Raw genomic sequence first — 57,671 nt, forward strand, 5'->3', positions numbered from 1 at the left:
CGAGCCACCGCCTCGTCGTGGCCGCGGTCGTCTCGCTCTGCTACGCCTCGATCCTGGTCACGGGCGTACTGACCCTCGTGGTGCGCCGGGGACGCTCGCTGGCGCGGCTCGACCTCTGCGTCCTCGTGACCGCGCTGACCCTCGCCGTGTGCGGGCTGGTCATGAGCCACCCCGGCAGCGACGAGTCGGTCCTCACCACCCAGGCCGCCCACGAGTTCCTCGCCGGTCACCAGGTCTACGACCGTCCGTGGCCCTGGCTCTTCGGCCACGGGGTGGCCCTCACCCCGACGATGACCGGCGGTTACGACTTCACGTACGGCTATCCACCCCTCGCGCTGATGCTCACCGCGCCGCTTCTGTGGGTCGGACACGGCGCGGTCCCCGCGACGATGGTCAGCACCGGAGCCCTGATCGCGGGCACGGTCGTCATGTGGCGGATGCTTCCGGTGCCGTGGCGCTCCGCCGCGACACTGGCCTGTCTCGGATTCGGTCTGCTGCCGACGTACGCGCGGCTCGGCTACCCGGCGATCCTCGCCTGCGCCCTGCTCATCCCGGTGGTGGTCGGCTGGCCACGGACGGGCCTCGGCGGACGCGGCGACATCGCGCGCGCCGCCTGCCTCGGGGCGGCCTGCGCGGCACAGCAACTACCCTGGTTCCTCGCACCGTTCCTGCTGGCCGGGGTGTACGCGCTGCGCCGCGGGGACCTCGGTGCGCGCGCGGCTGCGATCGCGGTGGGGCGGATCGTCGGCGTCGCCGCCACCACCTGGCTGCTGATCAACGTGTACTTCATCGCGAGCGAGCCACGCGCCTGGCTCTCCGGGATCGCGCTGCCGCTCACCCAGGACGCGGACATCCACGGGCAGGGCCTGGTCGGCATCTCGCTGTACTTCACCGACGGCAGCGACCGCATCGCCTGGTACGCGCACGCGAGCCTGCTGCTGGCGGCGGCGCTGCTGGCGCTGTTCGTGCTGTTCGTACGACGGCTGGGGCCGGCGGCGACCGTACTGCCCTGGTGCGCCTTCTACGTGGCGACCCGGTCGCAGGACGGCTACTACCTGCTGATGACGCCGCTGTGGGTGGCCGCCGCCATCACCGCGCCCTGGCAGTCCTTCAGAACAGCGTGGCAGCCCCGCCCCGCCTTCCTGCGCGGCCTGCACCGGCGCGGGGCCCAGGCGGCCGCGGTCGCCCTGCTGCTGGCCCCGAGCGTGGCGGCGGTGAGCCTGGCGGCCACCGGGTCACCGCCGCTGCGCATGCAGGTCGTCGACGCGCGCCGCACCGCCCGCACGGTGACCGGACTCAGCGTCGGCGTCACCAACCTCGGTGCCGCGGCGCTGAGTCCGCACTTCACGGTGACCACGGGCCAGGGCATGAGCCGCTACTGGACGGTGACGTCCGGCCCCACCACGCTGGCCGGACACGCCTCCGGCCGGTACGAACTCCGGCCCCCCGACGGGACTTTCCACCTCCCACGGGCCGGTGTACGCATCCGTCTGCGCGCCGTCTCGGCGTCGCCGATGACCCTGTCGAGCACGGACCTCCACCTGACGCCGACCCAGCCCTGAACAACTCCGCCCCGTCGCCTCGATGCGCGCGCGGGCGGTGGATCGGTGCCTGCACCTGTTCGCGGGCACGGATACATGCTGGAATACCCCGTCGCCCGGCTGTACGCGGACGCGTGCATCGCCCCGATACACGCCGGGACCGGCGAGGTCATGAAGGTCATCATCGCCAATCCCTGGGACTGTGATGTCGATGTCGAAGACGTCGGATTTCTCGCACCGGAAGGGTGTCGCGTTCGTCGCGGGCGGCACCGGCGGCATCGGCGCGGCGATCGTGCGGATGCTGGCCGAGCGGGGCAGCGACGTGGCGTTCACCTACCGCTCCAGCGAGGCGGCCGCCGACGCGCTCGCCGCGGAGATCACGGAGCAGTTCGCGGAGCAGGGCCGCCATGTCACGGCGCTGCGGCTCGACTTGACCGAGGAGGAGGCCGTCGCCGCCGCCGTGTCCGAGACGGCCGCGGCGCTCGGCGGACTGCACACCCTCGTTCACGCGGCGGGCCCGCACGTGCCGATGGTGCACCTGAGCAGGGTCACGCCGAGCCGGTTCCGGGCCCAACTCGACGCGGACGCCGGAGCGTTCTTCAATCTGGTGCATCCCGCGCTGCCCCTGTTGCGGGAGAGCCGGGGCAGTGTCGTCGCCGTCACCACCGTGGCCACCCGCCGGTTCCCCGTCCGCGACGGGCTCTCCTCCGGCCCCAAGGGGGCGGTCGAGGCGGTCGCCCGCGCCCTGGCCGCCGAGGAGGGGCGCTACGGCGTCCGGGTGAACTGCGTCGGACCCGGCATGCTGACCGACGGCATCGCCGCCCGTCTGATCGATTCCGGCGAACTCGACGACGCGGCAATGGAGATCACCCGCCGCAACACCCCGCTGCGCCGCTTCGGCACCGCGAGGGACGTCGCCGAGGCCGTCGCGTTCCTGGCCTCGGACCGCGCGGGCTTCATCACGGGGCAGGCGCTGGGGGTGGACGGGGGATACAGCGTTTGACTTGCTCTCCCTGCTGAAGGAGGGAGATTCCGGCCTGCTCGCCCGGCCCCCGTGCCGCTACGCGGCACTGGGGCCGACGCACTGCGAATGAACCCCGGTAGCGCATGCCCGACCGGTCGTACGATCCGAGCTCCGCCGAAGGGCCGCGCGTACTAACGGAGTTGCTCGACCCACCCCGTACGGCCCGCCGTCCGGCTGAGGGCGTCGGTGCCGGTGCCGGTGCCGGTGCCGGTCAGACCCTGTATCCGGTAGCCCGTCGTACGGCAGGATCCGCCCCGCTCACCGTCCTGATTCCGCGCCGTTCCGAGTGTTCACCGGGCCGCCGGGACCGTCCCGATCTCGACCACGCGCGCCCAGGCGGGCGGTGCGTCGGGCGCGTAGTCGGGATCGTCCTCGTCGCGGGAGCCGTCCGGGCTGCTGCGGGGGAAGAGGCCCACGACCGTCCGGCACGGGGGTTGCGCTTCCGGCCAGGGGGTCTGCCCGTCGGTCAGGACCACGACGACATCGGGGCGCGGCCGGGCCCGTAGCGCCGCGGTGAATCCCGAGCGCAGATCCGTACCGCCACCGCCCGTCAGCGGAATGCCCTCGGCGCGGCACAAGGGGTGCGCGATCCCGGCCGCCGCGTCGCACGACACCACGGTGATCAGGTCTCGACGGCCGCCCACGGCACGGGAGATGGCGGAGACCTCCAGGAGCGCGCCGCCCAGCTCCGCGTCGCTGACCGACCCGGAGGTGTCGATGACCACCGAGACCCGCGGCGGTCTGCGGCGCAGGCTCGGCAGGACGACGCCGGGCACGGCGGCCGAGCGCCGCGAGGGCCGGCCGTAGGTGTAGTCCTCGCCCGCGCCGGGCCCCGAGGCCGCGGAGCGGACGGCGGCCCCGAGCAACTCCCGCCACGGTTGCGGCTGGTGGAAGGCCTCCTCCGCCCACCGCCGCCATCGCGCCGGGCTCTTCCCGGGGCGGGCCTTGATGCCCTGCGCGACCCGGAAACGGACCGCGTCGCGCTCGTGCGCGCTGAGGCCGTGCGCACCGTCCGGCCCGAGGTCCCACTCCCGTTCCCGTCCGTCGGCGCCGCTGCCGCAGTCCAGCCAGGCCAGGCTCTGCGTGCGCGGCCCGAGCCGGAACTGGCGGAGATAGTCCTCCATGAGCTCCCCCGGGGGCAGGTCCAGGAGCTGCGGCGTGACGGCGCCCTCGGGCCGCACGAGCCCTTCGCCGAACGCGTCGTCGTTGATCTCGCAGTCGGCGGCGATGTTCATCCGCAGCCGTTCCCCCGGGCCGGTGAGTCCGCGTTCACGGGCGACCCGTTCGCTGCGGCCGTGGTGGTCGCGCAACAGGTGCGACACCTCGTGCACCCAGACACCTGCCAGATCCTCGACGGGCATGCGGTCCACGAACCCCGGCGAGACGTAGCACCGCCAGTACCGGTCGACGGCCATCGTCGGCACCCACCGGGACTCGACGGTGTGCAGGGCGAACAGCGCCGTCGCCAGATAGGGGCGGACCCGCGCCGCGTGCAGGCGGGCGGCGTAGAGCTTTTCGAGGTCCAGGGCCCCGGGTGCCGCCGCCGTCATCGTCCCGCCTTGACGGCGACCGCGGTGCGGGCCGCCGCGTCGTCCGCGCGCCTGGACAGCGTCACCGCCCCGGCCAGCCGCTCGATGGACGCGGGAACGTCCCAGTGCTCCTGGCGCAGCGTCGCGAGTGTGGTCGCGGGAACGACCACCAGGTCCGGGGCTCCGGTGTCCAGCGCTCGGACGAGCAGGGCCCACGCGGCGTCCCAGCGGGCCTTCTCGGGCCGCTCGCGGACCGCGGCCACCACGCCGTCGAGGACGGCCTGGCGCAGATCTCCCCGCTCGGGCAGGACGGCACCCGCGGGGTCGGCGAGCAGTGTCTCGGGGTCGGGCAGGTCCATCCGGTCCACGCTCGCCAGCAGCTCCAGTCCCGGGCCGTCCCCCACCGCGCCCCTGACCAGCAGGGAGAGTACTTCCCGGGAGGATCCGGCGGCGGTCGCGAAGGCGATCAGGTTCAAGGTCATCTCCCAGCTGCGGGGTGAGGGCCAGGCCCCGCCCCGCCGGGTCTCGCTGCTCGGCAGCCGATGGACGAGTCCGGGGCGGGCGGCGAGGAGCCCGCACACCGCGCGGCGGGCGAAGTCCACGGCCTGAGGCAGTTTCCGCGGGTCGAGCCGTGGCAGGGTGGCGCGCGGCCAGGTGCCGCCGAGTCCGCGCACGACGACCTCGTGGTCGTGGGCCCACTGGAGATGCACGAACCGGTTGGCCAGCGGCGGACTCAGTTCCCAGCCGTCGGCCGCGGAGGAGCGCGGGTTCGCGGCGGCCACGATCCTCACGCCGGGCGGTAGTTGAAGCGTGCCGATGCGCCGCTCCAGGACGAGACGGAGCAGCGCGGCCTGAACTGCCGGGGGTGCGGTGGACAGTTCGTCCAGGAACAGAAGTCCCCGGCCGCTGCGTACGAGTCGCACCGCCCAGTCCGGCGGGGCCATGGGCACGCCCTGTTCGGCCGGGTCGTCGCCGAGGACTGGCAACCCCGAGAAGTCCGACGGCTCGTGGACGCTGGCGATCACGGTGGTCAGGGGCAGGTCCAGGGTCTCGGCGAGCTGGGTCAGGGCCGCGGTCTTGCCGATCCCCGGCTGACCCCACAGGAGTACGGGCAGGTCGGCGGCGACGGCGAGGGTCAGGGCCTCCAGTTGACTGTCGGGACGCGGTTCGGTTCCGGTGTCACGGAGCAGCGTCAACAGCGCTTCCGCCACGTCGAGTTGGGAGTCATGAACCGGGTCGACGAGGGCATCGGGCTCGGCGAACGGGGTGCGTGTGGGCATGTCTGATCACCTTTGGGTTTCGTGGTGGGCCGTGTGGGCGCCGGGGCATGGAACCCCGGGGCGGTTGACCGTCTTTCAGCGAGCGCTCGAAGAAGGCCAGTTGCCGACAAGCGGTCAGTGGCCGAACAGACCGGCGGTCGACCAGCGGCCGACGGTCGACGAGCGGTCAGCGACCGGTTGTCGGCAAGTGGTCAGCGGCCTGTCGTGTCGCGTGGGCGGGAGCGGTGGTTGCGGGGGCGGGCGGGCCCCGGGCGAAGACGGTCGGGTCCGGGACCGGTCAGGCCCGCCCTGAACAGTCCGTAGGTGACGCGCCGCTGCGCGGCCGCCTGGAGTTCGTTCTGCAGGGGGCCGCCGCGCAGCACCGCGTCGGGGCCGAGCAGCCCCTCGACGACGGCCAGCGCGCCGGCGGTGTCTCCGTGGCGCAGGCGTTCGCGCACTCCCGTCAGGCAGTGCGGCCGCCGGTGCGCCTCGTCGATGGCCTGGAGGCAGGGAAGCGGTGTGCCGGTCAGCGCGACCAGCAGCTCCTCCCGGCGGATCTCGGCCAAGTCGTGGTCGAGCGGCGCGAGTACGCCGTCGACCAGGCCGATCCGGTGCCGGGCTCCCCTGCACTCCACAAGGCGCGGCTGTCCCGCCGGGTCCGCGTCCCCGGTGTACGCGGCCGGGGTGTGTTCCGGTACCAGCGCAGAGGCGACCAGCGGATGCAGCCGCCGGGCCTCGATCGCGCCGGCACGGATCAGTGCCAGGTCGGGCAGCACCCAGGTCGCGGCGTCGGGCAGGACCGGTACCGAGGGAACGCTGCCGTCGGCGGGCGCGGCGGCGATCCGCAGGGTGGGCGGCTCGACGCCTTCCGGGTCAGGGAGCAGTTCCAGGAGCAGCCACTGCCGAGTGCCGAGCCGCACGCTGACGGTGCCGGTCGTCCGCCCCTCGTCGTGGAGCACGATCGCCGCCTCGGCCGCCCAACGGTCGACGGCGCAGCCGAGGTCCTGGGGCACCGGTCCCGGTGGATCCGCGCCCCCCGGTCGGGTGTCGCCCGTAGGACGGTCGGCCCCGGAGCGGACCCGCAGTTCATCGGTCCTGCCCGTGTCCCACAGGTGGCGGTGCAGGTCGAGGCGGTAGCGCCGGCTGGGACGGGGGTGTGGATGGCGGCGGGCTCCGGTGTCGAAACGGAACCGGTCGTGGGATGCGCCGTGAGTTCCGTCCCACAGGGCGAGGCTGATCCGCTGGCCGCCGTCCGCCCAGGCCGGCGGGGTGCGGGCCACGAGGTGCACCGGGTGTACGCCGTCGTACCCGGCACGTTCGTACCGGGCCAGCGTGACGGTCAGGCCGGGGCGCAGCAGCCCGTCGGGGGTGACTCTCGGCATGTGCCAGCGCAGCAGGTCGGGAGCCAGCCGGCGTAGATCGGCACGGACTTGGGACACCAGTGCGCGACCGTGTGTGCTTGCCAGGGAACGCAGATCGAGGTCGATGTCGATGCCTGCGGCGGTACACGCCCCCGCCCAGTCCCCGCGGCGGCGGCGGGCGGTCGCAGTCTCGATCATGGTGGGCGGCACGGCGTAGTCACGCACGCGCGGCCAGAAGGAGAGGAGGGAATCCTCGTACGCGGTTCGAGTGAGCATCAGCACTCACCTTGCGCGGACGGGTCCCCCGATCTGATTTCAGAGGGAGTCATCATCGCGGGGAGCATAACCCGGGGCCGGTGATCTGTCAGGTGCAATCAGCGCATTGAAGCTGTGGCAGATCCGGCGCCGGGACAACTCCTGCGATTGGGCGACCACTTGGGGCAGCGTCGCGTTCCGCCGTCCGCCGTACTCCGGTGACTGCGCGGACAGCAGCCGGCCCGTGTCGAAGAGCCGAGGGGGCCGGCGTGGCAACGGAGACAGCAGGGGGCCGTGACGGCCATGGCCGTCAGCCGGTCAGGCCCTCTGACCGGAACCGCCATGGCCGTCAGCCGGTCAGGCCGGACTCCTGGCCGTAGGTCCCGCCGCCTGGTCCGTCGACGGAGCCCGTCAGGTGCGGGGTGCCGTCGTCGTCGAGGAACTCGACCACCGCCAGGGCCAGCAGGGCCAGCACGGCGATCCAGATGGTGACCGCGGCCGTGGGGTAGCTCCAGACCAGCAGGATGACGGCGGCGACCGCGACCACTGTCCAGTTCAGCCAGGTCTTGACCCGGTGCACCCACGCTCCGACCGCTCCGAGGTCGGACCCCGTCGCCGTGCGCACGGCACCGATGCCGCCGGTCCAGGCGGCCAGGACCCGCGAGGCCGCCCGGCCACTGCCGGTCAGCCAGGCCGCCAGCGCCACGACGATGCCGAGGGTGATCAGCATGCGTACCGCTGTCCGCAGGTAGCGCACCAGGGTGTCGAAGACCGATCCGGCGGCGGGCTGGGAGACGCTCGACGGCAAGCCGTCGAGATAGAGCGCGCGGAAGATCCAGAGCGCGATGCCGAGGACCGCGGCCCCGGCCGCCACGGCGAGCGCGGCCGTGACGAGGGCACGGCGCCTGCGTACGGCGAGCAGCACACCGCCGACCGCCAGCAGAAGGGTCAGCACCGGCAGCCAGAACCCGACGATCTCGAGCAGCCTGTAGATCTTCTTGGCCTTGCCGATGGACTTGGAGGTCATCACCGTGAAGTCGGTGTGCACCTCAGGGATCTTCGCGGCGACGCCGAGTCCCTGGTCGACGAGCGACTGCTTGACCTGGTCGATCACGGGGGCGAGGTCGATGACCACGGCGTCGTTGGTGAGCTTCACCGCTCCCCCGCCGCTTCCGGTCAACGCCTTGTCGACGGCGGCATGGGCCCTCCTGTTCAACTCGGTCCACAGGGTGGCGAACGCGTCGCTGCTGACGAACCTCAGTGCCACGGTGTGCACGAAGTCGGTGAGGCCACTGGTGATCGGGCCGCTCAGCGGACCCAGCGCCTTGGTCAGCCGGGGCCGGTCGGCGGGTGCCACCGATTCGAGCAGTGTCTGGACGTCGACGTGCTGCATCACCGCCTTGGTCACCCGGTTCGCGACGGCGTTCTGGACGTCCGGGTCGGAGGCGAGCGGCTTCATGGTGGCCACGTAGCGATCGGTGTTCCCGATCAGATCGCTCGTCCAGGCCGACACGGCGCTCAGCGGGGTGAGCAGGGCCGCGAGGAGGATCAGGACGACTGCGAAGGACGACCTGACTCGGTGATGCTCGACCCTCGGGCGGCGCCGCTCCAGTTCGGCGACCCGGGCCCGCAGGTCGGCGATCTCCTGTGCGTCGCCGCCTCTCGCACCGCCGCCGCCGCTCATATCACTGGCGCTCACGTCGCCTCCGGATCACTGATCGCGTCTGCCCGTTTCCGGTCGATCACGTCATCCATGGCGGGTCTCGTTCCGCTCGGTGCGGTTCGTGGGCGTGGGGTTCGTGGGCGTGGGGTTCGACGGCATACGACAGCCCCCTTCTCGGCGGCGCTCGTTCGGCGACGGGACGAAAGGGGTGCGTCAGCGCGGCTGCCGGGCGTCGGGCCGGTACGAGGCCAGTGCCCAGATGATGAAGACATCGATGGCGATCATGATGACCGACCAGATGGGCGCGTACGGCAGGAACATGAACTGGAAGAGCATGCTCAGCGAGGCAAGCGCGATACCCGTGACGCGGGCCCACCCGGCGTCCTTGAGGATCCCCCAGCCGGTGACGGCTGCGACCGCTCCGAGGATCAGCAGGATCCAGCCCCAGCCGGTGAGGTTGATGCGGTAGACGTAGTCGTGCACGCGCGCGTACACGTCGTCCTTCGCGATCGCGGAGATGCCCTGGAGGATGTTGAGGGCGCCGTTCACCAACAGGAGCACACCGGCGAAGGTGGCACCGCCGGCCACCCAGCCACTGTTGCCCGAGGGCGGCGGCCCAATGCCTCCCGAGGCGGGCGCGGCACCGGACCACTGGTCTCCCCACAACGGCATGTCGCCGCCGCTCGGCTGGGATCCCGTGCCACTGCCGGGCGGGGTGCTCGGAGGCTTCGAAGAATCCTGGCTCATGCTCGACCACCTCGATGCGCTGTCGGCCGCTGGCCGTCCCCGTGCCAGAAGCACTGGGGACTTCGAGCATCCGCCCACCGGCCCCTCCCCCGCCACGGGGGTTCCGCCGACCGGGTGACGGCCGGCCGCCGCCCGGCCGGCCGTCACCTCCGGGACCGTCGGCGGGGCACACGGGGCCGGCGGCGGACACGGGGTTGCCCGCCTCGAATCCGGCCGACAGTTCGCGGAGGACGGACCGAGCCACGGACACGGTCGCCCCTGCCCGTAGCAGCCTGACGCAGCAAGCGTTCGGTTCCGAGCACATCACCCGACAGAGCAAGTCATCCGGTCAGAGCAAGTCACTCAGAGCGCGTCGCCGGTCAGAGCGCGTCGCAGGTCAGACGGACTCCCCGAAGGTGACAGGCTTCTGGACGGCGACCGGCTTCTGCACCGCGGCCGACTGCTCGGCGGCAGCCGGCTCCTCGGCACTGACCAGATTCTCCGCGGATACGAGATCCAGTGCGCGCCCCAATGTCGTGAGCCGCTCGTCGAGGGTCTCACCGGCGGGGTAGAGGCGAACCGTGTCGACCCCGGCCGCGCGCCAGACCCGGAGCCGTTCACGGATCATGTCCTCGGTGCCGATCAGGGTGGTGCCGAGGACCATCTCGTCGGTCACGAGTTCCGCGGCGCCGTCCCGGTCCCCGGCCTGCCAGCGCTCATGGATCTGGGCTGCGATCTCCGCCCAACCCTGCCTGCTGTAGGCGGAGTTGTAGAAGTTGGTGGTGGCGGAGCCCATCCCGCCCAGACTGAAGGCGAGTTCCTTCTTCCGGCCCGCGACCATGGCGCGCAGCGCGCCCTCGTCCTCGGCGAAGGCCACTTCGGCGCCCTGGCAGACATCGAGGTCGGCGCGGCTTCGGCCCGCCGCCGAGAGGCCCGCGTCGAGGTGGTCGAAGTACGCCTCCTTGGCGCCCTCGGGCACGAAACTGGTGCCCAGCCAGCCGTCCGCCACCTCCCCCGTCAGTCGCAGCATCTTCGGCGAGAGCGTGGCGAGATAGACGGGCAGGTCGTGCTCGGCGCGCATGGACATCCGCATGGGCCGTGCCTCGCCGCCGGGCAGCGGGATCGTGAACTCCCTTCCCTCGTACGAGAGTTTCTCCCCGGCGACCGCCTGCCGGACGATCTCCACGGTCTCCCGCATCCGGGACAGCGGGCGCGCGAACGGCACGCCGTGCAGTCCCTCGATGACCTGGGGGCCGGACGGACCGAGGCCGAGAAGGAAGCGCCCGCCGGAGATGTTGGAGAGCGTGATCGCGGCACGGGCGATGGCCGACGGGGTGCGGGTCCCGAGCTGGATGATCCCCGAACCGAGGAGCATCCGCTCGGTCCGCGCCGCCAAGTAGCCCAGCGGAGAAGGGGCTTCGGAGCCCCAGGCCTCCGCGACCCAGCAGATGTCCATCCCGAGCTTCTCGGCCTCGACCACGAAGTCGACGGTCTCCCGCCAATCGCCGGACGACGCCTCGATCGTCGTGGAGGTACGCATCACACACCCGCCCCTTCCGCGCTTTCGGCCAGCTTCCGGATCGCCGCGACGGTTTCCGTCATGCTCCGCTCGAACTCCCTCAGCCGTACGAACACGATCTTCTGCTCCTTCTCCGGCATCCGGTCGATCGCGAGGGAGAGCCCCGAACGGCCGGGCCCCATCCGCATCCACTGGGTCAGCTCGGTGCCGCCTTCCGCCCCTTCCAGACCGAACCGCCAGACAGCGCTGGGGTGTTCGGGGTCCGCGACCGCCCAGGCGAACGCCCGGTACGGCTCGCACTCCACCACGTACGAGGTGGTCTCCCACTCCCCCAGCGACTCGTGTCTGCTGCGCCCCACGAAGCGGGCGCCGACCGTCGGCCCCTTCGCGCCGTCGAGCCACTCGACCGACTGGAGCTCCGCGCTCAGCTCCGGCATCAGCTGGATGTCGGACACGAGCTCCCACACGCGCCGCGGTGGAGCGTCGATCCGTGTCCGCACCTCGACCGTCGGCTGGTCCGCGTAGCGCGCACCCGTCCACTCCATGAGTCTCCGGCCTTCCTCTCACCCCGAGGGGACATCCCGTTCCAGGTCTCTGACCTTGAGAGTTGCGTAGATAGACTGACCTGTCAAGGAAAACCGCCCCGCCACACGGGCCGGGAGCGAAAGTCGAAACGGAAGCCCGAACGAAGCGGAGGAAAAGTGGAGGCGGGGCGAAAGAGGAGGCGGAGGAAAGAGCGCTTCTCCATGAGTCCCTCGTCGACCAGTCGGCGGAGCCGGTCGGTCGGCGTGTTGCGCGCGATACCGCGCTCCTGCTGGAACGCGTCGAACCGCTTCCCGTGCCTCAGCGCGTCAGCCCGTCAACACCCCCGCCGCTCCGCGCCTGCCTCTCTGCGCCCCCGCACCTCAACGTCCCTGCCGCTCCGCGCCCCCGCACCTCAACGTCCCTGCCGCTCAATGTCCCTGCCGTTCAATGCCCGTGCCGCTCCAAGTCTGCAAGCAACGCGTCGAGTACCACTTCCTCCTCGACCCGGACCCCGAGTTCGGCGAGGGTGACGGCCAGGGCGGGATCCCACGGAGTGGCGGCGGGCGCGCCCGTCAGCGCCTGGGCGGCCTCGCCCAGGCCGGCCGCCGCCGTCCGGTAGTCGGCGGCCGTGTAGCGCCACGGCAGCCAGGGGACACCGCGCCGCAGCGCCGTGGCGATACGCACACCGCCCCAGTCGAAGTCTCCGTGATAGCGAAGGCCCGCTCCCTGGGTGGTGAGGCCCCGCAGCAGAGTGAGCGCGGCGGCCGAGGGCTGACCTTGGAGGCACACCATGGGCGGACAGGCCGGGCCGAACATGTCGGCGGCGGCGGACAACACGGCGGGGTTCTCACAGACGTGGACGGTTCCCGTCGCCGGGACGGCGGGAACCCGGGGGTGACGGGTGAGGGAGCGCAGGGTGAGGACCGCTGGTTCACCGGCGTCGGCCATCCAGTCGAGGGACGGGGTGCCCCGCAGGTTGAGACAGAGGACTGTCGATGACACGTCGTCCTTGAGCAGACCGGCGGACGCCCACGCTTCCCGTCGCCACTGGGCACCGGCGCCGTCCGGGAAACCCGTGAGGGAGCGGACACCCGACAGCACGAGAGTAGCGAGCGGCGTCCCCTCGTCCAGGGCATGCGCGCCCGAGAGGTTCCGCGCCGCGAACGTCGCGCGTGATGTCGGGGGTACGACGGGCAGCGAGCGCAGCGCCCGCACGGCGGCCTCCACCAGGGAGCCGGCGGCCTCCGGCGTGTGCGCGAGCCGCCGTACGAGCCCGTCGTTGCGTATCCGTCCCGCCCAGTCGGCGAGTTCGGCGCCGAGGGTGCCCAGCGGGGCGTACGCCACTTCCCACGCCCGCGCCTCTTTGTCCCGCGCCTCGGCGCGCAGCGTGACGGGGCCGGTGAGGGTCACGACAGCGGCCGCCAGTCCGTCACGGCCGGCACCGGAGCGGCGCAGGACCAGGTCCACCGTGTCGAGGCGAACCGTCAGGGAGCGCCCGGCCTGCGGCGCCCTCCCCAACAGGCTCTCGGTCGCACGGCGTTGGGATTCGGTGGGGTGGGACAGGGTGACCGGGCCGGTGAGCGCGCGGCCGCGGGCCATCCGTTGCCGGGCCCGCTCCACGAGCCAGGCGAGACCGGGATCACCGAGCAGCCGTCCGAGGCGTTCGACATCGCCCGGTTCGACGTCCTGAGGTGCCGTGGGTGGCGCGGCTTCCACGACACCCGCCTTGTTCTCCGGCCCCACGGGATCCCGAGACAGGACCGGTCGATTCGGTCCCTCGGGTCCGTCGGGTCCGTCGGGTCCGTCGGGTCCGTCGGGTCCGTCGGGTCCGTCGGGTCGATCCAGCCGGTCCGAACGGTCGGGTCGATCGGGTCGATCCAGTTGGTTCGGTCGATCGGGTCGATCGGGTCGATCCGGTCGATCCGTCCGTGCCGAACTCCCGGTCGCCGAGGAACGCGGCACGGGAGGATTCATGTCCACAAGGACTCCTGGTCCTGGTCCCCGGTGCCGTCCACGGCGGCATCCCACCCCTGCCCGGCGGACGGCGCCGTCGCCCCGCCCGGGGCCCCGACCGCGACTCCACCCGGGGCCCCGGCCACGGCGCCACCGGCCGCCCCGACTCCAGCTCCACCCGGCGCCTTTGGCCGGCCGACAGCAGGCACCGGGTCCCCCGGGGTGTTCACCTGCCCGTCGGGCCCCGTGCCGCGCCGCCGGTCGCGGCCGTCCCACTCCCACCGGGTCACCAGGACGGCGGCGATGTCGTCGACGCGGGAGAGCTGGGCGATGGCGATCCCGGGCACCTGTGGATAGCAGGCCCATTCCCGTTCACTGGTCATGACGACGTCGAGGTCGAACGCGCGCAGCAGTCCGAGGCACTTGGCGCGGGAGTCGTCGTCGACTCCCGCGAACGCCTCGTCCAGGGTGACCAGGCGCGGCGCGTGGGAGCCGCCCGCGCTCGCGTAGTGGGAGGACGCCGCGGCGAAGAGGGGCACGGACGCCGCGAGTACCCGTTCGCCGCCGGAGGCGGGCCCCGTGGCCGGTACCCACTTGCCGTGCTGGTGGCGTTCGACGCCGAACTCGTGCCAGGCGCGGTAGTCGAGGGCCGCGGTGAGGTCCTCCAGCCAGCTGCCGGTACTGTCGTCGGCCTGGCGGCGCGCGATCTGCTCCTGGAGGAACGCGCCGACCGCCTCCCTGTCCCGCGGTGACCAGGCGTCGGCGGACTGACGCAGCCGTTCACGGGCCGCGGCCAGTCCCTGCGGGGCCCGGCGGGACGACCGCCAGACCAGCCGCAGCTTCATTCCCGTCGAGGTCGGGCGCTCCTCCAGCTCCCTGTTCATGGCGCGCACCTGTCGTTCGGCGGCACCGATCAGTTCCTGAAGCGTGCCGGCGACCTCGGTGATCAGATGGGTCTGCAGGATCTCGCGCTCGTGCGCGGACAGGATGCGGGTCAGTTCGGCGACCTCCGCGGAAAGGGCTTCGGCGAGTTCGGGGACGGCGCGTTCGCGGCCCTGGTAGACGATGTCCACCCGCATGCCGTCCTCGCCCGTCCGGGCCGTCGCGGTGTGTCCGTGCCGGGACAGCGCGTCCTGGAGTCTGCTGAACTCCTCGCTCAGCCGCTTCTGTACGCGTTCCCAGGCCGCGTCCGAGTCGTCGGTGGCGGACAGCCGGGACTCGATGGCGCGGGCGAGGTTGACGGCCGGGGTCGCCGCCCATGCCTCACCGTCGCCGTCCGGTACGACGATGTCGGGAAGAGCCACGACGAGCAGTCCCGTCGAGACGAACCGCCGCAGGGCCGCGACGGCCCGCTCGCGGGCGGCGGTCGCTTCCGTGACACCCTCGCCGAGCTGCTCGATGCGTCCCTCGGCGTGGCTGGCGCGCCGGTCCGCCTCGCCCATGTCCTCCTGGGCCCGCCCTCGTTCGCTCTCGCAGTCGCGCAGGGCCGCGGTCGTCGCCTCCAGCCGCCGCTGGAGGTCGGCGACGGCCGCTCCGACCGTGGAGCGCAGGGTGGTGAGGTGCTCGTCCGCGGCGGCGGCGAGCCGGGTCGCCTCCTCCGTGCGCAGCGCGAGTTCACGGACCCGGAGTTCGGCCCGTTCGGTCTCCGCCTGTTCGGCCGCGACCGTGTGTTCGGCCTCCGTGCGTTCCCTCAACGTCGGCCACAGTGCCGCGAGATGGGCGGCGTGATCGGCGAGCGCCTGAAGCACGAGGGCCAGTCCGGGCCGGTCGGCGGGGAGCGACATGTCGGCCGCGGTTTCGGTGAGTTCGGCGGCGGCCCGGTGTGCGGCCGCGTCCGCGCGGGCCAGGTCCGCCGTCCGCTCACGGTGCCTGGTACGCGCCCGGTGGACCGCGTCGGTCGCGGCGGTGACGCGCGCGTGGGCCTGGCGCAGGGTGTCGTCACCCGGCACCGAGGCGAGTTCCGCGTCGAGGATCCGGCGGCGCTCGGCCACCGCGCGCCGCTCCTCGGCCAGTTGCTCCCGCTCGACTTCCAGAACACCGCATTCGAGGCGGAGTTGACCGATCCGGGCCCGCCGCGCCTGCTCCCGCGCCCCCTCGCCCACGTACTGGGCGCTGTCCTTGGCCCAGCTGCCGGTCAGCGCGCCGACGCGGAATCGGCCGTGCACGGAGACCCAGGTGTCGTTGCCCTCGACTCCCCAGGGGGTCGCACCGGGCCCGACGCCGTCCTGTTCCGCCAGCCCGATCGCGGCGAGCACGCGTTCGACCGTCCGTTCCCCCACGGCGGCGGCCCCCGGGTCCGCGTGGTCGACGGCCGGGCACAGCGCGTGGTCGAGGCCTGCTCCACCGAACGGGTCCGCCGGATCGAGCAGCACGTCGTGGCCGTCCGCGGCCAGCGCGGACCCGTCGGGACGCACCCAGGCGTCGAGGAGCCCCGATGCCTCCAACGCGGCTTCCAGTCCCGCACGTTCGGCTTCGGTGACATGGGGCCGGAAGTCGACGAGCCGCCACAGCGGGGCGCCGGGACCCCGTTCCCGGACATGCGGTGTGCGGGTGTACGGGGCCGACGGGCCGCGCTGCCCGCCCCTTTCGAGATCGGTGAGTTCCTCGGCCGCGAGACGCTGCCGCTCCGCGCGCCCCGCCTCCCGGTGGGCCAGAGCGGCCGCCCGGTCGGCCAGGCCGGACGCGTGGGCGCGATGGGCCTCGGCCGCCGCCGTGAGCGCGGGGTGCGGGCCGTCCAGACCGCTCACCCAGCTCTGGACCGCGTCCAGGACGCCGGGCAACCCCGGCAGGCGCAACTCCGCGCAGCGGGACAGGTGTTCCCGCACGTCCGCGATCAGCGCGCGCCCCGCCCCTGCTGCGTTCTCCTCGGCCTCGGCCAGCCGTTCGCCGCTGTGCAGGACCTCTTCGTCGGCCTCGTCGGCCCGCAGCCCGGCCGCCCTGCGGGCCTCCTCGGCGCGTTCGGCCCGGGTGGCGAGTTCCTCCACGTGCGCGACGGCGCGCCGCCTGCGCGCTGTCGCCTCGTCCGCCTCCCGGCGCAGGGCCGCTTCGGGAGCTCCCTCGGTCCGGGGGAAGTCGAGCCGGGCCGTCGCGGCGGTCCCGTCGACCCGGCCCCGGACGTCGTCCAGTGCCTTGTGCGCCGCGCTGCGCCGATTGCTCGCGGTGGTGAGCCTGCCGAGGGCCCGGGTGTGGGCCTCGGCCGCCGTCCGCCGGTCCTCCTCGGCCCGCGCCCGTTCCCCTGCCGTACGGGAGGCGTCGGCCGCCGCCTGTTCGAGCTCGCGGGCGTCGCGCATCTCGGGTCCGGTCCGCAGGGCCGCGTCCTGGGCGCTCAGCCGCGCTGCCCGCTCGTCGAGTGCGGCTGCCCTTTCCCTGGCGTCCTTCCGGTCCGTCACGGCCTGCTCGCGGTCGGCCTGCGCCTTGAGGAGTTCACGCTGGAGGTGCTCGTAGCGGGCGTGTTCGCTTCGGGGCAGGCGGGCCCGGCGCCGGGAGGCGATGCGTGCGTAGCGCCGGTAGTGGTCGAGGAACGCCGACGACGCCTGTTCCGCCTCACGTGCAGCCCGCAGTTCCTCCTTCTCCTCGTCCAGCGACCTGAACGCCTCGGCCGCGTCGGCGATGACCGCCTGGTCCATCGGCGGCAGCGCCTCGGTCAGGGCCCTGGACAGGGCGGCCTCGTTGGGCCGTTTGGACAGTTGCGGCTGGCGCAGCTGGATCAGCAGGTCGACCAGTGCCCCGTAGCGCCGCTCGCCGAGCCCGAAGAGCGCCTCGTCGACCGCTCGGCGGTATGTCTTGGCGGTGTCGTAGACCATGCCGTGTCCCGCGACGGCCTCCGCGAGACGGTCCCGGGACAGGGCCGTGCCGGTGGCGTCGAGCAGATCGAGACCGGCACCGATCCGCTGGTCCGTCACCGCGAACCAGTGTCGGGCGATACCGCGTCCGGCGACCGCCTTCAGTCCGCAGAGCAGCGTACGGAAGTACGGCTCTCCCGTGGTCTCGTCGAGCCGTCCGAACTCGATCCAGGTGTAGCCGAGCCGTTCCGGATGCGGGTGTTCGCCGCCCAGGAGCAGATTCCATTCCATCCGCTTGCCCGGGTCGCCGTCGGGCTCGACGCGGCGGGCGGAGAGGTCTCCGTCGAGCAGGAAGGGCAGGGTGAGGGCGAGCACCTTCGACTTCCCGGTGCCGTTGTTGCCTCGTAGCAGCAGGCGGCCGTCGCGGAACCAGAACTCCTCCACGTCGTAGTGGAACAGGTCGACGAGCCCGATGCGCAGGGGCCGCCAGCGGCCGGGCGTGGGGCTGGGGAGCGTGGTCACGGCGCGGTTCACCTTTCGTCCTCCACGATCGGGTCCGGTACGACAGCGGGGCTCCGGACGCGTCCCGGTTCCCTGACCGCGGGCTCGCCGACCGCGTACCTCGCGAGGGCCGGCCTGGGCACGACGCCCTGTTCCGTGCGCTCGGCGAGTCCCAGCGCCACGATCTTCTCCAGGGCCTGTTCCACCAACTCGTGCTCCGTTCCCGGTTCTCGCGCCGACTTGGCCCAGAAACCACCGTGTTCCGCGGCCAGTTCGCGCACCCTGGACGCGAGTTCGTAGGGAGTGACCGGCCTGTCGGCCCGCGCCAGGTATCCGGCGAGCAGCAGGGTGATGTGTCCGTGTGTGCCCTGCTCCGGCATGCGTACGTCGGTGAGCTCGTCGTGCGGGTCGACCATGGCGATGCCTTCGGCGCGGATCTCCGCGACCAGTCCGGTCAGTTCGCCGATGCGCGCGGTGATGAAGCCGCGCTGCCGGGTGAGATAGACCAGTTCCTCGTCGGTCAGGTCGTCGTAGTAGAGCACCGGGTCGTCGAGGAGGAGGCGGGTCAGCTTCCAGCGGATGGCGCGGAACCTCAGCTCGTCGCTGTCGAGCGCGGTCTGCGCCGTCATCTCCACCAGGCGTTCCTCGAACCCCTCGGATCCGATCAGGGACGGACCGTGCCGGGCGGCCGGCATCCCCGCCAGCACACGCCGCCGTACGTCGTAGAGCACGTCGCCCGATCCGCTCACATACGCGTCCTCGTCGCCGGCCACCCGTCGCAGCACTCCGAGTCGCAGCAGCAGTCGTACGACGGCGGCGAGGTCGAGGCGTTCGTCGCGTCGCTCCAGGGTGAACGTGATTCCGGCGGCGGTGAGTTCGGGGTCCGCGGCGGCCAGCACGACCTGTTCGGCGAGGCGTCCGAGCGCCACCTGCGACTCGCCCCGCTCCAGTGCGGCCAGGGTCAGGCACAGCAGGACGTAGCGGCGCCGGGTGAACGGCAGCGCCGCCCGGCCAGCCTCGCGGGCCGGGTGCGTCGCGTCGCCGAGGGTGCCCGGTGTCTTGCGCAGCCGTGCGGCGTCGGCGTCCGTGCGCAGCGTCCAGCCGACGTTGCGCTCGAACCACTCCCGCAGTTCGGCGGAGTGGCGGCGCACCAGCCGGAACGCGTCGGCGTACGGCCCGTCGGCGGTGAGCAGGGGCTCCTTCAGCAGGGCTCGCGCGGCCCGTTGGAGATCGGCCTCGCGCTGGCCGTCCAGCACTTCGGCGAGGAGGCCGGTCATCGTTCCCTCTCCGAGGGGGCGGTGGCCCGGGAGAGCCGCTGGGAGATGTCCGCCCGGGGAACCGGCACGGCGGCCCACGGATTCGCTTCGGCCGGGGCGCGGACCGGGCCGGCGGACGCCACGGCGGAGGGGTTCTCCCCCGCCGTGAGGTCGACGATGTCGATCAGGTGATCGGGTCCGCTGAACACCCCGTCCGGTGTGCGCACTTCGGCCGTCGAGCCGTCACCGGGCGTGGTCAGCCGGATCTCCATCGAGCCGTCCCCACTGGTCGCCGCGGTGCTCGTCATGCCCGGCCGCCAGGTGGCGAGGGCGTCGCCGAGCAGGCTCAGGAACAACTGGAAGGCGAGCGGGTCGAGTTCTTCCAGCCGGGACAGCCGCACCGGCCCGCCCGTCATGAGCCGGTTCCGGGCCTCTCCGGCCTCCCCCGCCTGCCGGGCCGCGATCGCGGCGAGCCTGCGCTTCGCCTCGCTCCGGTCAGCCACCCTGCGTGGTTTGCCGCGCCGCTCGTAGCTTCCGGTACGGCGCAGCTGGGGACTGATGCGCAGCGGTCGTGCCTCGCGCCACGGGGTCGAGGCCGGCTCCGGCGAGGCGGCCCGTTCGGCCAGCGTGTCGGCGTCCACGGTCAGATGCCGGGAGGAGTGCAGCCCGAACGCCACTCGCCACAGCCGGTGCCGCGTCTCGTCGTCCGGTGCCTGGGCGAACCAGCGCGCCAGCGCGCGGAAGTCGGCCGAACGGTCCGAACGCCCGGCCCGCCGTTCATTCAACTGCCGTACGACTGACAGAAGTTGAGGAATGGATCCGAGGGCTCGCCCGCGCAGCAGCCTGGCCTGCGACGCACGCTCCTCCGACGACACGAACCACTCCGCGAGCCCGGACCACCGGGCGGCCCATTTCTCCCGCGCCGCCGCCTCGGCGTGCTCGGCGTCCTCGGGAGCGGCGTCGGCGGCCTCCCGGACCGCGGCCAGGCCCAGCAGTGGCCCGACCCTGCCCTGATCCTCCAACTCCCCGATCAGCAGGGCGATCCGCCCGCCGAGCGTGATGAGGTCCTGGATGAACCGCTCCAGGTACTGGATCAGCCGGTCCTTGTACGCGAGGAACGCCTCGACCTCGATGTCGTGCAGGTCGATGGTGCGCTGGAGGGACCCCATGAAGGCGCGGGCGTTGTCCGCGAGGTCGGTGAACCGCGCCGTCAGCACGGACAGGGCGACGTAGGCCTTGGCCGGGTCGGGCTCGTCCTCGGCCGCGATCACCAGCAGCGCCCGCAACTGCGTGACGATGTCGTGCAGCGCGACCGCCTGGAGCTCACCCCGCCGCCCCAGCACCTCGTCGTACGTCCCGAGCGCCGCCTCGGCCGCCTCGCCGGCCCGCGTGAGCTGGTAGATGTACCGCTTCCGGTAGAAGTCCTCGACCGCGGTCACCCGCGCGGTGTCCGGATCCGCCCGCAGATTGCCCCAGCCGACGAGACTGTCCAGCGACTTCACCACCGCCTCCACGTCGGTCGGCCTGTTCCCCGCCCCCATCGCGGCGTGCACGTCCTCCGGCCGCAGATGCACCGCGAACCGTTCCTTGGCGACGAGGAAGGCCCGCATCACCTGCCGGTAGAGGGCGGCGTTGGGGACGGTGAGGTGGGCGAAAGGGGTGTAGTCGGCGGAATCATGGCCGGGAGTCTGGACTGTCATCGTGGGTCCATCCTCCCGGAACGGCATCCCTCACCCCCCGCGATGTCCGATTTTCGCCCGTCTTTTCGCCCGCCCGGGTAAACGGGGGCTCCGCCTCGTCGCGGCTCCGCATCCCTCGCCGACGCTCCCTGCGCTCCGCCGGGGCACCGTGCGGATACCTCCACCGCGCGGGCGCCGACCCGCACCATCGGGAGTGGGATCGGCCGCTTGAAGCGCGGGAGCAGCGCGCGGCAAGGCGTTGGACGGCAACGGCCGGACCGCTTCAAGTGGTCCCAGGTGAGCACCGGTTGCCCTGTCCTGACGGAATCTCGGGTGGTGTCACCATTTGCCCCATGGATGGCGTTGGTTTACTTGCGCAACCCCACCTCAACAGGAGTCCAGAGTGAGCCGCACGATGAAAGACCCGGAAATATCGTCCCGCTTCGACGGGCGAGGCCACGTCGAGTTCCTCCTCGGCGGCTTCGAAGGCCGCCACTCCAACAAGATCACGGCGATCGGCTACGACTTCGGCTACGACCTCCGGGCAACCGAGATGCCGAGCAAGAGCGCGGTCCGTCTGGTCTTCGTCCGGAACGATTCTCCGGCAGCTCGACAACGTGCCCAGCGGACTCAGGAGCGCCTGCGCGCGGGAGGCCCACTCCTGCCGGCGTGGGACGCCCCCGCCGCACAGCCGGGCACGGTCCGGCCCGTCACGGCCGAAGAGATGACGTCGGCGCGCCGGGGTGTCACCGCCTACGAAGCCGACGGGGCAAAGAGTTCTGCCCTCGTCGTCGCGCTGCTCAGCCTCGGGTGCTTCATCGTCGCAGGAGCACTGCGGGACCGGCCGGGCGCCGCGCTCGCCGTGCTGGTGGTGTTCGCCGTCCCCTTGGCTGTGACAGCGGCGTTGATCCCTCGATGGATGAAGCGCCGGTACGAGAAGAACCGGCGGCTGGTGGATCTCCACGACCAGCAACGGATCGGCCGGGTCGGACCCCCGCCACCGCCACCACCGCCCGGCCCCTCCGACCGGCACCCTCGCGCAGGGGACGGACCGTGATGCGGATCGATGAGGCGCGGAACAGGCGTACGCGTCACCCCGTCCCGCTCGCGGTGGGCATCGGCTGCTACGTGCTCGCGGCGATCGCGGGGCTGTTCCTCCTGGCGGACGAATACGGTCCCGCCCTGTTGGTGCCCCTGTGGATCGTGCACGGGGCGCTGCTCACCCTGCTGATCCGGAAGCTGGGCGCCAAGGAGTCCAGCACGTACACGGCGCTGTTCATCGTGATCACCTCGCTGATGTCCGTGTACGTCGCCACCATGGCACGCGACGATCTCACGCTGCAGCGGCGCGGGGAGAAGGTCACGGCCACCGTCGTGAAGAAGTGGCTCGACCCGGCCCAAGGGCGCAAGGGCCGCGACTACAACTACACGCTGGAACATCAGGACGGCACCAGGGTGCCGGGGCCGGCCATGAAGACGACGTCCGACCGCTACGGCATCGGCCGGAGAGTGACCGTGCTCGAGGACCCCCGGGGCGAGCTCCGCCCCCGGACACCGGGCCAGGCGGACGCGACGGGCGAGTCGCTCGGATCAGGTGCGTTCGCGCTTGCCGCACTCGGCGCCGTCGGCTGGACGGCCTGGCGAGGGTCGGACACCGCGAGGCGGCGGGACCACGGTAAGCCGTCGGCCGGCATGCGCAGGACGTGCAAGGCCGTCACCGGGAACCACACCACGCGGGAAGCGCAGGAGGAGAGGCTCCGCGAGGCTCTGCGCACGTACCCCGCCGACCGCCGCGGCTACATCAAGGTCCAGCCCGATGACTACCCCGGCCTGCCGCAGCGACGAGCCGCCCGGATCGCCTGGGAGATGGGCCTGCGTGCCGAGGCGACGGGCAACCGGGGTTCGTGGCGCTTCAAGGAGACCGTGATCGAGGAAGTGCCGCACGACTGAGCCGGGCACACGAGAGGCCATGAGCCACGCGCTCTCGGTCCCGATGGCGCATTCCCGTCGGGGCTTTGTCGCGCGCGGAAGCAGCACCGCCTCCGAAAGGCCCGCCGCCGGTGGAAGGTGCGGAAGGACCTGCGTGCCACGGGGAAGCGCAGCCCGTCCACGTCGTGACCTCGATGCCGACGCCCCCACCCGCCGCCGTGCACCCCGGCCGGAAACAGCAACGGTTTCGCAAAGAACCCCACTTGAGAGACCGAACAGACAGGTCAAGATCATACAGAACGTCATCTTCCCGCCATTTGGGCGATGTTAGTTTTCATCCCGCTCTGACTCGACCATCGGAGCAGCTCGGCCACCGAGCACCACCAGGCGCAAGCAACAGCACATCGCCAAGTACCGGGCCCAGGCTGACCCTCTGGGCCCGGTCGCTTCTTTGGGGGAAGCCATCAGTACGTCAGAAGTCCTTTCCGCCAAGGGTGTCGACCTCTCCTACGGCAAGCACCCGGCCGTCAGCGACGCCCACCTCTCGATCTCCCGAGGGGAGGTCACGGCCATCACCGGACAGAGCGGTTCGGGGAAGTCCTCGCTGCTGTACTGCCTCGCCGGAGTGCTGCCTCCAGCGCGCGGACAGGTGCGGTTCGAAGGGCAGTCGCTCGGCGATCTCACCGACGACGAGCTCAGTACGCTGCGCCGTGAACGCTTCGGTTTCGTCTTCCAGTACGGCGAACTCCTCCCCGAACTGACCATCGAGGAGAACACCGCCCTGCCACTGCGTCTGGCCGGACAGCGCAAGCGGCCCGCGCTCGCGACCGCGGGCGAGGTCCTGACCCGGCTCGGACTCGGCGAACTGCGCGAGCGCCGCCCGTCGCAGGTGTCGGGCGGTCAGAGCCAACGCGTCGCCGTCGCACGGGCCCTGGTCCACCGCCCGGCCGTCGTGTTCGCCGACGAGCCGACCGGATCCCTGGACAGCGCCAGCGCGTCCGCCGTACTGAAAGAATTTCTCGATCTGGCGCGCTCACAGGGCACCGCCGTCATCCTGGTCACCCATGACCCCGCCGCCGCCGCGAAGGCGGACAGCCACTACACGATGTCCGACGGAGTCCTCACCCCCCGGGAGGCGGCGTGAGGGAGTTCCAGCTCGGTCTGCGACTGCTGTTCGGCGCCGGCCGCGGCAGCCGCGTACGTTTCTTCCTCATGGCGGCCGGCGGCTCCCTCGGAGTCTGCTGCCTCGCCCTCGTCCTCACCATCCCGCAGATCCTCGACGCACACGACAGCCGCGCCGCCGCGCGACAGCCGCAGACCGCTTCCGCGCAGCCCGCGGGTTCCACTCTGCTCCTCCAGCGCACCGACCCCTACGGCTCCGAGGCGTTCACCCGGGTGTTCATCGCCAAGGGGACCAAGAGCACCGACAAGGTCCCGCCAGGGCTGAAGGAACTCCCTGACCCGGGCGAGGTGTTCCTCTCCCCCCGCGCGCACGACCTGCTGCGTGACCAGCCCGCGGCCAAGGGACTCCTGCCAGGCCACGAGAGTGGCCTGATCGGCGCGGCAGGTCTCGTCGGCCCCGACGAGCTGTTCGCCTACATCGGCACGACACGCGACAAGATCGCCGACGAGGGCCGCGCCCTGAAGGGCTGGGGATACTCCTACGCCCCCTCCCCCGCCGTCGAACCCTCGACCCTGACCTACATCCGCTTCGCCCTGGGAACACTGGTCCTGCTCCCCCTCGGCATCTTCCTCTCCGTCTGCGCCCGGCTCTCCGCCGCCAGCCGGAACCGCCGCCTCGCCTCCCTGCGTCTGCTGGGCCTGAGCACCAAGGGCACCCAGCGGGTCAACGCCGCCGAAACCGTCGTCGCCGCCCTGCTCGGCGCGATTCTCGGCCTGGGCGAGTACTGGGTCCTCAACCAGCTGATGACCCGGACGGGACTGCCCGGTCTGAGGTGGTACCCCGCCGATGGCGCGCTGTCCACGACGACCGTCGCCACGTGTCTGATCGGCTGCCCGCTCCTCGCCTGGTTCACCGGCCGTGCCGGCGCACGCGATGCCGCCGCCAGTCCACTGGCGGTACGCCGCAGCGCCGCACCCGAACGCCCCGCCAAGTGGGGCGCCCTGCTCCTGCTGACCGGCCTCGGCATCGTCGTCGGCTACTGCGCCACCGGCTTCACCGACCACCCCGCCGACAGCCTCGGCCCGAACGCCCTCCTGATACCGGCAGGCATTCTGCTGACCGGCCTGGGGCTGGTTCTGACGCTGCCCCTGATCTCCTACGCCCTCGCCCGCCGACTGGCGCGGACCACCCAGTCCCTCACCCTGAACCTGGCGATGCGCCGCAACGAGGTCGAGCCGGGCAGCACCATGCGGGTCGTCACCGGCCTCGTGCTGCTCGTCTTCTCCGCCTCCCTCGCCCAGGGCGTCCTCATCCAGCTGGAGCAGATCACCCGGCCGTCCGCTCCCGTGCAGGACTACTCCATCCCCCTTTCATCGCTCACCACACGGCAGCTGCACGAAGTCGCCGGCCTACCGGGGGTACGCGCGCACGCGCTGACGATGGAATCCTGGACCGTCCCCGATGGTTCCGCCGACCAGCCCTGGGCCAGCGCCGTCGTCGCCACCTGCGACCAGCTGACCAGGCTGGTACGGCACTCCGAGGGCTGTGTGGACGGCAAGGTGATGCGGCTCAGTGACCCGAACGTCGGCTCCGGCCAGGAAGCGCGCCCTGGCGACACCGTTCCCTTCCGTATGCAGGAGGGCGGTCGTGGCAAGAACCTGAACATCAGACTTCCGCGCGACGCCATCTCCTACAGCGCGTACGACCCGTCGGCGGTCCTCGGAGCGGACGTGCTCATCCCGCCGTCGGCACTGCCCGCCACGGCCCGTCCGAAGGGGGCGCGCTACGTCCTCACCAGCAGCTCCGACCATGACGGGGTCCGCAAGGTCCTCGACGGTATCGCCGCCGTCGCCCCGACCACCGAAGTCGAACCCATCGGCGTGAACATCGAGGGCTTCCAGCAGATCGCCGTCCTCAAGACCCTGCTCGCCGTCGGCATGATCATGGGTCTGGTCATCGGGACCGCGGCATTCGTCGTCTCGGCGACCGACCGGGCGGTGGAGCGGCGCGCGCAGGTCACCGCCATCACGCTGATCGGAGCACGGGCCCGGACGATGCGAGCCGTGCAGTGCGTACAGGTCGTACTCCCCTTGAGCATCGGGCTCGCGCTGGCGCTCGTGACGGGCAAGCTCGCCGAGTCCTGCTATCTGGTCACCGGGGAAAGCGAGACCTACTGGGACTTCGCCGGCGTCCCGGTGCTCGCGCTCGCGGCAGCGGGCGTGGCGGCCGCCTCCGCCGTCGGCACACTCCCGCTCGCAGGACGGCGCATCGACCCGGAACTGATCCGCCGCGACTGACCGCATGCGCTCGGCCGCCTGCGGTTCACCGGCTCGGCCTGCTCCGCGTCGAGCAGGCCGAGCCGACCGCGCAGGACTCCGGCGACGAGTGCCGCAGCGGTTGGCACGCCACCGTCCAACTGGACACCCGCAACGGCCGGTTGTCCTCGATCATCGACACCGGCAAGGACACGCGCCGGGCGGCGGTGCCGAGTCGATCGACGTGGACCCGGTCACCTTCGCCGGAACCGAGATCGACGACCGCGTGGACGGCTCGACCCCGCCGCCCCGGCGCCCTGCACCCCAGAGAGGTCCGATCCATGATCCGCCGTTACGACGAACATCACCTCGAGGCGCTCGGCGCCCAACTGCACCTGCCCCTGACCGAACGGGTCTGCCCGCTCTGCGGCCACGCCGCGCTGCGGGACTACCACCACGAGAAGTACGGCCGGACCGAACCGTCATGGATCAACTACCTGTGGTGCGGCGATTGCCACGCCTACTCGTCGTCCTTCACGGGCGCCGGCCGCAGGATGGTCAACAGCGACCCGCTCCTCGCGGAACACGGCGACCGGATCGCCGAAGTCTTCCGCGACCCCGAGCGCCTGCTCAGGATCCTCGACGGCTACTGGAAGGCAGGGAGTCTCCCGCAGGCGATCTCCCGCCGCCCCCGTGCACGCTGAGCCGGCGGCATTCCCTTCCCGGCGGTCCTGAGGGCTTCGCCTCGCAGGACTTGATCTACTCCAGAAGAAACGCCTCCGCGCCGCAGCGGCGGAGCACGAGAGGATCCGACGATGCCCGAAGACTTCGACCGCCGTAGCTCCCTCGAGGAGTTGGAGGGCCTGCGCTGGCCGGTTCCTCCCGCGGACACGACCCCCATGGTCCGGAACGTGTACGAGCTGCGGCGTCGGCCGGTCGCGACCCTGGAACCGCACGAACTGGCCCGGCTGATCGGGCAGGACGTGGGGCTGCCCTGGCTGCTGCCCCTGGCCGTGGACATTCTGCGGGACACCGCGCCGGGGCGAGCCGAGGGCGGCCGGTTCGACGACGACCTGCTGTACGCGGTCATCAGCAGAAGGCCGGAGGTCTGGGCCGCGGCCCCGGGGCCGGCTCACGCGCTCAGGGAAACCGTCGCCGTCCTGACCGACGTCTCGCGCTACGTCCGCCAGGACATCGACGCGTTCCTCTCGGCGCTACCCGGAGACGACGCCTGACCGCGAGGCACTACCGAGCACCCTCCGCTCCGGCGAGGGAGGAATCGGCCGACCACTCCGCAGGGCAACGGTCCGATGAACGGCACCACGCCCCGCCGGCCATCACCCGGCGCGGCCTCGACCCGTACGGCAAGGCGCGGGACCCTGCACCGAACGGTCGGGCCGACAACCACGGCTCACTGCGCACGTCGGCCGACGCGACCCTGGAGGGGGAAATGATGTTGGAGGACAACCCCGAGTTGGCGGAAGTCGTGCGAAAACTGATCGACGTCTTTCCCGACGGGGTCGACGACGATGACCACTACCCCCTCCTGGTGATCCTTTCCCGCGAGTTACCGGAAAGGAACCTGGGCGTGGCCCTGCACGCGGCCTTCGGCCTGGATCCGCACGTCGCCCGAAACGAAGCCGCCGATGCCTGCACCGGCAACAAGCCTTCCCGGCGAAGGATCGAGGACTTGCGAGGCCGTATCGCCGCGAAAGGCTGGTCCACCGTCGAGGACGAGGACTGACGTGACGCTGTGCCGCGACCTCCGGCCCGAGGTGACCTGACCGGTCGGGCGCCGCGGCCGACGCCGCCACCCGGCCTTCCTCGCGGCGCCCCGCAGGACCCGAGAAACGACCTCACCCAGGACTCACCACCGGGTGACCCGGGCAAGGTTCCGAGCACCCCGACGACGAGGTCTCCGAGGGAGACCTCGCGAACATCATCGATCTCGGTTCGCCGCGGCAGCACCCGAGCAGGGGCCTGCGCACGTACGCTCTCCGCCCGGAGTGCGCGCAGCAGGAACCAGCGGCTCAGAGGCCCTTCGCGACCTTCTCCAGAATCGCCACGCACTCCACGTGGTGCGTCATCGGGAACAGGTCGAACGCCCGCAGCGTCCGCACCTTGTAGCCGCCGTCGCGGAAGTACGCGATGTCGCGGGCCAGCGCCGCCGGGTCGCAGGCCACGTAGGCGATCTTTCGCGCGCCCAGCGACGACAGGTGTTCGACCGTCTTCTTGCCGGCGCCCGCGCGGGGCGGGTCCAGGACGATGAGGTCGACCTCGGAGATGCCGGTGCGCGGAAGGACCGCCTCGACCTTGCCCTGCTCGATGCGGACGCGGTCGAAGGCGGCGAGGTTGTGCCGGGCGTCCTCCACCGCGCGCTTGCCCGACTCGATGCCGAGGACCGCGCCCTGGTCGCCGATCCGGTCCGCGAGGGCGCCCGCGAAGAGGCCGACACCGCAGTACAGGTCGAGCGCCATGTCGCCCTTGCGCGGCAGCAGACCCTGCATGACCGCCTTGACGAGGGTGTCGGCGGCCATCGGGTGGACCTGCCAGAAGCCGCCGCTGCCGACCCGGTAGGTGCGGCCGTCGGCGCGCTCGCGCACGAACGCGCGGCCGTGGACGCGGTGGATGCCGCCGTCCTGTTCGGCGACCCGCATCACGGAGACCGGCTTGTCGAGCTCGACGAGGGGCAGGCGGGCGCCGGGGCGGGGCTCCAGGATCACCATGCGGTCCTGGGAACCCGTCGCGGCGATCGCCTCGACGGCCTCCATACCGGACCAGTCGCGGTCCTCGATGCCGAGTTCCGTGACGCCCGGGGCGGCGATCATGCAGCGCTCGACGGGCTCGACCTCGTGCGAGCGGTGGCGGCGCAGTCCGGCGTTGCCGTCCGGGTCGACCGCGTACTGCACGCGCGTGCGCCAGGCCGGGACCTCGCCCGGGGGCAGCTTGTCGCCCTCGGCGGGCATCACCGTGCCGTCCCAGCCGGCCTCCTCGGGCGTGAGGCCCGCGAGGCGCAGCAACTGCTCGGCGACGACCTCGCCCTTGAGCCGGCGCTGAGCACCGGGCTTGGCGTGCTGCCAGTCGCAGCCTCCGCAGCGGCCGGGGCCCGCGTACGGGCAGGGTGCCTCGACGCGGTCCTTGGAGGCGTCGACGATCCGCACGGCGTCGGCGCGCAGGAAGCGCGCGCCCTCCTCGCCCTCGGTCACCCGGGCGACGACACGCTCACCGGGCAGGGCGTGCCGGACGAAGAGGACCTGGCCCTCGTCCGTCCGGGCGATGCAGTGCCCGCCGTGTGCCACGGGGCCGATCTCGACCTCGTACTCTTCCCCCACCAGCGACTTCTTCGGTTCTGCCTGCATGGTGGGGTGACTCCAGATGAGAAGGGGGATACAGCCGGACAACAGCCCACCAGTCTACGTGCTTCCGGCGTGCTTCCCGCGCCCGTCGGTTTCCGGGCTGTGCCGCCCTCGGGCCCGTCAGACCTTCCGGCCGTCTCCTTCGGCCTGCCGGACCCCGCGTCCGCGGCGCGATCGGCCGGACAGGTCCTGGCTAGACCTTCGGACTGTGCTCCTTGTGCCGCTCGTGGGCCGGTCCCCGGCGCACCGCACCCGGCGCGTTCCAGTCCTGCCGCTTGCGGGCACGCAGCTTCGCGGCCTCGGAGGACTCCAGCTGGTAGGGCACGGAGGTGACCATGACGCCCGGTGTGAAGAGCAGCCGGCCCTTGAGGCGCAGGGCGCTCTGGTTGTGCAGCAGGTGCTCGTACCAGTGGCCGACCACGTACTCGGGGATGATCACGGAGACCGCGTCGCGCGGCGACTCCTTGCGCAGGCCCTTCACGTACTCGATGACCGGCCGGGTGATCTCGCGGTAGGGCGAGTCGAGGACCTTCAGCGGTACGTCGATGCCGCGCCGCTCCCACTCGTCGCGCAGGGCCTTGGTCTCGCCCGGGTCCACGTTGACGCTGAGCGCCTCAAGCGTGTCGGAGCGCAGCAGCTTGGCGTAGGCGAGGGCGCGCAGCGCGGGGCGGTGGATCTTGGAGACCAGTACGACGGAGTGGACGCGGGAGGGGCGGACGCTGTCGTCGGACGGTCCCTCGGGGGCGGCCAGCTCCTCCGAGACGCGGTCGTAGTGCTTACGGATCGCGGTCATCGTCGCGTAGAAGATCACCATGCCGAGCAGGGCGACCCAGGCGCCGTGCGTGAACTTGGTGACGAGGACGACGACCAGGACCAGTCCGGTGAAGAAGGCGCCGAAGGTGTTGATCGCCCGGGAGCGGACCATGTGGCGCCGCTTGGCCTGGTCGGTCTCGGTGGCCAGATGGCGGTTCCAGTGGCGGACCATGCCGGTCTGGCTGAGAGTGAAGGAGACGAAGACGCCGACGATGTAGAGCTGGATGAGGCGCGTCGAGTCGGCCCCGTAGATGATGACGAGCATGCTCGCGGCGCCGGCCAGGAGCACGATGCCGTTCGAGAAGGCCAGGCGGTCTCCGCGGGTGTGCAGCTGGCGCGGCAGGTAGCGGTCCTGGGCGAGGATCGAACCGAGCAGCGGGAAGCCGTTGTACGCGGTGTTCGCGGCCAGGAACAGGACGAGCGCGGTGGCGGCGGCCAGCACGATGAACAGGAAGCTGCCCTTGCCGAACACGGCCTCGGCCACCTGGGAGATCACCGGGTTCTGGACGTACCCGGCACCGACCGCCACGCCGTTGTGGATCAGGTCCGTGGCGGGGTTCTCGGCCATGCGCACCTTGGTGGTCATGGCCAGGGCGATGATGCCGCAGAACATGGTGACGGCGAGCAGGCCCATCGCCGCGAGCGTCGTCGCGGCGTTCTTCGACTTCGGTTTGCGGAAGGCGGGGACACCGTTGGAGATCGCCTCGACGCCGGTGAGCGCCGCACAGCCGGACGAGAAGGCGCGCAGCAGCAGGAAGACGAGGGCGAAGCCCGCGAGCCCCTGGTGCTCGGCCTTGATGTGGTACTCGGCGGTCGGCGCGTGCATGCTGTCGCCGAGCACGAGTCCGCGGAACGCGCCCCAGGCGATCATGATGAAGACGCCCGCGACGAAGACGTACGTCGGAATCGCGAAGAGCTTTCCGGACTCCTTGACTCCGCGCAGGTTCATCAGCGTGAGCAGCACGATGACGGCGACCGCGCAGGCCACCTTGTGCTGCACCACGAAGGGAACCGCCGAGCCGAGGTTCTCGATGCCGGAGGCGATGGAGACGGCGACCGTGAGGACGTAGTCGACGAGCAGCGCGCTGGCGACGGTGAGACCGGCCCGCGGACCGAGGTTGGTGGTGGCGACCTCGTAGTCGCCACCCCCGCTGGGATACGCGTGCACGTTCTGGCGGTAGGACGCGACCACCGTGAACATCAGCACGACGACCGCGAGCGCGATCCAGGGGCTGAAGTGGTAGGCCGACACGCCCGCGATGGAAAGGACCAGCAGCACCTCGCCGGGCGCGTACGCCACGGAGGAGAGCGGGTCGGATGCGAAGACGGGGAGGGCAATGCGCTTCGGCAGGAGCGTTTCGCCCAGCCGGTCACTGCGCAGTGCGCGCCCGATGAGGATCCGCTTGGGCACGTCGGTCAGTTTGGACACAACAGGGAATCGTAAGGGTTCGAACTGGCGGGCGCCCACCCGCCGTCCCACTTCGGCACATCATCTGCTCTCCGGGTGAAATCGGGGCGGTCTCCGGCTGCGGATTCCGCGGCCCGGGAGCTCCACGTGTCTATATGACAAAACCCCTCTACCTCACCACCCTGGAGGACCCATGCACCTGAGCGCGGAGTTCGTCGGCGCCGCCCTCGGACTGATCGGCCTCGGAATCCTCACCCGCGCCAGTGTCCGCAGCATCACACGGCGCTGAACCCCTGCCTTCACCGGCGTTCCCACGACGTTCCGCGAAAAACCGCAGGCGAACCTGCGCAAGGGTGCCCCCGGCCGACCGCGCCTGTGTAGCTTGGGCGGCGGTCTGAGACCCTGTTTAGCCTGAGCCGTAACCATTCACATGCGGAAGGACGGTCGTGCACATCGTCATCATGGGCTGCGGAAGAGTGGGTTCCGCGCTTGCCCAGAACCTGGAGCAACAGGGGCACACGGTCGCCGTGATCGACCAGGACCCCACCGCTTTTAGGCGGCTGGGCTCCGGGTTCGGCGGCCGTCGTGTCACCGGAGTCGGCTTCGACCAGGACACCCTGCGCGAGGCGGGCATCGAGGAGGCGGGCGCGTTCGCGGCGGTCTCCAGCGGTGACAACTCGAACATCATCGCCGCCCGGGTGGCCCGCGAGATGTTCGGCATCGAGAACGTCGCCGCCCGCATCTACGACCCGCGCCGCGCCGAGGTCTACCAGCGCCTCGGCATTCCGACCGTCGCCACCGTCCGCTGGACGGCCGACCAGATGCTCCGCCGGCTGCTGCCCTCGGGCGCCGAGCCGCTGTGGCGCGACCCCACGGACGGTGTGCAGCTCGCCGAGGTGCACGCCTCCGTCACGTGGGTGGGCCACAAGATCAGCCGCCTCCAGGACGAGACGGGCGTACGCGTCGCCTTCCTCACCCGGCTGGGTGAGGCGGTCCTGCCCACCTCGCAGACGGTGTTGCAGGAGGGCGATCTGGTGCACGTGATGATGCGCACCGACGAGGTGGACAAGGTCGAGGCGTCGTTCGCCAAGGGCCCTGAAGACGAGGCGGGTCACTGATGAGAGTCGCCATTGCCGGTGCCGGTGCCGTGGGCCGCTCGATCGCGGGCGAACTGCTGGAGAACGGCCACGAGATCCTGCTGATCGACAAGGCGCCGACCGCCATCTCGGTCGAGCGCGTACCGCAGGCGGAGTGGCTGCTCGCCGACGCCTGTGAGATCACCTCCCTGGACGAGGCGGCGCTCCAGCGCTGCAACGTGGTCATCGCGGCCACGGGGGACGACAAGGTCAACCTCGTGGTCTCGCTGCTCGCGAAGACCGAGTACGGGGTACCGCGGGTCGTCGCCCGGGTGAACAACCCCAAGAACGAGTGGCTGTTCAACGAGTCCTGGGGCGTGGACGTCGCCGTCTCCACCCCGCGGCTGATGTCGGCCCTCGTCGAGGAGGCCGTCAGCGTCGGCGACCTGGTTCGGCTGCTCCGCTTCAGCCACGGCGACGCCAACCTCGTCGAGCTGACCCTGCCGCCGGAGTCCGCCCTGGCGGGCACGACCGTCGGCGACGTCGCGTGGCCGGAGGACACCTCGCTGGTGACCATCATCCGCGGCACCCGCGTCCTGACCCCCTCACGGGAGGACTCCCTGGAGGCGGGCGACGAACTCCTCTTCGTGGCCGCCCAGGCCCGTGAGGAGCAGCTGGAGGACCTGCTGTCGGTGCGCCGCGACACGAACGCGACGAGCTAGCCGTCCAGCCGTTCTTCCCTGTCGGCCTTGTCGGCGGTAGGGCGAGAGACGGTACGGCGAAGGGGGCGCCCGGAGATTCTCCGGGCGCCCCCTTCGCCGTGGACCGGTCGTGGGTTCGTCATGGACCGGTCGTGTCCGTCGTGGACCAGTCGTCCTCTGGCGCCCTCATGCGTCCTCAGGCGTTCCGGGGCTTACGCCTCGCGGCGGTGCCGGGCCGGGGCCGCAGTCTCGCCGCGCTCCGTCGCGAGGGCGGCCTTGCGCTCCTTCTCGGCCTGCTCCTCGGCCTCCATCTCCGCGAACACGTCGATGGGCGGCGGCGCCTTGGCCAGGAAGACCCAGGTGAGCCAGACGGCGAGCAGGAACGGCGGGATCTTCAGGGCGATCAGGACCCAGCCGAACTGGGTGGTGTCGCCCCACCAGTAGAGCGGGAAGAGCACCGCGCACTTGGCGAGCAGGATCAGGCCCCAGGCCCAACTGGCCTTCGTGTACGCCTTCTTCCGGCCGGGGTTGCGGGTGCGCCAGGAGAGGTTCTCCTTGAAGACCGGGCCGAGCATCAGGCCGATCAGCGGCACGCCCACGAGGGTCGTGACGATGTAGGCGACGGCGAGCCCGAGCGTGTAGAGCATGCCCGGCAGGTAGAAGTCCTTCGCGTTGCCCGTCATCATCGCGAAGACCACACCGAAGGCGACGCCGAAGACACCGCTGAAGGCGTGCTTCACGGTGTCGCGCCGCACCAGGCGGACCGCGACGAGCAGCAGGGACACCGCGAGGGCGGCGATCGCCGACCAGTGGAGATCCTTGTTGATCGTGAAGATGGTGACGAAGAGCAGGCCCGGCACCACCGTTTCGACCATGCCCCGCACGCCGCCGAACGCCTCGAAGAGTGCGGCCTCGGTCACCGCCCGCGCATCCCGCTGGGCGTCCTGGGCGTCTTCGGTCGGCTTGTCGAGCGACGTCACCGGCTACTCCCGTCCGAGGGGTCTGAGTTCGTACTTCGGATTGAACAACACCCTACGGCCCCGGCTCATCGAGATACGGCCCGAGGCGATCAGCTTGCGTCCGGGCTCGATGCCGACGATGGAGCGGCGGCCGAGCCAGACCACGTCCAGGGCGGCCGAGCCGTCGAACAGCTCGGCCTCCAGGGCCGGGACACCGGCCCGCGGCCGCAGAGTGACCGTGCGCAAGGTACCAGTAACGGTGACTATCTGCCGGTCGTGGCAGTCACCGATACGGGTGCATCCCGCGGTCGCGGCGTCCTCCCGCAGCTCCTCGGACTCCAGGTCCTCCTGGGACGAGGAGAGCCGGTCCATCATGCGCCGGAAGCGGCCCGCCGGCTTTTCGGAACGAGGGACAGCACTCATACCGAAAGCGTACCGGGGGGCGCTGACAGCTACGTACCCGCGGCACCGTCACCCGGACCGGGCACGAACCCGGCCCGGTCCGAGGGTCACCCACCCCTCGAACCGGCGCACACCGTCACACGCACGGGTGTCACGCGTCACCGCTCGAACCGGTACCCCATCCCCGGCTCGGTGATGAAGTGCTTCGGGTGCGAGGGGTCCGCCTCGAGCTTGCGGCGGAGCTGGGCCATGTAGACCCGCAGGTAGTTCGTCTCCGTCCCGTACGACGGCCCCCAGACCTCCTGGAGCAGCTGCTTCTGGCCGACCAGGCGGCCCGTGTTGCGGACCAGGACCTCCAGCAGGTGCCACTCCGTGGGGGTGAGGCGGACGTCGCGCCCGTCGCGGTGCACCTTCTTCGCCGCCAGGTCGACGGTGAACCCCGCGGTCTCCACGATCACGTCGTCCCCCTCGCCCCCGGTGGGCTCCGCGCGGCGGACGGCGGCGCGCAGCCGGGCGAGCAGCTCGTCCATGCCGAAGGGCTTGGTGACGTAGTCGTCGGCGCCCGCGTCGAGGGCCTCGACCTTCTCGTCGGAGGAGTGCCGGGCGGACAGCACCAGGATCGGCACCCGGGTCCAGCCGCGCAGCCCCTTGATCACCTCGACGCCGTCCATGTCCGGGAGGCCGAGGTCGAGCACGACGACGTCGGGGTGACGGGCGGCGGCGAGCTGGAGCGCGGTGGCTCCGTCGGGGGCCGCGTCGACCTCGTACTTACGTGCCTTCAGGTTGATCACAAGCGCTCGGGTGATCTGCGGCTCGTCGTCGACCACGAGGACCCGGGTCATGAGGCCTGCCTTTCTGCCACTGCTGATCGGGCGGCCAGGTCGGGCCGGCGGTCCACCGCCCGTACCGTGAGCACCATGGTGAGTCCGCCGCCGGGGGTGTCCTCGGCGGTGAGAGTGCCGCCCATCGCCTCGGCGAAGCCGCGGGCGACCGCGAGGCCGAGGCCCACGCCGGTGCCGCGCGGGGCGTCTCCGTAGCGCTGGAAGGGCGCGAATATGCGGTCCTTGGCCTCGTCCGGGACGCCGGGGCCGCGGTCCACGACGCGTACCTCCACGCGGTCGGCGATGGCGCTCGCGGCGACCAGGACCCGTTCGTCGACGTGGCTGTACTTGACGGCGTTCTCGACGAGGTTGGCGACGGCGCGCTCCAGGAGCCCGGCGTCGACGGCGACCATCGGCAGGCTCTCCGGGATCTCCAGGTCCACGCTGTCCTCGGGGACGCCGCCGAGCGCCATCGGGACGACCTCGTCGAGGTCGATCTCGCGGATCAGCGGGGTGACGGTCCCGGTCTGGAGCCGGGACATGTCCAGCAGGTTGCCCACCAGGTGGTCGAGGCGGTCGGCGCCGTCCTCGATACCTTCGAGGAGCTCGGCCCGGTCCTCGTCGGACCAGGCCACGTCGTCGGAGCGCAGGGACGACACCGCCGCCTTGATCCCGGCGAGCGGGGTGCGCAGGTCGTGGCTCACGGCGGCCAGCAGGGCGGTGCGGATGCGGTTGCCCTCGGCCAGTTCGTTGGCCTGGTCCGCCTCGTGCTGGAGGCGCTGGCGGTCCAGGACCACCGCGGCCTGCGCGGCGAAGGCGGCCAGCACCCGGCGGTCGGAGGCGGGCAGCACCCGTCCGGACAGGGCCAGCGCCATGTGGTCCCCGACGGGCATGTCGACATCGGCGTCCTCGGGGCGGGTCGAGGGCGTCGGCCCGACGCTGCCCGCACACGTCCACGGGTCGACGTCTCCCGCCCGCTCCAGGAGCGCTACCGACTCCATCCCGAACGTCTCCCGGACCCGCTCCAGCAAGGCCTCCAGGCTGGTCTCGCCGCGCAGCACACTGCCCGCCAGGAAGGAGAGGATCTCCGATTCGGCCCGAAGCCGCGCCGCCTGGTGGGTGCGGCGGGCCGCGAGATCCACCACCGACGCCACGGAGACGGCGACGCCCACGAAGATCACGATGGCGACGATGTTCTTCGGGTCGGCGATGGTCAGCCGGTGCAGGGGCGGTGTGTAGAAGTAGTTCAGCAGCAGGGAGCCGAAGGCCGCCGAGGCGAGGGCCGGGAGCAGGCCGCCGAGCAGGGCGGCCGCGACCGTCACCGCCAGGAACAGCAGCATGTCGTTGGCGAGGCCGAGGTCGATGGTGTTCAGCAGGAGCGCCATGACCACGGGGCCGCCGATCCCGACCGCCCACCCCCAGATGATCCGGGAGCGCCCGAGCCGTGCCCCGCGCGCCACCGGCAGACCGCGCCCCTTGGCGACCTCTTCGTGGGTCACGATGTGGACGTCCAGGTCGGGGCCGGACTCCCTGGCGACGGTGGCGCCGACGCCCGGCCCGAAGACGTACTGCCAGGTCTTGCGGCGGGAGGAGCCGAGCACGATCTGGGTCGCGTTGACGCCGCGCGCGAAGTCCAGCAGGGAGGCGGGTATGTCGTCACCGACCACATGGTGGAAGGTGCCGCCGAGGTCCTCCACGAGGGTGCGCTGGACGGCCAGCTCTTTCGGCGAGGCGGAGGTGAGCCCGTCGCTGCGGGCGATGTAGACGGCCATGACCTCGCCGCCCGCGCCCTTCTCGGCGAGCCGCGCGGCGCGCCGGATCAGTGTCCGCCCCTCGGGACCGCCGGTGAGCCCGACGACGATCCGCTCGCGGGAACCCCAGATCTTGGAGACCCGGTGCTCGCTGCGGTACTCGGTCAGGTACTCGTCGACCCGGTCGGCGACCCACAGCAGCGCGAGCTCGCGCAGGGCCGTGAGATTGCCCGGACGGAAGTAGTTGGAAAGGGCGGCGTCGACCTTGTCGGGCTTGTAGATGTTGCCGTGCGCCATCCGGCGGCGCAGCGCGGGCGGCGACATGTCGACCAGCTCGATCTGGTCCGCCCGCCGCACCACCTCGTCCGGCACGGTCTCGCGCTGCCGTACGCCCGTTATCGACTCGACGACATCGCCGAGTGACTCCAGGTGCTGGATGTTGACGGTGGAGACGACGTCGATGCCCGCGGCGAGCAGTTCCTCCACGTCCTGCCAGCGCTTGTCGTTGCGGGAGCCGGGCACATTGGTGTGCGCCAGTTCGTCCACCAGGGCGACGGCCGGGGCGCGCCGGAGCACGGCGTCGACGTCCATCTCCGTGAAGACGCCGCCGCGGTATTCCAGCTCCTTGCGCGGTACCTGCTCCAGACCGTGCAGCATCACTTCGGTGCGGGGCCGGTGATGGTGCTCGACGAACGCCACCACGCAGTCCGTCCCGCGTTCGACGCGGCGATGCGCCTCGGAGAGCATCGCGTAGGTCTTGCCGACGCCCGGTGCCGCACCGAGGTAGATCCGAAGCTTGCCGCGTCCCATGAGCTCTATTGTCTTCCTGTCACCGCTGTGTACGCAGCGTCGACCTTACGGCCAGGATTCCCGGCGAAAGGGACGATCGTCCGGCCGGGGAACGTCTTTGACGCAACCCTGATGCCCGCACGATCTCGCGGCCGCGTCATGGGTGGACCGGGCGCCGGTATCGCGACCGGACGCCCGGTCCCTCGATGGTTCATCGGACGGGACCCCCGCTTCGGTTCACGCGGGATTGTCGCCGTGCGTCAGCGTCTCCCACGCCACGAAGAGGTTGTTGCTGCCTGCCGGACGGTTCTGCTGGGTGAGCGTCTGGGTGTTGGTCATCGCGATGCCCAGGCGGTTGTGCAGCGCGTTGTAGCCGACCTCGGTCACCGGGCCGAGTCCGAGGTTCAGCGATCCGCCGCACAGCCAGCCCGGCACCGCCGTGCCCAGCTGGTACTTCGACTGGAAGCCGAGCGCCTGCCGCAGCCGCTCGCCGACGTCGGTGCCGTACAGGTCCTGCCCCTGGACACGGCTGGTCTCGGCGATGTGCGAGATGGCCGAGATGCCGTACCCGGTGTGGGTGAGGTCGCGGCAGGTCTCCTGGGTGAGCCCGGTGACGAAGGTGGACTGCCCCTGCCAGTAGCTGACGATCTTCGCGGTGGTGTCGAGGTTCTGGCTCGGCACGGTCTTGGGCACGGCGCCGTCGGTCGAGAGGTAGACGTACGCCGCGGTGCGCGTCCGGAACCTCGCCATGGCCTTGTCGTACGACGTCCTGTCCTCCAGGAAGACGGAGATGCCGACGGCGGCCTCCGTCATCGACAGTTCCCAGTTGCCGTTGGAGTTGGAGCCGTTGATGATCTCCGGCAGGTAGACGTCGCGCAGCATGGTCGCGAAGCGGCCGGAGTTCGCCCAGGAGCCGGTGTAGGTGTACTTGATGATCTCGGCAGCCTTGGGCCAGGAGGAGCCTGCCCAGCCGGTCTGCAGGGGCGCGTTGCTGTTGGTGTGCGCCTTGATCACCGCGGACCAGGCGTCCATGAGCTCGATGGCCTTCTTGGCGTAGCGGTCGTCGCGGGTGACGTACCAGGCGAGGGCGTCGGTGTACGCGGCTATCGCGTCCTCGCGCTCGTCGGTGCAGCCGTAGTTCGGGTTGGAGTACGAGCCGCACTCCACGGTCGCCCGGGGTGTGGGGGTGCGCGTCAGCGAGGCGTACTTGCTCGCCATCATCTGGTCGTAGGCGCCCTTCCAGGGCTGGGCGCCGGCCAGGACCTCGGTGCGGGCGAAGTCCAGCTGTCCCCTGGAGACGGTGACTCCGGGGTGGACGAAGGTGGCGGGCGCCGCTTCGGCCCGGTGCGCGCCGGGCCAGGACAGGAGGGTGGCCACGAGTGCGGTGGTCGCGGCGGCGACGGTGACGAGGAGAGCGGGGCGCCGTCTGCGGCGATGCCGAGTGGGGGTGGCGGACATACAGAGCCATCCGTTCTTGTATGTGAATTACACATGGGATACTGAACAGCTGCACTGGCCGGTGACCATAGGTACGGACCAGGCTTCCGTCAAGGTCTGAAGAAAGACCCGCTGCTCAACTGTCGTTCACATACAAGAACTTGGCGTGTGTGCGCCCGAAGGAACCCGCACACAGGAAAGGGCCGCACCCCCCTGGGGATGCGGCCCGCCTGTTGTCCGCTGATCCGTCCACCGCGCTTCGGCGATCTCCGGTTGTCCGTCCACTAGTGGACTTCGGTGATCTCCGGTCCACGCTGCAGCTGTCCCATGCCTCCGGAGAAGCGGGAGCCGCTCTGGTCCTCCTGCTGAACACCCTCGGGGACCATCTGCGCATCGTTGGGCAGCTTCAGGACGATCGGGTCGCGCGGGGCCATCGGGCCCTCACCGCGGACGACGACCGTGTCCCGGAAGATCTGCTCCAGCAGTCCCGCGGCCTGCGGCTGCACCGCGCCCTGCCCGGAGATCACTCCGCGCAGGAACCAGCGGGGGCCGTCCACGCCGACGAACCGCACGACCTGGAAACCGCCCGTGCCGTCCGGCAGCTGGACCGGTACCTGCGCCCGCAGCTCCCAGCCCAGCGGGCCCTCGACCTCGTCGATGACACCGCCCTGCTGGGTGATCCCGGAGGCGATCTCCTCGCGCACCTCGCCCCAGATGCCCTCGCGCTTGGGAGCGGCGAAGGCCTGGAGCTGCACGGCGCTGTCGTTGACGACGACGGTCGCCGCGACGATCGCGTCGCCCGCGACCTCGACCCGCAGCTCCATGCCGTCGACCCCGGGCACGAAAAGACCGCCCAGGTCCACCCGGCCCTCGGCCGGATCACGGACCTCTTCACTGTCCCAGGGCCCGTCGGGACGCGGCTCGGGTTCGAGCCTCACACGCTCGCGCTCCCCGTCCTCGTCCGCCTCAGTGTCGACGCCGTCGACGACCTGCTCGGCCTCGCCCGCCGCGTCCTCGGCGGCACTGCCCTTCTTGCGACGTCCGAACACGTCACTGTCCTTCCCGGTCGGATACGACCGACGCGTATCGATTCCCACCCGTTGTGCTGTCCACGGCGGCATGACCGCCGGTGGACCCGAAGCCCCCTGCGGCCCGCGCCGAGTCGGGAAGTTCCGCCACCTCCTGGAAGCGAACCTTCTCGACTTGCTGGACGACCAGTTGAGCAATCCGGTCGAAGCGCTCGAACCGCACGGACTCGCGCGGATCGAGATTCACCACGATCACCTTGATCTCCCCACGGTACCCGGCATCCACCGTCCCCGGGGCATTCACGAGGGCGACGCCGCAGCGGGCGGCCAGGCCGGAACGCGGGTGCACGAAGGCCGCGTACCCCTCGGGCAGCGCGATGGACACGCCCGTCGGCAGCACGGCCCGTTCACCGGGCTCCAGCTCGCGGCTCTCGGTGGTGCGCAGATCGGCTCCGGCGTCACCGGGGTGCGCGTACTCGGGAAGCGGGACGTCCGGATCCACTCGCCGGATCAGCACAGCGACTTCTTGACGGGGCTCACGGGCCCCAGGACTACGGGTCACGGGTTCACCTCGAAGGCACGCGCTCGCCGGATCTGATCCGGGTCGTTCATGGCGGCCCGGATCTCGTCCGGCCGGCCGTTGTCGATGAAGTGGTCGACCTTCACCTCGACGAAGAGGGCGTCTGCGGTGACCGCGACGGGCCCGTCGGGTCCGCCGATCCGCCCGGTGGCGGTGCAGTAGATCTTCCGGCCGGCCACCGCGGTGACCTCGGCCTCCAGATAGAGCACGGTGTCGACGGGTACGGGGCGGCGGAAGTCGGTCTCCAGGCGTCCCGTCACGGCGATCGTCCGCAACAGCCAGTTCAGCGATCCGAGCGTCTCGTCGAGCGCGGTGGCGAGAACGCCGCCGTGCGCCAGACCGGGGGCTCCCTGGTGCACCGGCCGCACGGTGAACTCCGCCGTGACCCGGACCCCGTCGCCCGCGCGGGCCTCCAGATGGAGTCCGTGGGGCTGCTCCCCGCCACACCCGAAACACTGTCCGTAGTGTGCTCCGAGGAGCTCTCCGGGGGCGGGCGCGTCGGGGTGCCGCACCGGCGCGACGGCGTCGGCGGGAGGCGTCAGAGCTGCGGAAGTACCACTCACAGCCGCAGACCTTACCCGCGCGTCCACCAAGTCTTCGCACCGTGCCAAGCTTGGCCTCATGCAGCTCTCCGCCTCCCCGTACGAAGAACGCCTCACCGCACCCCGGTCGTGGTGGCTGATCAGCTTCCTGGTCGGGATCGCGCTGGCCCTGGTCTTCCTCCCGTTCGGCACGCTGCCGATGCTCGGAGCGCTGGTCGGCGGCACCGCGTTCGCGGGGGTCGCGGCCAGTGCGTACGGCTCGATCCGCATCCGTGTGGTCGGTGACTCGCTGATCGCCGGCGACGCCAGGATCCCGGTGTCGGCCCTCGGTGACACGGAGATCCTGGACCAGGAGGAGGCGCGAGCCTGGCGCACCTACAAGGCCGACACCCGTGCCTTCATGCTCCTTCGCTCGTACATCCCCACGGCGCTGCGCGTCCAGGTGACCGACCCGGCGGATCCGACGCCCTACCTGTATCTGTCGACGCGGGAGCCGGAGCGCCTGGTGGCCGCCCTGGAGACGGCACGTGCAGCCGCCCGACAGGCGAAGAACTAGAACTCGAAACACATAGCTACGGGCTACGGGCTACGGGCTACGGGCTACGGGCTACGGGCTACGGGCTACGGGCTACGGGCTACGGGCTACGGGCTACGGGCTACGGGCTACGGGACAGTGTTCGGATCACGCCGCGGACGTGGGTTCGACACGCCCTCGCACGGCATTGCAAGGCAAGGCAAGCAAGGCAACGCACCCGAGCGCCGCACCCGCGGGACCCACCGAAGTCACCGGTGGCGTTCCTCCGCTGGATCGCCCAGCCTCCTGCCGTGCCACAGACGCGAGCGTGCCACGCACCCCGCCCGCGGGGACCGGGTGCCACGCACCCCGCCCGCGGGGACCGGGTGCCACGCACCCCGCCCGCGGGGACCGCTCGGCCCCTTCACCCCGCCCGGCGGGCGCGCAGTGGCCGAGCCGGGCCACCGGCGAGGGAAGCCTCGGCCGAGCGCGGACGGACCTCGCGGGCGCCGGCCACGCGAACGGCCTCCGTGAACAGGCCTCAGTGCCCCAGGTCCGGTGAGATCTCCGGGATCTCTCCGATCCGGACCGGATCCGTCGGCTTCTCCAGCGGTGGCAGCTCCGGCAGCGCCTCCCACGGCACCTGCATCTTGCGCAGGTCCTTGCGGATGTGGCCCGCCACGCGTTTGGTGTCGCGGCGGTTCATCACCGCGCCCACGGCCGCGCCGACCATGAAAGGCATCAGGTTGGGCAGGTCCCGAACCGTTCGCTTCATGATCTGCTGGCGCAGCTCGCGCTTCATCCGGCCGCCCAGCGCGGCGTCGATCGTGAGGGGCTTGGCCACGTCGATTCCGCGCTCGCCCGACCAGGAGCTCAGATACGCGGTGCTCCGCTGTTTGAGGTTGCCCGGTGGACGCAGGCCGTAGACCTCATGGAGTTCGGCGATCAGCTTCAGCTCGATCGCGGCGACGGCGGTGATCTCGGCGGCCAGCTCCGTGGGCATCGCGGGCGGCACCGGCAGCATCGCGGCGGCGCCGATTCCGGCGCCGACGGTGGACGTCGCGGCGGCGGCGCCCGTGACGAGCTTGTCCGCGAGCTCCTCGGGGCCGAGGCCCGGGAACTGTCTGCGGAGGGTGACGAGGTCCCTCACGGGAACCCGCGGGGCGATGTCGATGATGCGGTCGGTGACATACGCCAGGCCCGCCCTGGCCCGGACACCGCTCTTCGTGACGCCCCTCCGGACCCCGTCGCGGACAGCCGCCGCGCGACGCCTTGCGGCGGGCGCGGGAGTGTCCGTGGGGGCCGTCAGGCCGTCTGTGGCGCCCGCTCGGTCGAGCGAGGCTGATCCCTGTTCGGAAGAGCCCCGCTCGTCGTCACGCACGCCTTCAGGGCCCGTGAAGGACCCTTCGTCCGCCGCCCCGGAGGGGAGGCGGCGCTTCCAAGGTGGGGTCGAGCCAGTCACGGCCGACCCTGCCTCAGTCGCAGTCGCGGCAGATCGGCTGACCGTTCTTCTCGCGGGCCAGCTGGCTGCGGTGGTGCACCAGGAAACAGCTCATGCAGGTGAACTCGTCCTGCTGCTTGGGCAGCACCCGGACGGCCAGCTCTTCGTTCGAGAGGTCCGCACCGGGCAGCTCCAGGCCTTCTGCGGCCTCGAACTCATCTACGTCGACGGACGAAGTCGACTTGTCGTTCCGGCGAGCCTTCAGTTCTTCAAGGCTGTCCGAATCGACGTCGTCGTCGGTCTTGCGCGGGGTGTCGTAATCCGTTGCCATTGTCGCTCTCCCCCTCTGGGTGTCTTCGGTGTCTCCAGCGCTGGTAACGCGTGAGAGGCCGGACTTGTGCCCGACCCGAGGCGGAGATTTTGCCTCACATCAAGGTCTGTTACTCAATCGACACCCAACCGGACCCCTCGAAGGTGATCGGCTTGGATGGCGATGCGGACCGTACACGGTCCTGAGGCCGCACTTCAAAGGCGTCCCACCGTGTACTTCCCGTGATCAAGACCCCCGAAAACCCGGATTTTCCCGGCTTTCCGACAGCTTGCATGATCACGGAGAGTAGATGGGCAGGAAATCGCCCTTGTGATCGATCACACACGGGTCACCCGGATGGGTGACCAGAAAATTCAGCGCAAAGCGAACATCGTCGCGTGTCCGCGACATGGTCTCAGATCGGAAGGGTGACGCGCATCACGAGCCCACCCCCTTCGCGGGGGTGACCGACGATGTGGCCTCCGTGAGCGCGGGCCACCGACCGGGCGATCGACAGGCCGAGGCCCACACCCTTGTCGCTGCCCGTGCGCTCCGTGCGCAGCCGCCGGAAGGGCTCGAAGAGGTTGTCGACCTCGTACGCGGGAACGACCGGTCCCGTGTTCGACACCTCCAGGACCGCCCGGCCGTGCTGTGTGCCGGTCGTGACCTCGACCCAGCCGTCCTTCGGCACGTTGTACCTGACGGCGTTCTGGACGAGGTTCAGGGCGATCCGCTCCAGGAGGACACCGTTGCCCTGGACGACCACCGGGGACCGGTTCCCGCGGATCTTCACGCCCTTGGCCTCGGCCTCGGCGTGGACCTGGTCGACGGCCTGCGAGGCGACCTCGGCGAGGTCCACCGGCTTCCGCTCGACGATCTGGTTGTCGCTGCGGGCGAGCAGCAGCAGGCCCTCGACGAGCTGCTCGCTGCGCTCGTTCGTGGCGAGCAGCGTCTTGCCCAGCTGCTGCAGCTCCGTCGACACCCCCGGATCGGAGAGATGCACCTCGAGGAGCGTGCGGTTGATCGCGAGCGGGGTGCGCAGTTCGTGCGAGGCGTTCCCGACGAACCGCTGCTGCGCGGTGAAGGCCCGCTGCAGTCGCTCCAGCATGTCGTCGAAGGTGTCCGCGAGCTCCTTCAGCTCGTCGTCCGGGCCGTCCAGCTCGATCCGCCGGGACAGGTCGGAGCCGGCCACCGCTCGCGCGGTGCGGGTGATGTGGCCGAGCGGTGAAAGGACGCGGCCCGCCATCGCGTAGCCGAACGCGAAGGCGATGATCGCGAGGCCGAGCAGGGCCAGCAGGGAGCGGCTGAGCAGGTCGTCCAGTGCGTGCTGGCGCTGCCGGTTCACGCACTCGTACATCGCGTGGTTGAGCTCGTCCCCCGAGGGGAGGTTGCAGGTGTTGCTGCCGACCTGCCCTGAAATGATCTTGAAGGGGAGTTCGCTGCCGACGTTCAGCGCCTGCGCCGCGAGCAGGTAGATGATCGACAGCAGCAGGATGCCGGCGATCAGGAACATGCCGCCGTACAGCAGCGTGAGCCGTATGCGGATCGTGGGGCGCAGCCAGGGGAACGGAGGCTCCGCCCTTCTGGGGTCCCAGGTGGGCTTCGGAGGCGCCGCGGGCGGCGCGGGGGTGGTGGCCACGGTGGATCAGATCCTGTACCCGGAGCCGGGCACGGTGACGATCACGGCGGGCTCGCCGAGCTTGCGGCGCAGCGTCATGACGGTCACGCGCACGACGTTGGTGAACGGGTCCGTGTTCTCGTCCCAGGCCTTCTCCAGGAGCTGCTCCGCGGAGACGACGGCGCCCTCGCTGCGCAGCAGCACTTCCAGGACGGCGAACTCCTTGGGAGCGAGCTGGACCTCCTTGCCGTCGCGGAAGACCTCGCGGCGGTTGGGGTCGAGCTTGATCCCGGCACGCTCCAGGACCGGCGGCAGCGGCACGCTCGTACGACGTCCGAGGGCACGCACGCGTGCGGTCAGCTCGCTGAACGCGAACGGCTTGGGGAGGTAGTCGTCGGCGCCGATCTCCAGGCCCTCGACACGGTCACTGACGTCGCCCGACGCGGTCAGCATCAGCACGCGCGTGGGCATGCCGAGCTCGACGATCTTGCGGCAGACGTCGTCGCCGTGCACGAGCGGGAGGTCGCGGTCGAGAACGACCACGTCGTAGTCGTTGACCCCGATGCGCTCCAGCGCGGCCGCGCCGTCGTACACGACGTCGACGGCCATGGCCTCCCGGCGCAGTCCGGTGGCCACCGCATCGGCGAGCAGCTGCTCGTCCTCGACGACGAGTACACGCACGTCGCTTGTCCTTCCTCTGTCCACCGGCGGGGCACGTCTCAGGGCACCACGCGGGCAGGTCCGTCACGGATGAGAGCTCCATCCTGCCCGTTTCGGCCATAAACCGGCTGTAAGACGGGGAGAAGGCGCCAGGGAAGCCCGTCCCGGGGACCGGGAATGCCAGATTTTCTCGTCGGGTTGAGGTTTCCACGGAAGAGAGCGGGGGGAGGACGGTTTTACACCCCGCGATCACGCTCTGCATGTGGCAAGCCACATTGTGGTACGTCCAACCGCTTCCGCAGAGCGGGCGTGGGTGTCCGGCACCGTCGCCGCCCAGACCGGGCAGCGCTGGGCACCCCTTCAGAGACGTGATCGCCCCTTCCCATCGGCACACCCCCGTGCCACCCGACCCACGACCCAGGACGAGGGGGCGCAGCATGGACGCATTCACCGCAGGACTTCTGCAGCGCATAAGGGCGACCGAGTCCGACCTGACGCGGGCTCGCGAGACAGGCGACGACTTCCTCGCGGAGGTGGAACAGGCCGAGCTGGACGACCTGCACCGCCTTGCCCAAGAGCACGGTGTGGAGGTCGGCGCCGCGCGCGTCTGACCAGTACGCACCAGAGCGGGGCCCCGGTATCGATCCAGTACCGGGGCCCCGCTCCGTGCTCGCTCCCGCCGTATCTGTCCTACGGCGTCTCGGTCCTACGCCGTCTCGCTCATCCGCCGTCGGTGGCCGGTGGTCCGCCGTCGGCCGTGCCGTCAGTCGTGCCGTCAGTCGTGCCAGGCACCGAAGTCCTCCAGGAGGCGCTGGAGGGGCCCGAAGACGCCCGGGGAGGCGGCGACCGTGAGCTCGCCCGCGGGGCGCTCTCCGGAGCGTCCACCGGTCACCGCGCCCGCTTCCCGGGCGATCAGGTCCCCCGCCGCGAGGTCCCAGGGGTGCAGACCCCGCTCGTAGTAGCCGTCGAGGCGGCCGGCCGCGACGTCGCACAGGTCGACCGCCGCCGAGCCGGAGCGCCGGATGTCGCGCACCAGCGGGATCAGTCGCTGGGCCACGTCGGCCTGATGCGTCTTGACCGCGGTGACGTAGTTGAAGCCGGTCGAGACGAGGGCCTGGTCGAGCGGCGGCGACGGGCGGCAGGCCAGCCGGCGTTCGCCGACCCAGGCGCCGGAGGCCCGGGCGCCCCGGCCGCGCACCGCGTGGTACGTCTCGCCGCGCATCGGTGCCGCCACGACGCCGACGACGGTCTCGCCGTCCTGTTCGGCCGCGATGGACACCGCCCAGGTCGGCAGCCCGTAGAGGTAGTTGACCGTGCCGTCGAGCGGGTCGACGATCCAGCGGATGCCGCTGGTGCCCTCGACGGCGGCGCCCTCCTCGCCGAGGAAGCCGTCACGTGGGCGGTGCTCGGCGATCAGCGTGGTGATCAGCTTCTCGGCGGCGATGTCCATCTCGGTGACGACGTCGATCGGGCTGGACTTGGTGGCGGCCACCGCGAGGTCGGCCGGGCGGCCATCGCGCAGCAGCGCGCCCGCGCGGCGGGCGGCCTCGTGCGCGAGCTGGAGGAGTTCGGTGTGCAGAGGCTCGGTCACGGGGCTCCTCATGCGTAGGGGCTGTCGGTGCCCGCGGCGGCGGGCTTGGGCGTGCGGGCCGGACAGCAGCCCACCGGGCACAGGTCATGACTCGCTCCCAGCGCGCCCAGGGCACACCGTGTCACCCGTCGGCCGCTCTCGGCCGCGGCGCGCTCCAGCACCAGGTCACGGACCGCCGCGGCGAACCGGGGGTCGGAGCCCACCGTGGCCGAACGGCGCACCGGAAGCCCCAGCTCCTGCGCCTTCGCCCGCGCCTCGGTGTCCAGGTCGTACAGGACTTCCATGTGATCCGAGACGAACCCGATCGGCACCATCACCGCCGACTCCGCCCCGGCCCCGTGCAGCTCCTCCAGGTGGTCGCAGATGTCCGGCTCCAGCCACGGAATGTGCGGGGCTCCGGAACGCGACTGGTAGACGAGCCGCCACGGGTGGTCGATGCCGGTCTCCTCGCGCACCGCCGCCACGATCAGCCGGGCCACGTCCAGATGCTGCCGGACGTACGCGCCACCGTCGCCGTGTGCCTCGACCGGGCCGGAGGTGTCCGCCGCGGCGGTGGGGATCGAGTGCGTGGTGAACGCGAGGTGCGCGCCCGCCCGGACCTCCTCGGGCAGTTCGGCCAGGGACTTGAGGACGCCCTCGGTCATCGGCTCCACGAACCCGGGATGGTTGAAGTAGTGCCGCAGCTTGTCGATCCTCGGCGGCTCCAGCCCCTCCCCCTCCAGAACGGCCAGCGCCCCCGCCAGATCCTCGCGGTACTGCCGGCAGCCGGAGTACGAGGCGTACGCGCTGGTGGCCAGCACCAGGATCCGGCGCCGCCCGTCGGCGGCCATCTCGCGCAGCGTGTCGGTCAGATACGGCGCCCAGTTGCGGTTGCCCCAGTAGACCGGCAGGTCCAGACCGTGCCCGGCGAAGTCCTTGCGCAGCGCGTCGAGGAGGGTGCGGTTCTGGTCGTTGATGGGGCTGATCCCGTCGAACAGGAAGTAGTGCTGCCCGACCTCCTTGAGCCGTTCCTTGGGGATACCCCTGCCCCGCGTCACGTTCTCCAGGAACGGGACCACTTCGTCCGGTCCCTCCGGACCGCCGAAGGAAAGCAGGAGCAGGGCGTCGTAGGGGGCGGCATCGAGCGCTTCTGGCATGTGTCCGATCCTGCCATCCGCCGCCGACGGGCGAGAACCTGCGGGGTGACGAGGCGTGCGCGGTCCGTCCGGAGCGGGGTGCGGAAGGGGTGCGTTAGGTGCACCTAACACGTAAGCTGTATCGGCCAGCTTCACGCCTTACCGAAGTTCGGGCCGCCCGCTGTGTCGGGGAGGGGCCGAGCCGAGCCGACGGAGACCCTCGTGCCCAGCCCCTACCGCGCCCTGTTCGCCGCCCCCGGCTCGAAGGGCTTCTCCACTGCGGGCCTGCTCGGCAGGATGCCGCTGTCCATGATGGGCATCGGCATCGTCACGATGATCTCCCAGCTGACCGGGCGCTACGGCCTCGCCGGTGCCCTCTCGGCGACCATCGCCCTGGCGGCCGCGGCGATGGGCCCGCAGGTCTCAAGGATGGTGGACCGGCACGGTCAGCGGCGGATCCTGCGCCCGGTGACGCTCTTCGCGCTCACGGCGGCCGCGGGGCTGCTGCTCGCCGCGCACTTCGGGTGGCCGGACTGGGTGCTGTTCGTGTGCGCGGCCGGCATCGGCTGCGTCCCGAGCATCGGCGCGATGATCCGGGCCCGCTGGGCGGCCCTCTACGGAGGCACCCCGCAACTGCACACCGCGTACTCCCTGGAGTCCGTGGTGGACGAGATCTGCTTCATCTTCGGGCCGATCATCTCCATCGGCCTGTCCACGGTGTGGTTCCCGGAGGCCGGCCCGCTGCTCGCCGCCTGCTTCCTGGCTGCCGGGGTCTTCTGGCTGACCTCCCAGCGCGCCACCGAGCCCCGGCCGCATCCGCGCGGACAGCACAGTGCGGGCTCGGCGCTGCGCTCGGCCGGACTCCAGGTCCTGGTGGCCACCTTCGTGGCGACCGGGACGATCTTCGGAGCCGTCGACGTGGTCACCGTGGCCTTCGCCGAGGAGCAGGGCCACAAGGGCGCCGCGAGCGTCGTCCTGGCCCTCTACGCGGCGGGCTCCTGCCTCGCGGGGGCCGTCTTCGGGCTGCTGCACTTCAAGGGGGCGGCCGAAGGAAGGTGGCTGCTGGGCATATGCGCGATGGCCGTGAGTATGATCCCCCTCCTACTGGTCGGAAACTTGCCGTTCCTGGCCGTGGCGCTGTTCGTTTCGGGTCTGTCCATCGCTCCCACGATGATCACGACGATGTCCCTCATCGAACAGCACGTACCTCGCGCGAAACTGACCGAAGGCATGACCTGGGTGAGCACAGGACTCGCCGTCGGAGTCGCGCTCGGTTCCTCCGTGGCCGGCTGGGTGATCGACTCCGCCGGCGCGAAGGCCGGGTACGGGGTTCCGGCGGTGTCCGGGGCCGTCGCGGTCGCGGTCGGTTTCCTCGGGTATCGCCGGCTCAGCAGGCCGGTTCCGCAGCGGGGAGGGTCTCATGAGCACCACAGTGAGCGGGAAGAGCGGCACGTGGCGTAACTGGGCGGGGAACGTCACCGCCCGTCCCGTACGGGAGGTCACCCCTGCCTCGGTGGACGAACTCTCCGCCGCCGTGCGGAAGGCGGCCGAGGACGGCCTGACGGTGAAGGCCGTCGGCACCGGGCACTCCTTCACGGCCGCCGCGGCGACCGACGGCGTATTGATCCGCCCTCAGCTGTTGACCGGGATCCGCAAGATCGACCGTGCGGCCATGACGGTCACGGTCGAGGCGGGCACCCCGCTCAAGAGGCTCAACATGGCCCTCGCGCGCGAAGGTCTGTCGCTCACGAACATGGGCGACATCATGGAGCAGACGGTCTCGGGGGCGACCAGCACCGGGACGCACGGCACCGGCCGGGACTCGGCCTCGATCGCCGCTCAGATCACAGGGCTTGAACTGGTGACGGCGGACGGCTCGGTGCTGTCCTGTTCCGAGAACGAGAACCCCGAGATCTTCGCGTCGGCCCGCGTCGGGATCGGCGCCCTGGGAATCGTCACCGCGATCACCTTCTCCGTGGAGCCCGTCTTCCTGCTCTCGGCCCGCGAGGAGCCGATGACCTTCGACAAGGTCACCGCCGACTTCGAGGAACTCTTCACCGAGAACGAGCACTTCGAGTTCTACTGGTTCCCGCACACCGGCAACTGCAACACCAAGCGGAACAACCGCAGCGCGGGCCCCGAGAAGCCGGTGGGGCCGGTCCGCGGGTGGATCGAGGACGAGTTCCTCTCCAACGGCGCCTTCCAGGTGGCCAATCTGCTCGGCCGGGCCGTGCCCGCCGCCATTCCGTCGATCGCCCGGCTCTCCAGCCGCGCGCTGTCCGCGCGGACCTACACCGACATTCCGTACAAGGTGTTCACCTCTCCGCGCCGCGTGCGGTTCGTGGAGATGGAGTACGCCGTACCGCGCGAGGCCCTCGTCGAGACGCTGCGCGAGCTGAAGTCGATGGTCGACAGCTCGACGCTGCGGGTCAGCTTCCCCGTGGAGGTGCGGACCGCGCCCGCCGACGACATCACCCTCTCCACGGCCTCCGGACGGGAGAGCGCGTACGTCGCCGTCCACATGTTCAGGGGTACCCCCTATCAGGCGTACTTCACGGCGGCCGAGCGGATCTTCACCGCGCACGAGGGGCGGCCGCACTGGGGCAAGGTGCACACGCGTGACGCGGAGTACTTCTCCAAGGTCTACCCGCGCTTCGGCGAGTTCACCGCGCTGCGGGACCGGCTGGATCCGGACCGGCGCTTTGCGAATGACTACTTGCGGAGGGTTCTGGGGTCGTAGCGGTCGCACTGGGTACGGGAGCCGGGGTGCCGTCCCCGGCCTGCGGTGCCGAGGGCGTGCCGTCTCCCGGCGTCGGCACGGCGGTCGTACCACCGCCGCCGCCCACCTCACCTGAGCCGCCGCTGTCGGCGGACGGCGCCGGCGCCTTTCGGGAATCCGGGGCCGAGGACGGCGAAGACCCGGTCGTCGGAGCCGTGCCGCGCTCCGCGCTCCCCGAGCCGGCGCCGTGCCCCTTGAAGGCGTCGCCGACCGTCGTGCTCGTGCCGTCGCCGCTGAAGCTCTGCCCCGAGACCATCTCGTACGAGGTGATTCCGGCCATCGTGACGCCGAAGACGAGAGCGGTCGCGACCAGCGGCCTCTTCCAGCTCCTGACCCGCGCGCGGTAGACGGTCCCCTCGGTGAACTCACCGGAGGGACCGGACAGCCGCCGGGGCTTCGGTTTCGTCTGCACCTTCACTTCACGGATCTGCTCTCCGGTGCGCTTGAAGAAGTGCTGGAAGACCGTTCCTCCGCAGGTGGCGACGGCGCTGACCAGTCCGGCGCCCAGGATCGTCCCGTAGACACCGAAGTAGGAGGCGAGTTTCGCCGCCACCACCGCGGCGACCGCGCTCCCCGCCACTTGGGGGACGCTCAGGTCCAGCCGCCTCTTCCTCGGTTCCACGTCGGCACCCGGCTGCTCGCCGCCGACTTCCGGCTTCTTACGCATTCCCGGACCTTGCCTGCCTTTCCCGCACTTGATCGACCTACAGCACGAGAAAGGGACGTACGGGCGAAACGATTAGTTCCATTTCTGCCGATTACGTGAAGTGCGCCACTTTCCACGATCGCCGAAAGGGCGCCGGGATCGGCCAACTGGCACCCCCCGCCCGAAGTTGGGCGGCGTGCCGATCCACGCAAGTGGCCCGAATGGAGTACTGTTGCGAGCCCTGGGTCCGGACTCCCGCCAGGGTGTCCGGGGCCTTGCAGGACCGCCGGGAGGGGGCTCGTTGCACAGGGTGATGGAGTTCGTCACTTAGCGTTGCGAACAGGTAACCGTGCCATAACGGCGACCCCGGGCCCGCGCCCGACACGCCGGGCAACTCGGCAAGGTTGTGGCAGGCTGCACCCGGGCAGGCCACACTCGACTAGCGGAAGCAGCGACGCACGTGACGTCGGCAGGCACCACCCGGGAGGTCCCCATGCCCGAACTGCGTGTCGTGGCCGTCTCTAACGACGGCACACGGCTGGTGCTGAAGGCTGCGGACAGTACGGAGTACACGCTTCCGATTGACGAGCGTCTGCGCGCCGCCGTACGCGGCGACCGTCCCCGCCTCGGCCAGATCGAGATCGAGGTGGAGAGCCATCTCCGCCCCCGAGACATCCAGGCGCGTATACGCGCCGGCGCTTCCGCGGAGGAAGTCGCCCAGCTCGCCGGAATCCCCGTCGATCGCGTACGCCGCTTCGAAGGACCCGTGCTGGCCGAGCGCGCCTTCATGGCCGAGCGCGCCAGGAAGACACCCGTCCGCCGCCCCGGAGAGAACGCCGGCCCCCAGCTCGGCGAGGCCGTCCAGGAACGACTGCTGATCCGGGGTGCCGAGAAGGACACCGTGCAGTGGGACTCCTGGCGCCGCGACGACGGCACCTGGGAAGTCATGCTGGTCTACCGGGTCGCGGGCGAACCGCACGCCGCGAGCTGGACCTACGACCCGCCCCGGCGGCTCGTGCAGGCCGTCGACGACGAGGCGCGCTCGCTGATCGGCGAGTCCGACGACCTCGCGGCGCCCGAGCCGAGCTTCCCGTTCGTGCCGCGGATCGCCAGGCTGCCCCGCGACCGTCCGCTGGACCGCGCCCTGGACCGGCAGATGGAGCGGCCGAGCCTGCCCCCGCCCTCCCAGGATCCGGCCGAGGAGGCCGAGGACCGGGACTCGCTGACCAGCCTTCTGGAGGCGGTGCCCAGCTTCCGGGGCGACATGGTGGTGCCCGAACGGCCCGCACCGGCCGAACGGCCCGCCGCCGAGGAGCCCGCCGCCGAGCCCGAGGAGGAGGAGCCCCCGGCTCCCGCCGCCTCGGCGGGTGCCGGTTCCGCCTACGCGGACGTACTCATGCCCCGCTCGGTCGGCAGCCATCGCGACCGGCTCGTCGGCGCGACCGACCGCCAGGCCGAGGCCGACGGCGTCCGTCCCGGCCGCCGAGCGGCGGTCCCGAGCTGGGACGAGATCGTCTTCGGCACACGCCGGAAGAAGCAGGACTAGTCAGGTCTACGAGGAGGGGGCCCGCACCGGATCGGTGCGGGCCCCCTCCTCGTGCAACCGAGCCTCGTGCACCGAGCGGCGAACCGGCATCCGCGCCCGGCACGACGGACCACCCGGCGCACCGTGCCGTCATCCGGGCGGTCGCACGGTCGCGCCTCCACCCGGGCGGTCGCACGTCGCACCACGGTGCCCCCGTCGAGGGCACCCACAGGCGCCGGTGAGCGGCACGGCGGGCGCTCGCAGGGGCGGCACCACGGATACGGCTGCGGGCCGGAGCCCACCGCGACGTCACTGCGGGTCGGGGCCCACCGCGACGGGACGGCTCCGGTCCTGGGACCACTCCGACCAGGAACCCACGTACAGCGCCGCGGGAATGCCGGCCACGGCGAGGGCCAGCACCTCATGGGCGCCCGAGACCCCGGAGCCGCAGTAGACGCCGACCTCTGACGCGGGGGTCACGCCGAAGGACTTGAAGCGGTCGGCGAGTTCGGCGGACGGCAGGAACCGTCCGTCCTCCGTGACGTTCTCGGCCGTCGGTGCGGAGACGGCGCCCGGGATGTGGCCGCCGACCGGATCGATCGGCTCGACGTCGCCCCGGTACCGCTCCCCCGCGCGGGCATCCAGCAGCAGTCCGGTGCGGGCGAGCGCGGCGGCCCCGTCCGCGTCGAGCGACGGCCGGGCGCCGGGTGCCGGTACGAATGTTCCGGGCGTCGGCGAGGGGGCCTCGGAGGACACGGGGCCGCTCCAGGCGGCGAACCCTCCGTCAAGCACGCGTACCGACGGATGACCCGAATAGCCCAGCAGCCACCAGGCGCGCGCGGCGGCCCAGCCCTGCCCGCCGTCGTACACAACGACGTCGCGGTTCTCGGACACTCCCGCGGCCCGCATCGCCGCGCCGAAGACCTCGGGGCCGGGAAGCGGATGCCGGCCCGCCGCACCGGCCGGACCAGCGAGTTCGGAATCCAGATCGACGAAGACGGCACCGGGAATGTGCGCGTTCTCGTACTCGGAGCGCAGGTTGGGGCCGCCCAACCGCCAGCGGACGTCGAGGAGGACCGGCGGGTTCGGCCCCGCCAGGTCACTCGCGAGTTCGGGTGCCGTGATGATGGCGTTCATGGCCACCATCCTTGCGCACGGGGTGGCCGCTTCGTCCATGTCCGGCTACTCTGCTCCGCCGGACAGGTCCGATCACCAGGCGTATGGGATCGGGCACATGCTGTACAACCGATGGACACCACGCGGCAATCGGTCCGAAACGGATGAGAAACGGCAGATCGGGCGTCCTCCGTCCGTGCCCCGTTCAACGGCGGCGCGGCCCGGACGCACGGCACGGCCGGTGGTGCGAACATCGGCACGGGCGTGCACGCACGCGACTGAGTACGCGTGTCCGCAGGCGGAAGGTGACCGGCCACCGCGAGGGGCCGAGAAGAGAGTGACGATGACCGAGGCACGGGAATCGGCCGGCCCGAACGGCACCACGCACGCTCGGCACGCGCCCGGCACACCCTGCTGGGTGAGCCTGATGGCGCATGAGACGGCCGCGACCCAGGACTTCTACGGAGCGTTGTTCGGCTGGGAGTTCCAGCCGGGCCCCCCGCAGCTCGGCCCGTACGCGCGGGCCCTTCTCGACGGCCACGAGGTGGCCGGGATCGGCCAGTTGCCGCCCGACCGGCACCTGCCGATCGCCTGGACGCCCTACTTCGCCTCGGCCGACGTGGACCAGACCGCCGAGACGGTGCGGCACAGCGGCGGCACCGTGGGCGTGGGACCGATCGACGCCGCCGAGGCCGGCCGCCTGGCGATCGCCTCCGACCCGTCGGGCGCCGTCTTCGGCATCTGGCAGGTGGCGGCCCACCTGGGCACGGGGATCACCGGCGTGCCGGGCACCCCGGCGTGGAACGAGCTCGTGACGCGGGACACCGAGAGCGTCGTCAAGTTCTACCGGGGGGTCTTCGGCTACGAACTGGAGCCGACCGTCTCGGCCGACTTCGACTACGTGACACTGCACATCGACGGCCGGCCGGTGGCCGGCATCCACGGCGTGGGGAACGCCCTGCCGCGCGACCGGGGCCCGCACTGGCTGACGTACTTCGAGGCCGCCGAACTGGACGAAACCGTACGGCGTGTCACGGAACTCGGCGGGCACCTCCTGCGGGCCGCCCACGACTCCCCGTACGGCCGCGTGGCGACGGTGGCGGATCCGGAGGGCGCGGTGTTCTCCCTGATCCATGCCGTCACATGACGCGGTGAGCCGTCCGGCCCGACGGTCCGAAGCCGGGCCGGCGCCGGGCGTGGGGGCGGGCATCGGGCCGAGGCGCCGGACCTCGGGGCACAGGACTCCGGGAACGGCTTCAGACCGAGGCGATCGGCAGGACGTCGGGTGACAGGGCACCCGCGTGGGCCGTGGCCGCTGTCATACGGCGGCGGTGATGCCGACGGCAGAGCACCTCGTAGCCGATGTTCTCGGGCTGGTTGACGTCGCCGACGACGACCTGGGCGCCCTCGACGACCATCTCGCCGCCCACGGTGCGGGCGTTGTGCGTGGCGCGGGCGCCGCACCAGCACAGGGCCTCGACCTGGAGGACCTCGACCCGGTCGGCCAGTTCGACGAGGCGCTGGGAGCCGGGGAAGAGCTTGGAGCGGAAGTCGGTGGTGATCCCGAAGGCGAACACGTCGACACCCAGGTCGTCCACCACTCGGGCCAGTTGGTCGATCTGCGCGGGACCCAGGAACTGCGCCTCGTCCGCGATCACGTAGTCCGCCCGGCCGCCCTGCGAGAGGTGGTCGACGAGATAGGCGTAAAGGTCCTGGTCGTCCGCCACCTCGACCGCGTCGGTGACCAGGCCGAGGCGCGAGGAGAGCTTGCCCTCGCCCGCGCGGTCGTCGCGCGTGAAGATCATGCCCTGCAGCCCCCGCGCCGAGCGGTTGTGCTCGATCTGGAGAGCCAGCGTGGACTTCCCGCAGTCCATCGTTCCGGAGAAGAACACCAGCTCGGGCATGGGGAGTTGAGCACCTTTCGGCAACGGAGGAAGGGAGACGGGCGTCAGGAGCGTACTTGGAGGAGGGGCACCAACTGCTCGGCCGGGGTCATCGAGCCGTGGTTGCCGACCATGAGCGACTCCTTCGGCTCCCGCTCGGAGGCGGTGATCAGGACATCGTCCCGGGCGGCCGCGATCACGTCACCCAGCCGGGAGTACACCCGCTCGTCGATCCGGGGGCCGAACCAGCCCGCGTCGATCGCCTCGTCACGGGAGGCGACCCAGAACTGCTCGCCGAGGACCTCGCGCCAGCACGTCAGCACGTCCACCTCGGCGCCCGGGACCGCGTACACATGGCGGGCACGCCCCTCACCGCCCAGCAGGGCGACTCCGGCGCGCAGTTCCCAGTCCTCGTCGAAGTCGATGCGGTGCTGCTCGTCGAACGGGATGTCGATCATGCCGTGGTCGGCGGTGACGTACAGCGCCGAGCGCGGCGGCAGCTGCTCCGCGAGGCGCTGGACCAGGCGGTCGACATACATCAGCTGGCCGCGCCAGGGGTCCGAGTCGACGCCGAAGCGATGACCCTTGCCGTCCACCTCGGCGTAGTACGTGTAGACCAAGGAGCGGTCCCCGGCGCCCAGTTGCTCGGCGGCGAGGTCCATGCGCTCCTCGCCTGACAGCCGGCCGTGGAACGTCCCGCCGCTCAGCGCGATCTTCGTCAGCGGGGTGTTCTGGAAGGTCGGCGAGGAGACCTGGGCGGTGTGCACCCCCGCCGCCTCCGCCAGCTGGAAGATCGTGGGATAGGGCTGCCAGGCCCGCGGCTCGGTCCACGGGTTCCAGCGGAGCTGGTTCATCAGCTCGCCGGTGGCGGGGTTGCGCGCGGTGTAGCCGGGCAGGCCGTGCGCGCCCGGAGGCAGGCCGGTGCCCACG

48 protein-coding genes and 1 pseudogene (2 of these 49 only partly in view) are annotated in these 57,671 nt (G+C 71.2%); 18 read left to right on the top strand and 31 right to left on the bottom strand.

Features of this window, described 5'->3' with window-relative positions; translation table 11 throughout:
- The 3 genes and pseudogenes from ACFYW8_RS08695 to ACFYW8_RS08705 all read left to right on the top strand — a co-directional run.
- Positions 1-1,562 carry the 3' portion of a hypothetical protein gene (locus tag ACFYW8_RS08695; protein WP_389069302.1) on the top strand. It extends 181 nt beyond the left edge of the window, so 1,562 of the gene's 1,743 nt are visible here — the last part of the coding sequence; its start codon lies off the left edge, out of view; its stop codon occupies positions 1,560-1,562.
- A gap of 75 nt (positions 1,563-1,637) precedes the next feature.
- Positions 1,638-1,682 (top strand): annotated as a pseudogene (locus ACFYW8_RS08700) (hypothetical protein); the annotation flags it as partial.
- A 70-nt stretch (positions 1,683-1,752) separates the two neighbouring features.
- Positions 1,753-2,544, top strand: coding sequence for an SDR family NAD(P)-dependent oxidoreductase (locus ACFYW8_RS08705; protein ID WP_389069304.1), 792 nt, complete (start codon positions 1,753-1,755; stop codon positions 2,542-2,544).
- A 311-nt stretch (positions 2,545-2,855) separates the two neighbouring features.
- Here the strand turns inward: ACFYW8_RS08705 and ACFYW8_RS08710 are convergent, their stop codons facing one another.
- From ACFYW8_RS08710 to ACFYW8_RS08760, 11 genes are all read right to left on the bottom strand, one after another.
- Positions 2,856-4,115: a VWA-like domain-containing protein gene (locus ACFYW8_RS08710; RefSeq protein ID WP_389069307.1), complete on the bottom strand. Its 1,260-nt coding sequence runs from the start codon at positions 4,113-4,115 to the stop codon at positions 2,856-2,858.
- Positions 4,112-5,374, bottom strand: coding sequence for a MoxR family ATPase (locus ACFYW8_RS08715; protein WP_365868928.1), 1,263 nt, complete (start codon positions 5,372-5,374; stop codon positions 4,112-4,114). Before ACFYW8_RS08715 ends, ACFYW8_RS08710 begins: the two co-directional genes overlap by 4 nt.
- A 191-nt stretch (positions 5,375-5,565) precedes the next feature.
- Positions 5,566-6,990, bottom strand: a complete 1,425-nt coding sequence (locus ACFYW8_RS08720; protein ID WP_389069309.1) for a hypothetical protein — start codon at positions 6,988-6,990, stop codon at positions 5,566-5,568.
- A gap of 328 nt (positions 6,991-7,318) precedes the next feature.
- On the bottom strand, positions 7,319-8,668 hold the full coding sequence (locus tag ACFYW8_RS08725) for a hypothetical protein (protein WP_389069311.1): 1,350 nt from the start codon (positions 8,666-8,668) through the stop codon (positions 7,319-7,321).
- A 177-nt stretch (positions 8,669-8,845) separates the two neighbouring features.
- On the bottom strand, positions 8,846-9,379 hold the full coding sequence (locus ACFYW8_RS08730) for a hypothetical protein (RefSeq protein WP_365868933.1): 534 nt from the start codon (positions 9,377-9,379) through the stop codon (positions 8,846-8,848).
- Between the two features lie 376 nt (positions 9,380-9,755).
- The gene (locus ACFYW8_RS08735) at positions 9,756-10,898 is read right to left on the bottom strand and encodes an LLM class flavin-dependent oxidoreductase (protein ID WP_389069314.1); all 1,143 of its coding nucleotides are present in this window, start codon (positions 10,896-10,898) and stop codon (positions 9,756-9,758) included.
- A complete protein-coding gene (locus ACFYW8_RS08740) occupies positions 10,898-11,422 on the bottom strand; it encodes an SRPBCC family protein (protein WP_389069316.1) in 525 nt (174 codons plus the stop codon). Before ACFYW8_RS08740 ends, ACFYW8_RS08735 begins: the two co-directional genes overlap by 1 nt.
- 424 nt (positions 11,423-11,846) lie before the next feature.
- On the bottom strand, positions 11,847-13,118 hold the full coding sequence (locus ACFYW8_RS08745) for a TIGR02679 family protein (RefSeq protein WP_389069319.1): 1,272 nt from the start codon (positions 13,116-13,118) through the stop codon (positions 11,847-11,849).
- A 254-nt stretch (positions 13,119-13,372) separates the two neighbouring features.
- Positions 13,373-17,659 carry a TIGR02680 family protein gene (locus ACFYW8_RS08750; RefSeq protein ID WP_389069321.1) on the bottom strand — a complete coding sequence of 1,429 codons (4,287 nt, stop codon included), beginning with the start codon at positions 17,657-17,659 and terminating at the stop codon, positions 13,373-13,375.
- Positions 17,660-17,667: 8 nt separating this feature from the next.
- Complete coding sequence (locus ACFYW8_RS08755) at positions 17,668-18,915, bottom strand: TIGR02678 family protein (protein ID WP_389069323.1); 1,248 nt, start codon at positions 18,913-18,915, stop codon at positions 17,668-17,670.
- Complete coding sequence (locus ACFYW8_RS08760) at positions 18,912-20,594, bottom strand: TIGR02677 family protein (protein ID WP_389069326.1); 1,683 nt, start codon at positions 20,592-20,594, stop codon at positions 18,912-18,914. Before ACFYW8_RS08760 ends, ACFYW8_RS08755 begins: the two co-directional genes overlap by 4 nt.
- Before the next feature lie 382 nt (positions 20,595-20,976).
- Between ACFYW8_RS08760 and ACFYW8_RS08765 the strand changes: the two genes are divergently transcribed.
- From ACFYW8_RS08765 to ACFYW8_RS08795, 7 genes are all read left to right on the top strand, one after another.
- Positions 20,977-21,630: a hypothetical protein gene (locus ACFYW8_RS08765; RefSeq protein ID WP_389069329.1), complete on the top strand. Its 654-nt coding sequence runs from the start codon at positions 20,977-20,979 to the stop codon at positions 21,628-21,630.
- Positions 21,630-22,523, top strand: a complete 894-nt coding sequence (locus tag ACFYW8_RS08770) for a hypothetical protein (RefSeq protein WP_389069331.1) — start codon at positions 21,630-21,632, stop codon at positions 22,521-22,523. Before ACFYW8_RS08765 ends, ACFYW8_RS08770 begins: the two co-directional genes overlap by 1 nt.
- A 430-nt stretch (positions 22,524-22,953) precedes the next feature.
- A complete protein-coding gene (locus tag ACFYW8_RS08775) occupies positions 22,954-23,646 on the top strand; it encodes an ABC transporter ATP-binding protein (protein WP_389069334.1) in 693 nt (230 codons plus the stop codon).
- A complete protein-coding gene (locus ACFYW8_RS08780) occupies positions 23,643-25,922 on the top strand; it encodes an ABC transporter permease (protein ID WP_389069336.1) in 2,280 nt (759 codons plus the stop codon). The genes ACFYW8_RS08775 and ACFYW8_RS08780 overlap by 4 nt, the downstream gene beginning before the upstream one ends.
- Positions 25,923-26,221: 299 nt before the next feature.
- Positions 26,222-26,584: a hypothetical protein gene (locus tag ACFYW8_RS08785; protein ID WP_389069339.1), complete on the top strand. Its 363-nt coding sequence runs from the start codon at positions 26,222-26,224 to the stop codon at positions 26,582-26,584.
- A gap of 111 nt (positions 26,585-26,695) precedes the next feature.
- Positions 26,696-27,115 carry a contact-dependent growth inhibition system immunity protein gene (locus ACFYW8_RS08790; protein WP_389069342.1) on the top strand — a complete coding sequence of 140 codons (420 nt, stop codon included), beginning with the start codon at positions 26,696-26,698 and terminating at the stop codon, positions 27,113-27,115.
- 215 nt (positions 27,116-27,330) lie between these two features.
- Positions 27,331-27,624, top strand: coding sequence for a hypothetical protein (locus ACFYW8_RS08795; RefSeq protein ID WP_365868959.1), 294 nt, complete (start codon positions 27,331-27,333; stop codon positions 27,622-27,624).
- Between the two features lie 286 nt (positions 27,625-27,910).
- On the opposite strand, the gene ACFYW8_RS08800 is transcribed toward ACFYW8_RS08795, so the two are convergent.
- Both ACFYW8_RS08800 and ACFYW8_RS08805 read right to left on the bottom strand, forming a co-directional pair.
- The gene (locus tag ACFYW8_RS08800) at positions 27,911-29,239 is read right to left on the bottom strand and encodes a class I SAM-dependent RNA methyltransferase (RefSeq protein WP_389069344.1); all 1,329 of its coding nucleotides are present in this window, start codon (positions 29,237-29,239) and stop codon (positions 27,911-27,913) included.
- 190 nt (positions 29,240-29,429) lie between these two features.
- Positions 29,430-31,478 carry an APC family permease gene (locus ACFYW8_RS08805; protein WP_365869009.1) on the bottom strand — a complete coding sequence of 683 codons (2,049 nt, stop codon included), beginning with the start codon at positions 31,476-31,478 and terminating at the stop codon, positions 29,430-29,432.
- Positions 31,479-31,903: 425 nt separating this feature from the next.
- On the opposite strand from ACFYW8_RS08805, the gene ACFYW8_RS08810 reads away from it, so the two are divergent.
- On the top strand, positions 31,904-32,575 hold the full coding sequence (locus ACFYW8_RS08810; RefSeq protein ID WP_389069347.1) for a potassium channel family protein: 672 nt from the start codon (positions 31,904-31,906) through the stop codon (positions 32,573-32,575).
- Positions 32,575-33,255: a TrkA family potassium uptake protein gene (locus tag ACFYW8_RS08815; protein ID WP_261707696.1), complete on the top strand. Its 681-nt coding sequence runs from the start codon at positions 32,575-32,577 to the stop codon at positions 33,253-33,255. Before ACFYW8_RS08810 ends, ACFYW8_RS08815 begins: the two co-directional genes overlap by 1 nt.
- Positions 33,256-33,446: 191 nt before the next feature.
- Here ACFYW8_RS08815 and ACFYW8_RS08820 read toward each other — a convergent pair whose 3' ends face one another.
- The 8 genes from ACFYW8_RS08820 to ACFYW8_RS08855 all read right to left on the bottom strand — a co-directional run bounded on the left by ACFYW8_RS08820 (position 33,447) and on the right by ACFYW8_RS08855 (position 41,564).
- The gene (locus ACFYW8_RS08820; RefSeq protein WP_389069351.1) at positions 33,447-34,214 is read right to left on the bottom strand and encodes a DUF3159 domain-containing protein; all 768 of its coding nucleotides are present in this window, start codon (positions 34,212-34,214) and stop codon (positions 33,447-33,449) included.
- Between the two features lie 3 nt (positions 34,215-34,217).
- The gene (locus ACFYW8_RS08825) at positions 34,218-34,616 is read right to left on the bottom strand and encodes an OB-fold nucleic acid binding domain-containing protein (protein ID WP_261707694.1); all 399 of its coding nucleotides are present in this window, start codon (positions 34,614-34,616) and stop codon (positions 34,218-34,220) included.
- A gap of 137 nt (positions 34,617-34,753) precedes the next feature.
- A complete protein-coding gene (locus ACFYW8_RS08830) occupies positions 34,754-35,437 on the bottom strand; it encodes a response regulator (protein ID WP_365869012.1) in 684 nt (227 codons plus the stop codon).
- Complete coding sequence (locus tag ACFYW8_RS08835; RefSeq protein WP_389069354.1) at positions 35,434-37,977, bottom strand: ATP-binding protein; 2,544 nt, start codon at positions 37,975-37,977, stop codon at positions 35,434-35,436. The genes ACFYW8_RS08830 and ACFYW8_RS08835 overlap by 4 nt, the downstream gene beginning before the upstream one ends.
- A gap of 216 nt (positions 37,978-38,193) precedes the next feature.
- Positions 38,194-39,414 carry an alginate lyase family protein gene (locus ACFYW8_RS08840; RefSeq protein ID WP_389069356.1) on the bottom strand — a complete coding sequence of 407 codons (1,221 nt, stop codon included), beginning with the start codon at positions 39,412-39,414 and terminating at the stop codon, positions 38,194-38,196.
- Between the two features lie 263 nt (positions 39,415-39,677).
- Positions 39,678-40,442, bottom strand: a complete 765-nt coding sequence (locus tag ACFYW8_RS08845) for a DUF3710 domain-containing protein (RefSeq protein ID WP_261707690.1) — start codon at positions 40,440-40,442, stop codon at positions 39,678-39,680.
- A gap of 1 nt (position 40,443) precedes the next feature.
- On the bottom strand, positions 40,444-40,938 hold the full coding sequence (dut, locus tag ACFYW8_RS08850; protein ID WP_365869015.1) for a dUTP diphosphatase: 495 nt from the start codon (positions 40,936-40,938) through the stop codon (positions 40,444-40,446).
- Positions 40,939-40,979: 41 nt separating this feature from the next.
- Positions 40,980-41,564 (bottom strand): PaaI family thioesterase, encoded by a 585-nt coding sequence (locus ACFYW8_RS08855; RefSeq protein ID WP_365869016.1) that lies wholly within the window; start codon positions 41,562-41,564, stop codon positions 40,980-40,982.
- A 58-nt stretch (positions 41,565-41,622) separates the two neighbouring features.
- On the opposite strand from ACFYW8_RS08855, the gene ACFYW8_RS08860 reads away from it, so the two are divergent.
- The gene (locus ACFYW8_RS08860) at positions 41,623-42,099 is read left to right on the top strand and encodes a DUF3093 domain-containing protein (protein WP_389069362.1); all 477 of its coding nucleotides are present in this window, start codon (positions 41,623-41,625) and stop codon (positions 42,097-42,099) included.
- A 499-nt stretch (positions 42,100-42,598) separates the two neighbouring features.
- On the opposite strand, the gene ACFYW8_RS08865 is transcribed toward ACFYW8_RS08860, so the two are convergent.
- The 4 genes from ACFYW8_RS08865 to ACFYW8_RS08880 form a co-directional block, all read right to left on the bottom strand.
- The gene (locus ACFYW8_RS08865; protein WP_389069365.1) at positions 42,599-43,519 is read right to left on the bottom strand and encodes a hypothetical protein; all 921 of its coding nucleotides are present in this window, start codon (positions 43,517-43,519) and stop codon (positions 42,599-42,601) included.
- 13 nt (positions 43,520-43,532) lie between these two features.
- Positions 43,533-43,829 (bottom strand): DUF4193 domain-containing protein, encoded by a 297-nt coding sequence (locus tag ACFYW8_RS08870; RefSeq protein ID WP_003997302.1) that lies wholly within the window; start codon positions 43,827-43,829, stop codon positions 43,533-43,535.
- A gap of 394 nt (positions 43,830-44,223) precedes the next feature.
- Complete coding sequence (locus ACFYW8_RS08875) at positions 44,224-45,447, bottom strand: sensor histidine kinase (protein ID WP_389069368.1); 1,224 nt, start codon at positions 45,445-45,447, stop codon at positions 44,224-44,226.
- Positions 45,448-45,453: 6 nt separating this feature from the next.
- A complete protein-coding gene (locus ACFYW8_RS08880) occupies positions 45,454-46,107 on the bottom strand; it encodes a response regulator transcription factor (protein ID WP_103549594.1) in 654 nt (217 codons plus the stop codon).
- 416 nt (positions 46,108-46,523) lie between these two features.
- Between ACFYW8_RS08880 and ACFYW8_RS08885 the strand changes: the two genes are divergently transcribed.
- On the top strand, positions 46,524-46,697 hold the full coding sequence (locus tag ACFYW8_RS08885) for a hypothetical protein (RefSeq protein WP_365869020.1): 174 nt from the start codon (positions 46,524-46,526) through the stop codon (positions 46,695-46,697).
- Positions 46,698-46,861: 164 nt separating this feature from the next.
- Here the strand turns inward: ACFYW8_RS08885 and ACFYW8_RS08890 are convergent, their stop codons facing one another.
- Positions 46,862-47,677, bottom strand: a complete 816-nt coding sequence (locus ACFYW8_RS08890) for an inositol monophosphatase family protein (protein ID WP_389069374.1) — start codon at positions 47,675-47,677, stop codon at positions 46,862-46,864.
- Between the two features lie 8 nt (positions 47,678-47,685).
- A complete protein-coding gene (locus tag ACFYW8_RS08895; protein WP_365869022.1) occupies positions 47,686-48,813 on the bottom strand; it encodes a ferrochelatase in 1,128 nt (375 codons plus the stop codon).
- A 201-nt stretch (positions 48,814-49,014) separates the two neighbouring features.
- Between ACFYW8_RS08895 and ACFYW8_RS08900 the strand changes: the two genes are divergently transcribed.
- Both ACFYW8_RS08900 and ACFYW8_RS08905 read left to right on the top strand, forming a co-directional pair.
- Entirely contained in the window at positions 49,015-50,253 is a 1,239-nt protein-coding gene (locus tag ACFYW8_RS08900) for an MFS transporter (RefSeq protein ID WP_365869023.1), read from the top strand.
- Positions 50,213-51,532 carry a D-arabinono-1,4-lactone oxidase gene (locus ACFYW8_RS08905; protein ID WP_365869024.1) on the top strand — a complete coding sequence of 440 codons (1,320 nt, stop codon included), beginning with the start codon at positions 50,213-50,215 and terminating at the stop codon, positions 51,530-51,532. The genes ACFYW8_RS08900 and ACFYW8_RS08905 overlap by 41 nt, the downstream gene beginning before the upstream one ends.
- Here ACFYW8_RS08905 and ACFYW8_RS08910 read toward each other — a convergent pair.
- Positions 51,456-52,238, bottom strand: a complete 783-nt coding sequence (locus ACFYW8_RS08910) for a hypothetical protein (RefSeq protein ID WP_389069380.1) — start codon at positions 52,236-52,238, stop codon at positions 51,456-51,458. The genes ACFYW8_RS08905 and ACFYW8_RS08910 overlap by 77 nt on opposite strands.
- A 472-nt stretch (positions 52,239-52,710) precedes the next feature.
- Between ACFYW8_RS08910 and sepH the strand changes: the two genes are divergently transcribed.
- Positions 52,711-53,763: a septation protein SepH gene (sepH, locus tag ACFYW8_RS08915; protein WP_365869026.1), complete on the top strand. Its 1,053-nt coding sequence runs from the start codon at positions 52,711-52,713 to the stop codon at positions 53,761-53,763.
- Positions 53,764-54,051: 288 nt separating this feature from the next.
- On the opposite strand, the gene ACFYW8_RS08920 is transcribed toward sepH, so the two are convergent.
- Positions 54,052-54,879, bottom strand: coding sequence for a sulfurtransferase (locus ACFYW8_RS08920; protein WP_389069384.1), 828 nt, complete (start codon positions 54,877-54,879; stop codon positions 54,052-54,054).
- 322 nt (positions 54,880-55,201) lie between these two features.
- Here ACFYW8_RS08920 and ACFYW8_RS08925 point away from each other — a divergent pair, with 322 nt between their 5' ends.
- The gene (locus tag ACFYW8_RS08925) at positions 55,202-56,005 is read left to right on the top strand and encodes a VOC family protein (protein WP_365869028.1); all 804 of its coding nucleotides are present in this window, start codon (positions 55,202-55,204) and stop codon (positions 56,003-56,005) included.
- Positions 56,006-56,114: 109 nt separating this feature from the next.
- On the opposite strand, the gene ACFYW8_RS08930 is transcribed toward ACFYW8_RS08925, so the two are convergent.
- Both ACFYW8_RS08930 and ACFYW8_RS08935 read right to left on the bottom strand, forming a co-directional pair.
- Positions 56,115-56,762 carry a thymidine kinase gene (locus ACFYW8_RS08930; RefSeq protein ID WP_365869029.1) on the bottom strand — a complete coding sequence of 216 codons (648 nt, stop codon included), beginning with the start codon at positions 56,760-56,762 and terminating at the stop codon, positions 56,115-56,117.
- A gap of 44 nt (positions 56,763-56,806) precedes the next feature.
- On the bottom strand, positions 56,807-57,671 hold the 3' portion of the coding sequence (locus ACFYW8_RS08935; protein ID WP_365869030.1) for a nucleotide pyrophosphatase/phosphodiesterase family protein. Its footprint extends 323 nt past the window's final position; the window shows 865 of its 1,188 coding nt (coding positions 324-1,188); its start codon lies off the right edge, out of view — the gene reads right to left on this strand; the stop codon is at positions 56,807-56,809.

It is taken from the genome of Streptomyces sp. NPDC002742, assembly GCF_042888885.1.
Lineage (GTDB): Bacteria > Actinomycetota > Actinomycetes > Streptomycetales > Streptomycetaceae > Streptomyces.

Bases quoted from the DNA above. Each gene is read 5' to 3' on its own strand.
- ACFYW8_RS08835 (WP_389069354.1), bottom strand. From the start codon at position 37,977: ATGGGACGCGGCAAGCTTCGGATCTACCTCGGTGCGGCACCGGGCGTC.
- ACFYW8_RS08925 (WP_365869028.1), top strand. From the start codon at position 55,202: ATGACCGAGGCACGGGAATCGGCCGGCCCGAACGGCACCACGCACGCT.
- ACFYW8_RS08840 (WP_389069356.1), bottom strand. From the start codon at position 39,414: ATGTCCGCCACCCCCACTCGGCATCGCCGCAGACGGCGCCCCGCTCTC.
- ACFYW8_RS08735 (WP_389069314.1), bottom strand. From the start codon at position 10,898: ATGCGTACCTCCACGACGATCGAGGCGTCGTCCGGCGATTGGCGGGAG.
- ACFYW8_RS08800 (WP_389069344.1), bottom strand. From the start codon at position 29,239: ATGCAGGCAGAACCGAAGAAGTCGCTGGTGGGGGAAGAGTACGAGGTC.
- sepH (WP_365869026.1), top strand. From the start codon at position 52,711: ATGCCCGAACTGCGTGTCGTGGCCGTCTCTAACGACGGCACACGGCTG.
- ACFYW8_RS08920 (WP_389069384.1), bottom strand. From the start codon at position 54,879: ATGAACGCCATCATCACGGCACCCGAACTCGCGAGTGACCTGGCGGGG.
- ACFYW8_RS08715 (WP_365868928.1), bottom strand. From the start codon at position 5,374: ATGCCCACACGCACCCCGTTCGCCGAGCCCGATGCCCTCGTCGACCCG.
- ACFYW8_RS08910 (WP_389069380.1), bottom strand. From the start codon at position 52,238: ATGCGTAAGAAGCCGGAAGTCGGCGGCGAGCAGCCGGGTGCCGACGTG.
- ACFYW8_RS08895 (WP_365869022.1), bottom strand. From the start codon at position 48,813: ATGCCAGAAGCGCTCGATGCCGCCCCCTACGACGCCCTGCTCCTGCTT.
- ACFYW8_RS08825 (WP_261707694.1), bottom strand. From the start codon at position 34,616: ATGAGTGCTGTCCCTCGTTCCGAAAAGCCGGCGGGCCGCTTCCGGCGC.
- ACFYW8_RS08710 (WP_389069307.1), bottom strand. From the start codon at position 4,115: ATGACGGCGGCGGCACCCGGGGCCCTGGACCTCGAAAAGCTCTACGCC.
- ACFYW8_RS08795 (WP_365868959.1), top strand. From the start codon at position 27,331: ATGATGTTGGAGGACAACCCCGAGTTGGCGGAAGTCGTGCGAAAACTG.
- ACFYW8_RS08705 (WP_389069304.1), top strand. From the start codon at position 1,753: ATGTCGAAGACGTCGGATTTCTCGCACCGGAAGGGTGTCGCGTTCGTC.
- ACFYW8_RS08870 (WP_003997302.1), bottom strand. From the start codon at position 43,829: ATGGCAACGGATTACGACACCCCGCGCAAGACCGACGACGACGTCGAT.
- ACFYW8_RS08790 (WP_389069342.1), top strand. From the start codon at position 26,696: ATGCCCGAAGACTTCGACCGCCGTAGCTCCCTCGAGGAGTTGGAGGGC.
- ACFYW8_RS08830 (WP_365869012.1), bottom strand. From the start codon at position 35,437: ATGACCCGGGTCCTCGTGGTCGACGACGAGCCGCAGATCACCCGAGCG.
- ACFYW8_RS08730 (WP_365868933.1), bottom strand. From the start codon at position 9,379: ATGAGCCAGGATTCTTCGAAGCCTCCGAGCACCCCGCCCGGCAGTGGC.
- ACFYW8_RS08860 (WP_389069362.1), top strand. From the start codon at position 41,623: ATGCAGCTCTCCGCCTCCCCGTACGAAGAACGCCTCACCGCACCCCGG.
- ACFYW8_RS08815 (WP_261707696.1), top strand. From the start codon at position 32,575: ATGAGAGTCGCCATTGCCGGTGCCGGTGCCGTGGGCCGCTCGATCGCG.
- ACFYW8_RS08740 (WP_389069316.1), bottom strand. From the start codon at position 11,422: ATGGAGTGGACGGGTGCGCGCTACGCGGACCAGCCGACGGTCGAGGTG.
- ACFYW8_RS08905 (WP_365869024.1), top strand. From the start codon at position 50,213: ATGAGCACCACAGTGAGCGGGAAGAGCGGCACGTGGCGTAACTGGGCG.
- ACFYW8_RS08760 (WP_389069326.1), bottom strand. From the start codon at position 20,594: ATGACAGTCCAGACTCCCGGCCATGATTCCGCCGACTACACCCCTTTC.
- ACFYW8_RS08885 (WP_365869020.1), top strand. From the start codon at position 46,524: ATGGACGCATTCACCGCAGGACTTCTGCAGCGCATAAGGGCGACCGAG.
- ACFYW8_RS08770 (WP_389069331.1), top strand. From the start codon at position 21,630: ATGCGGATCGATGAGGCGCGGAACAGGCGTACGCGTCACCCCGTCCCG.
- ACFYW8_RS08785 (WP_389069339.1), top strand. From the start codon at position 26,222: ATGATCCGCCGTTACGACGAACATCACCTCGAGGCGCTCGGCGCCCAA.
- ACFYW8_RS08720 (WP_389069309.1), bottom strand. From the start codon at position 6,990: ATGCTCACTCGAACCGCGTACGAGGATTCCCTCCTCTCCTTCTGGCCG.
- ACFYW8_RS08755 (WP_389069323.1), bottom strand. From the start codon at position 18,915: ATGACCGGCCTCCTCGCCGAAGTGCTGGACGGCCAGCGCGAGGCCGAT.
- ACFYW8_RS08930 (WP_365869029.1), bottom strand. From the start codon at position 56,762: ATGCCCGAGCTGGTGTTCTTCTCCGGAACGATGGACTGCGGGAAGTCC.